50 protein-coding genes and 1 tRNA gene (2 of these 51 running past the window's edge) are annotated in these 57,671 nt (G+C 60.1%); 23 read left to right on the top strand and 28 right to left on the bottom strand.

What is annotated here, in order from left to right; translation table 11 throughout:
* Together creC and creD are read left to right on the top strand one after the other, a co-directional pair.
* Nucleotide 1 carries a 1-nt sliver of a two-component system sensor histidine kinase CreC gene (gene creC, locus WHX55_RS28585; protein WP_353741707.1) on the top strand. 1,418 nt of this gene lie to the left of the window's left edge, so just 1 of its 1,419 coding nucleotides falls inside the window; its start codon lies beyond the left edge, outside the window; its stop codon straddles the left edge of the window (only 1 of its three bases is visible, at nt 1).
* 94 nt (nt 2-95) lie between these two features.
* A complete protein-coding gene (creD, locus tag WHX55_RS28580) occupies nt 96-1,466 on the top strand; it encodes a cell envelope integrity protein CreD (protein ID WP_353741706.1) in 1,371 nt (456 codons plus the stop codon).
* A 181-nt stretch (nt 1,467-1,647) separates the two neighbouring features.
* Here the strand turns inward: creD and WHX55_RS28575 are convergent, their stop codons facing one another.
* From WHX55_RS28575 to WHX55_RS28540, 8 genes are all read right to left on the bottom strand, one after another.
* The gene (locus WHX55_RS28575; RefSeq protein ID WP_353741705.1) at nt 1,648-2,277 is read right to left on the bottom strand and encodes a glutathione S-transferase family protein; all 630 of its coding nucleotides are present in this window, start codon (nt 2,275-2,277) and stop codon (nt 1,648-1,650) included.
* Between the two features lie 178 nt (nt 2,278-2,455).
* Nucleotides 2,456-2,635 (bottom strand): hypothetical protein, encoded by a 180-nt coding sequence (locus tag WHX55_RS28570; RefSeq protein ID WP_353741704.1) that lies wholly within the window; start codon nt 2,633-2,635, stop codon nt 2,456-2,458.
* On the bottom strand, nt 2,632-3,762 hold the full coding sequence (locus WHX55_RS28565) for a PepSY domain-containing protein (RefSeq protein WP_353741703.1): 1,131 nt from the start codon (nt 3,760-3,762) through the stop codon (nt 2,632-2,634). The genes WHX55_RS28570 and WHX55_RS28565 overlap by 4 nt, the downstream gene beginning before the upstream one ends.
* 72 nt (nt 3,763-3,834) lie before the next feature.
* A complete protein-coding gene (locus WHX55_RS28560) occupies nt 3,835-6,270 on the bottom strand; it encodes a TonB-dependent siderophore receptor (protein WP_353741702.1) in 2,436 nt (811 codons plus the stop codon).
* 243 nt (nt 6,271-6,513) lie between these two features.
* On the bottom strand, nt 6,514-7,488 hold the full coding sequence (locus tag WHX55_RS28555) for a FecR family protein (RefSeq protein WP_353741701.1): 975 nt from the start codon (nt 7,486-7,488) through the stop codon (nt 6,514-6,516).
* Nucleotides 7,485-8,003: an RNA polymerase sigma factor gene (locus WHX55_RS28550; RefSeq protein WP_150759051.1), complete on the bottom strand. Its 519-nt coding sequence runs from the start codon at nt 8,001-8,003 to the stop codon at nt 7,485-7,487. Before WHX55_RS28550 ends, WHX55_RS28555 begins: the two co-directional genes overlap by 4 nt.
* A gap of 226 nt (nt 8,004-8,229) precedes the next feature.
* Nucleotides 8,230-8,937 (bottom strand): 3'-5' exonuclease, encoded by a 708-nt coding sequence (locus tag WHX55_RS28545; RefSeq protein WP_353741700.1) that lies wholly within the window; start codon nt 8,935-8,937, stop codon nt 8,230-8,232.
* Entirely contained in the window at nt 8,934-10,874 is a 1,941-nt protein-coding gene (locus WHX55_RS28540) for a DUF294 nucleotidyltransferase-like domain-containing protein (RefSeq protein WP_353741699.1), read from the bottom strand. Before WHX55_RS28540 ends, WHX55_RS28545 begins: the two co-directional genes overlap by 4 nt.
* Before the next feature lie 253 nt (nt 10,875-11,127).
* Here WHX55_RS28540 and WHX55_RS28535 point away from each other — a divergent pair, with 253 nt between their 5' ends.
* Nucleotides 11,128-11,586, top strand: coding sequence for a response regulator (locus WHX55_RS28535; RefSeq protein ID WP_150725159.1), 459 nt, complete (start codon nt 11,128-11,130; stop codon nt 11,584-11,586).
* Nucleotides 11,587-11,947: 361 nt separating this feature from the next.
* Complete coding sequence (locus WHX55_RS28530; RefSeq protein WP_150725160.1) at nt 11,948-12,859, top strand: EamA family transporter; 912 nt, start codon at nt 11,948-11,950, stop codon at nt 12,857-12,859.
* A gap of 74 nt (nt 12,860-12,933) precedes the next feature.
* Here WHX55_RS28530 and WHX55_RS28525 read toward each other — a convergent pair whose 3' ends face one another.
* On the bottom strand, nt 12,934-15,111 hold the full coding sequence (locus WHX55_RS28525; protein WP_353741698.1) for a malate synthase G: 2,178 nt from the start codon (nt 15,109-15,111) through the stop codon (nt 12,934-12,936).
* A gap of 577 nt (nt 15,112-15,688) precedes the next feature.
* Here WHX55_RS28525 and WHX55_RS28520 point away from each other — a divergent pair.
* Entirely contained in the window at nt 15,689-16,207 is a 519-nt protein-coding gene (locus WHX55_RS28520; RefSeq protein WP_150756155.1) for a glycine cleavage system protein R, read from the top strand.
* A 215-nt stretch (nt 16,208-16,422) separates the two neighbouring features.
* Here the strand turns inward: WHX55_RS28520 and rarD are convergent, their stop codons facing one another.
* The 5 genes from rarD to WHX55_RS28495 all read right to left on the bottom strand — a co-directional run bounded on the left by rarD (nt 16,423) and on the right by WHX55_RS28495 (nt 22,230).
* Nucleotides 16,423-17,310, bottom strand: coding sequence for an EamA family transporter RarD (gene rarD / locus WHX55_RS28515; RefSeq protein ID WP_095944919.1), 888 nt, complete (start codon nt 17,308-17,310; stop codon nt 16,423-16,425).
* 211 nt (nt 17,311-17,521) lie between these two features.
* On the bottom strand, nt 17,522-18,496 hold the full coding sequence (locus WHX55_RS28510) for a serine/threonine protein kinase (RefSeq protein ID WP_150725163.1): 975 nt from the start codon (nt 18,494-18,496) through the stop codon (nt 17,522-17,524).
* A 196-nt stretch (nt 18,497-18,692) separates the two neighbouring features.
* Entirely contained in the window at nt 18,693-20,594 is a 1,902-nt protein-coding gene (locus WHX55_RS28505; RefSeq protein WP_150756153.1) for a PhoX family phosphatase, read from the bottom strand.
* Between the two features lie 67 nt (nt 20,595-20,661).
* Nucleotides 20,662-21,426, bottom strand: coding sequence for a TOBE domain-containing protein (locus WHX55_RS28500; RefSeq protein ID WP_150725165.1), 765 nt, complete (start codon nt 21,424-21,426; stop codon nt 20,662-20,664).
* Nucleotides 21,427-21,489: 63 nt separating this feature from the next.
* The gene (locus tag WHX55_RS28495) at nt 21,490-22,230 is read right to left on the bottom strand and encodes a ComF family protein (RefSeq protein ID WP_353741697.1); all 741 of its coding nucleotides are present in this window, start codon (nt 22,228-22,230) and stop codon (nt 21,490-21,492) included.
* Between the two features lie 93 nt (nt 22,231-22,323).
* Between WHX55_RS28495 and bioB the strand changes: the two genes are divergently transcribed.
* The 10 genes from bioB to WHX55_RS28445 all read left to right on the top strand — a co-directional run bounded on the left by bioB (nt 22,324) and on the right by WHX55_RS28445 (nt 34,775).
* Nucleotides 22,324-23,379 (top strand): biotin synthase BioB, encoded by a 1,056-nt coding sequence (bioB, locus tag WHX55_RS28490; protein WP_150725167.1) that lies wholly within the window; start codon nt 22,324-22,326, stop codon nt 23,377-23,379.
* Nucleotides 23,380-23,560: 181 nt separating this feature from the next.
* Nucleotides 23,561-24,739, top strand: coding sequence for an 8-amino-7-oxononanoate synthase (bioF, locus tag WHX55_RS28485; RefSeq protein ID WP_150756150.1), 1,179 nt, complete (start codon nt 23,561-23,563; stop codon nt 24,737-24,739).
* The gene (locus tag WHX55_RS28480) at nt 24,732-25,463 is read left to right on the top strand and encodes an alpha/beta fold hydrolase (RefSeq protein WP_150725169.1); all 732 of its coding nucleotides are present in this window, start codon (nt 24,732-24,734) and stop codon (nt 25,461-25,463) included. The genes bioF and WHX55_RS28480 overlap by 8 nt, the downstream gene beginning before the upstream one ends.
* Nucleotides 25,456-26,268, top strand: a complete 813-nt coding sequence (gene bioC / locus WHX55_RS28475; RefSeq protein ID WP_150756149.1) for a malonyl-ACP O-methyltransferase BioC — start codon at nt 25,456-25,458, stop codon at nt 26,266-26,268. The genes WHX55_RS28480 and bioC overlap by 8 nt, the downstream gene beginning before the upstream one ends.
* Nucleotides 26,265-26,945, top strand: coding sequence for a dethiobiotin synthase (gene bioD / locus WHX55_RS28470; RefSeq protein WP_150756148.1), 681 nt, complete (start codon nt 26,265-26,267; stop codon nt 26,943-26,945). The genes bioC and bioD overlap by 4 nt, the downstream gene beginning before the upstream one ends.
* Before the next feature lie 123 nt (nt 26,946-27,068).
* A complete protein-coding gene (locus tag WHX55_RS28465; protein ID WP_150756147.1) occupies nt 27,069-27,365 on the top strand; it encodes a pyrroloquinoline quinone biosynthesis protein PqqE in 297 nt (98 codons plus the stop codon).
* A gap of 277 nt (nt 27,366-27,642) precedes the next feature.
* Nucleotides 27,643-29,448: a phenylacyl-CoA dehydrogenase gene (locus WHX55_RS28460; protein ID WP_353741696.1), complete on the top strand. Its 1,806-nt coding sequence runs from the start codon at nt 27,643-27,645 to the stop codon at nt 29,446-29,448.
* 198 nt (nt 29,449-29,646) lie between these two features.
* Nucleotides 29,647-30,939, top strand: a complete 1,293-nt coding sequence (locus WHX55_RS28455) for a GGDEF domain-containing protein (protein WP_353741695.1) — start codon at nt 29,647-29,649, stop codon at nt 30,937-30,939.
* 85 nt (nt 30,940-31,024) lie between these two features.
* Nucleotides 31,025-32,821 carry an acyl-CoA dehydrogenase C-terminal domain-containing protein gene (locus tag WHX55_RS28450; protein WP_353741694.1) on the top strand — a complete coding sequence of 599 codons (1,797 nt, stop codon included), beginning with the start codon at nt 31,025-31,027 and terminating at the stop codon, nt 32,819-32,821.
* Between the two features lie 175 nt (nt 32,822-32,996).
* The gene (locus tag WHX55_RS28445; RefSeq protein ID WP_150725176.1) at nt 32,997-34,775 is read left to right on the top strand and encodes an acyl-CoA dehydrogenase C-terminal domain-containing protein; all 1,779 of its coding nucleotides are present in this window, start codon (nt 32,997-32,999) and stop codon (nt 34,773-34,775) included.
* A 227-nt stretch (nt 34,776-35,002) separates the two neighbouring features.
* On the opposite strand, the gene WHX55_RS28440 is transcribed toward WHX55_RS28445, so the two are convergent.
* Nucleotides 35,003-35,932 carry a LysR family transcriptional regulator gene (locus tag WHX55_RS28440; RefSeq protein WP_150725177.1) on the bottom strand — a complete coding sequence of 310 codons (930 nt, stop codon included), beginning with the start codon at nt 35,930-35,932 and terminating at the stop codon, nt 35,003-35,005.
* A 169-nt stretch (nt 35,933-36,101) separates the two neighbouring features.
* On the opposite strand from WHX55_RS28440, the gene WHX55_RS28435 reads away from it, so the two are divergent.
* The 4 genes from WHX55_RS28435 to WHX55_RS28420 all read left to right on the top strand — a co-directional run bounded on the left by WHX55_RS28435 (nt 36,102) and on the right by WHX55_RS28420 (nt 38,547).
* Nucleotides 36,102-37,385, top strand: coding sequence for an aminotransferase class III-fold pyridoxal phosphate-dependent enzyme (locus WHX55_RS28435; RefSeq protein ID WP_353741693.1), 1,284 nt, complete (start codon nt 36,102-36,104; stop codon nt 37,383-37,385).
* A gap of 250 nt (nt 37,386-37,635) precedes the next feature.
* Nucleotides 37,636-37,992 (top strand): type II toxin-antitoxin system RelE/ParE family toxin, encoded by a 357-nt coding sequence (locus WHX55_RS28430; RefSeq protein WP_150759058.1) that lies wholly within the window; start codon nt 37,636-37,638, stop codon nt 37,990-37,992.
* Nucleotides 37,985-38,305, top strand: a complete 321-nt coding sequence (locus WHX55_RS28425) for a DNA-binding transcriptional regulator (RefSeq protein ID WP_095944833.1) — start codon at nt 37,985-37,987, stop codon at nt 38,303-38,305. The genes WHX55_RS28430 and WHX55_RS28425 overlap by 8 nt, the downstream gene beginning before the upstream one ends.
* An 83-nt stretch (nt 38,306-38,388) precedes the next feature.
* Nucleotides 38,389-38,547 (top strand): YqaE/Pmp3 family membrane protein, encoded by a 159-nt coding sequence (locus WHX55_RS28420; protein WP_003228885.1) that lies wholly within the window; start codon nt 38,389-38,391, stop codon nt 38,545-38,547.
* Nucleotides 38,548-38,692: 145 nt separating this feature from the next.
* Here WHX55_RS28420 and WHX55_RS28415 read toward each other — a convergent pair whose 3' ends face one another.
* From WHX55_RS28415 to WHX55_RS28370, 10 genes are all read right to left on the bottom strand, one after another.
* Entirely contained in the window at nt 38,693-40,519 is a 1,827-nt protein-coding gene (locus WHX55_RS28415; protein ID WP_353741692.1) for a S9 family peptidase, read from the bottom strand.
* Nucleotides 40,485-41,657, bottom strand: coding sequence for a pyrroloquinoline quinone biosynthesis protein PqqE (gene pqqE / locus WHX55_RS28410; protein ID WP_353741691.1), 1,173 nt, complete (start codon nt 41,655-41,657; stop codon nt 40,485-40,487). Before pqqE ends, WHX55_RS28415 begins: the two co-directional genes overlap by 35 nt.
* Nucleotides 41,629-41,904, bottom strand: a complete 276-nt coding sequence (pqqD, locus tag WHX55_RS28405) for a pyrroloquinoline quinone biosynthesis peptide chaperone PqqD (protein WP_008051583.1) — start codon at nt 41,902-41,904, stop codon at nt 41,629-41,631. Before pqqD ends, pqqE begins: the two co-directional genes overlap by 29 nt.
* Nucleotides 41,901-42,653, bottom strand: coding sequence for a pyrroloquinoline-quinone synthase PqqC (gene pqqC, locus WHX55_RS28400; protein WP_353741690.1), 753 nt, complete (start codon nt 42,651-42,653; stop codon nt 41,901-41,903). The genes pqqD and pqqC overlap by 4 nt, the downstream gene beginning before the upstream one ends.
* Before the next feature lie 139 nt (nt 42,654-42,792).
* Entirely contained in the window at nt 42,793-43,704 is a 912-nt protein-coding gene (gene pqqB, locus WHX55_RS28395) for a pyrroloquinoline quinone biosynthesis protein PqqB (protein ID WP_353741689.1), read from the bottom strand.
* Between the two features lie 81 nt (nt 43,705-43,785).
* Nucleotides 43,786-43,860, bottom strand: a complete 75-nt coding sequence (gene pqqA / locus WHX55_RS28390; RefSeq protein ID WP_003444522.1) for a pyrroloquinoline quinone precursor peptide PqqA — start codon at nt 43,858-43,860, stop codon at nt 43,786-43,788.
* A gap of 158 nt (nt 43,861-44,018) precedes the next feature.
* A complete protein-coding gene (pqqF, locus tag WHX55_RS28385; protein ID WP_353741688.1) occupies nt 44,019-46,448 on the bottom strand; it encodes a pyrroloquinoline quinone biosynthesis protein PqqF in 2,430 nt (809 codons plus the stop codon).
* Nucleotides 46,449-46,486: 38 nt separating this feature from the next.
* Nucleotides 46,487-47,281 carry a carbon-nitrogen hydrolase family protein gene (locus tag WHX55_RS28380; RefSeq protein WP_353741687.1) on the bottom strand — a complete coding sequence of 265 codons (795 nt, stop codon included), beginning with the start codon at nt 47,279-47,281 and terminating at the stop codon, nt 46,487-46,489.
* 12 nt (nt 47,282-47,293) lie between these two features.
* Complete coding sequence (locus WHX55_RS28375; protein WP_150725185.1) at nt 47,294-48,976, bottom strand: NAD(P)/FAD-dependent oxidoreductase; 1,683 nt, start codon at nt 48,974-48,976, stop codon at nt 47,294-47,296.
* Between the two features lie 222 nt (nt 48,977-49,198).
* Complete coding sequence (locus WHX55_RS28370; RefSeq protein WP_046039454.1) at nt 49,199-49,660, bottom strand: Lrp/AsnC family transcriptional regulator; 462 nt, start codon at nt 49,658-49,660, stop codon at nt 49,199-49,201.
* A 185-nt stretch (nt 49,661-49,845) separates the two neighbouring features.
* Between WHX55_RS28370 and WHX55_RS28365 the strand changes: the two genes are divergently transcribed.
* Both WHX55_RS28365 and WHX55_RS28360 read left to right on the top strand, forming a co-directional pair.
* Nucleotides 49,846-52,200 (top strand): glucose/quinate/shikimate family membrane-bound PQQ-dependent dehydrogenase, encoded by a 2,355-nt coding sequence (locus WHX55_RS28365; RefSeq protein WP_353741686.1) that lies wholly within the window; start codon nt 49,846-49,848, stop codon nt 52,198-52,200.
* 113 nt (nt 52,201-52,313) lie between these two features.
* Complete coding sequence (locus WHX55_RS28360; protein ID WP_353741685.1) at nt 52,314-52,991, top strand: peptidase M41; 678 nt, start codon at nt 52,314-52,316, stop codon at nt 52,989-52,991.
* Nucleotides 52,992-52,998: 7 nt separating this feature from the next.
* Here the strand turns inward: WHX55_RS28360 and WHX55_RS28355 are convergent, their stop codons facing one another.
* Nucleotides 52,999-53,307, bottom strand: a complete 309-nt coding sequence (locus WHX55_RS28355) for a DUF3077 domain-containing protein (RefSeq protein ID WP_150756408.1) — start codon at nt 53,305-53,307, stop codon at nt 52,999-53,001.
* 581 nt (nt 53,308-53,888) lie between these two features.
* On the opposite strand from WHX55_RS28355, the gene WHX55_RS28350 reads away from it, so the two are divergent.
* Nucleotides 53,889-54,254, top strand: coding sequence for a type II toxin-antitoxin system RelE/ParE family toxin (locus WHX55_RS28350; RefSeq protein ID WP_150756409.1), 366 nt, complete (start codon nt 53,889-53,891; stop codon nt 54,252-54,254).
* The gene (locus WHX55_RS28345) at nt 54,247-54,552 is read left to right on the top strand and encodes an XRE family transcriptional regulator (protein ID WP_150725189.1); all 306 of its coding nucleotides are present in this window, start codon (nt 54,247-54,249) and stop codon (nt 54,550-54,552) included. The genes WHX55_RS28350 and WHX55_RS28345 overlap by 8 nt, the downstream gene beginning before the upstream one ends.
* Nucleotides 54,553-54,627: 75 nt before the next feature.
* Here the strand turns inward: WHX55_RS28345 and WHX55_RS28340 are convergent.
* Together WHX55_RS28340 and WHX55_RS28335 are read right to left on the bottom strand one after the other, a co-directional pair.
* Nucleotides 54,628-54,704: transfer RNA gene (locus tag WHX55_RS28340), tRNA-Ile, on the bottom strand.
* Between the two features lie 15 nt (nt 54,705-54,719).
* On the bottom strand, nt 54,720-57,671 hold the 3' portion of the coding sequence (locus tag WHX55_RS28335) for an EAL domain-containing protein (RefSeq protein WP_353741684.1). Its footprint extends 795 nt past the window's final position; 2,952 of the gene's 3,747 nt are visible here — the last part of the coding sequence; the start codon falls outside the window, past its right edge; the stop codon is at nt 54,720-54,722.

Here is a 57,671-nt window from a genome sequence, read left to right as displayed (position 1 = left end):
GGACCGGTCCAGTCTTCACAAAGTCTCCACACTCCCTCCATTCATTCCTCACACAGCCAACCCAGACTTTCCCCATCCAAAACAGGGAGAGTCCCATGAACCGTAGCCTTACCCTAAAACTCGGGGCAATTGCCCTGTTGATCCTGTTGTTGCTGGTTCCACTGCTGATGATCAACGGCGTGATCCAGGACCGCCAGCAACTGCGCGACGGCGTGCTCGAAGACATTGCCCGCAGTTCCAGTTACAGCCAGCAATTGAGCGGGCCGCTGATGGTGGTGCCGTATCGTAAAGTCGTGCGCACCTGGAAGATCCACGAAAAAACCAACAAGCGTTATCAGGAGATCGGTGAGGAGCGCGGTCGGTTGTATTTTCTGCCGGAGCGCTTCGAAGTCGACGCAGACGTTCAGACCGAACTGCGTTCCCGAGGTATCTACCAGGCGCGGCTGTTCCATGCCGACAACCGCATCAGCGGCCACTTTGCCCTGCCGGTTCAACTGGGCATCAAGGAAGATTTCGCCGACTACCGATTCGACCAGCCGTTCCTCGCCGTTGGTATCAGCGACATTCGGGGTATCGAAAACGCCTTGAAGCTTGAACTCAACGGCCAGAAACTGGATTTCATTCCGGGCAGCCAGGTGGGCTGGCTGGGTGAGGGCGTTCACGTGACCCTGCCGGCGTTGGAGACAAAGCAGGCCACGGAGTTGGCCTTCGGTTTTGACCTGAAGCTGCAAGGCACTGGTCAGTTACAGATCCTGCCGGTGGGCAAGACCAGCAAAGTTTCGCTGAATGCCAACTGGCCTCATCCAAGCTTCATCGGCAACTACCTGCCGGCCCAGCGCGAGATCACTGATCAAGGATTTACCGCCCATTGGCAGACCTCGTTTTTCTCCACCAACCTGCAAGAAACCTTGAACAGCTGCGTGTCCCGCGGCGGTTGTGAGGCGTTGTCTGGCCGCAGCTTCGGCGTGGGCTTCATCGACCCGGTGGACCAGTACCTGAAAAGCGAACGGGCGATCAAATACGCGCTGCTGTTCATCGTCCTGACCTTCGCCGGATTCTTCCTCTTCGAAGTGCTCAAAAGCCTGGCCGTGCACCCGATGCAATATGCGTTGGTAGGTGTGGCACTGGCGTTCTTCTATCTGTTGTTGCTGTCGTTATCCGAGCATATCGGCTTTGCCCTGGCGTATCTGTTGTCAGCCAGCGGTTGTGTGTTGTTGATCGGGTTCTACGTTTGCCACGTGTTGCGCAGCGTGCGACACGGGCTGAGCTTTTCCGCGGGATTGGCGGCGTTGTATGGGCTGCTCTACGGGCTGTTGAGTGCAGAGGATTACGCGCTGTTGATGGGCTCGCTGCTGCTGTTCGGCTTGCTGGGCGTGTTCATGGTGCTGACCCGCAAGCTGGACTGGTACGGGGTTGGGCAAAAAACGCCGAAACCTTTGGACTTCGATATTGGAGCGGTGCAATGAGCCGGTCGGTGGGGTTGCGGGAAGACCAGCGAGAGGGGAGGGTGTTGGCGACGCTGATTGCCGGGTTGTTTGCGCTGGATCCGTTGTGGTGCCATCGCGAGCAGGCTCGCTCCCACATGGGACCGCAGTCAAAGGTGGGAGCGAGCCTGCTCGCGAAGGGGGCGGAGCAGTCAGCGAAGATCTAAACCTTCGGCATTGTCGCAATCATCGAAGGCCGCTGACTGACCTCGAAATACCACGCCGCCAACTGCGGGGTCGCTGTGCGCCAGTCCAGATCCGGATGGCGCAGGTCCAGGTAACCCAGTGCACAGGCTACGCTGATCGCGGCTACGTCGAAGTGGCAGGTCAGCTCGGCAATCGCGTCCTTTTCCAGCAAAGCCAGGGCGCGACGGATCTTGTCGCGCTGGCCGTCGAGCCATTCGTCCCAGTGTTTTTCCGGGGCGCGCAGGGCGACTTCGTAGCGCACCAGTACGGCCGCGTCCATGATCCCGTCGGCCAGCGACGCGAGGGTCAGGCGCCGCCAGCGGGCCGAACCTTCGCGGGGGATCAGCGGGTTGCCAACGTGCTGGTGATCGAGGTAGTCGAGGATGACCCGGCTGTCGTGGATGACATTGCCATCGGCCAGGCGCAGTGCCGGGATTTTACTCAGGGGGTTGTCGTCGATCAGGCTCAGATCCGGGTTGACCGGGGAGAGCACGCTGGTCTGCAACGCCACGCGGTTCTGCTGGCCGGTTTCGTGCAGCAGCACCATGACTTTGCGAACGAAGGGGGAAAGCGGGTTGTGGTACAGGGTCATGCTCGGGGCGGACATGGCAGTGTCTCGGTCGGTGGCAGTGTCGGGCAGCATAGCGCGTTGATGCATTACCTCAAACCGAACCCTGTGGGAGCGGCGGTGCGACGATTCGACTTGCTCGCGAAAGCGGTGTGTCAGCCAACATTGATGCTGAGGCTGACGGCCTCTTCGCGAGCAAGCCCGCTCCCACAAGGGATCAGCGGCGTTGCAGGAGGCCACGCAGCCCCAGAATGGCCGGGATGCCCAGCCCCAACCAGCTAAGCGAATCCCAAACACCATCCCCGAGCAACGCGGCAAACAACCCTGCCGCGCTGAGCACCGCGATGACGGTCGGAATGGCAAACACTTTCCAGAAACTCGACTGCCGGGGCTTCATGCCACGCTCTCCGCTTTTTCCAGCACAGGCCTGGCCGCCTTGCGCCGCACCACCCACAGGTAGACCCCGCTGCCGAGCACGATGATGGTCAGCACATCCAGGGTCGCCCAGAGGATTTTCATCGGCATGCCGCCGTAGTCACCGAAGTGCAGCGGTTGCGACATGCCCATGGCGTCCATGTACCACGGTCGTTCGGCCACGGCGGTGACTTGCAGGGTGCTGGCGTCGATCAGTACCGGCGTCAACAGGTGCGAGGTCAGGTGCGTGCTGCCTTTCATGAACACCGCGTAATGGTGCTCGCTGGAAAACCGCGTGCCGGGGAAGGCGATGAAGTCCGGCTGCATGCCCGGTGCGACTTCCTTGGCGATGTCGAGCAAACGGGTGGCCGGCGCGAGTTGCGTCAGCGGTGGCGCATCGCGGTACGGTGCGATCATCGCGCTCAGGCTGTCGTTGCGCCAAGCGGCAATGATCAGGTCGGCGCAGGCACTGATCACACCCGTCACGCCGACCACCAGGGTCCAGGTCAACGTCACCACGCCGATCAGGTTATGCAGGTCGAGCCAGCGCAGGCGCGCGGATTTGTCCTGGCGCACGGTGGCGAACTTCAAGCGACGCATGAACGGCAAGTACAACACCGTGCCGGAGACAATCGCCACCACGAACAGAATCCCCATGAATGCCAGCAGCAACTTGCCCGGCAAGCCGGCGAACATGTCCACGTGCAGGCGCAGCATGGTCATCATGAAACCGCCGTTGGCCGATGGCGTCTCCAGCGCTTCGCCGGTACGGGCGTCGAGCATGAAGGTGTGGGACGAATTCGGCTCGGTGCCCGCGGTCGCGGCCATGATGGTCAGCACCGCGTTGGGCTCATCGTCCTCGAAGCCGAAATACTGCATGACTTCGCCGGGGCGATGCTTCTCGGCCGCTTCCACCAGCTGCTGCAAATTCAGGCGCGGGGTGTCCGCCGGCATTTCCTTCACGTCAGGCGCATCGCCCAGCAAGTGGTCGATCTCGTGGTGAAAGATCAAGGGCAGGCCGGTCAGTGCCAGCAGCAACAGGAACACCGTACAAATCAGGCTGGTCCAGGTATGAACAGCGGACCAGCGGCGAATTGTTTTACTTTTCATTTCATAGCCTTCAGAAAAACCAAAGCCGTCCACGAAGGACGGCCTGGTCATTGGGCGTGTCAGCTCAACGCGTTACCACTTGTAGGTTGCACTTGCGACGACACTGCGCTGGTCGCCGTAGTAGCAGTAGTAGCTGTCGCAAGTCGAGATGTAGTCCTTGTCGAACAGGTTGGTTGCGTTAACGGCCAGCGAAGCGCCTTTGAGGCTGTTGTCCAGGCGACCGAGGTCGTAGTGAACCACTGCGTCGAACACCGTGTAGGCGTCGGCCTTGCCCAACCAGGTGTTGGCCTGGTCGCCATAGGTATTGCCGGTATAGCGCGCGCCGGCACCGATGCCGAAGCCGTCCAGCACGCCGTTGTGCCAGGTGTAGTCGCCCCACACCGACGCTTGCTGGTTAGGCATCAGTTGCAGGCGATTGCCCTTGTAGATGCCCTCTTGCACTTCGGATTTGGCCAGGGTGTAGGCAGCGGTGACCTTGAGGTTTTCGGTCACGTCGGAAACGGCTTCCAGCTCCAGGCCTTTGACTTTCACTTCGCCGGTCTGGCTGGTGACTGTCACGTTGCCCACGTTGTTGGTGACGGAAACGTTTTTCTGGGTCAGGTCATACACAGCCGCCGTCAGCAGGGTGTTGCTGCCCGGTGGCTGGTACTTGATCCCCAGTTCCCATTGCTTGCCTTCGGTCGGCTTGAACGACTCGGTCGGCGAGGCGACGGCATTGCTGGTCGGCTGGAACGATTCGGCGTAGGACAGGTAGGGCACGAAGCCCGAGTCGAACACGTAGCTGATCGCTGCGTTGCCGCTGAAATTCTTGTCGCGTTCGGTGTTGGTGGCATCGCCCTTGTTGAAGAACGTGGTACCGGTGTGGACCCAGTCTTCACGACCGCCGAGGGTCAGGCGCCATTGGCCGAGGGCCATCTGGTCCTGGATGTACAGGCCGGTCTGCTGGGTTTTCTGTTCGTAGTCGTAGAACGCCGTGGAGCGTGCCGGACGTTCGATCGGCAAACCATAGATCGGGTCGTTGACGTTGATGTCTGGTGCGGTGCCGAAGATCGAGAGGTAGTTGGTGGTGTTGCGTTGGTGATCCAGGCCGATCAGTAGGGTGTGACTGACGTCGCCGGTGACGAAGTCGCCCTGGAAGTTGTTGTCTACGGCGAATTGGGCGATGTCTTCGTCGACATTGGTGGTGCCACGGCCGGTGTTGCCCTGATCGTCAACAATAGACCCGTAAGAGGGGCCGTAGCTATTGACGGTCACGGCCTGGAACGACAGCTCCGACTTGGTGTAGCGCAGGTTCTGCCGGAACTGCCAGACATCGTTCAGGCGGTGTTCGAAGGCATAACCCAGCGCGTAGTAGGTGCGGTCGTAGAAGTCGTAGTTCGGGTCACCCAGGTTCTTGTGGTGGGAGATATCGCCGAACGGCATGTCGATCTTGGTGCCCTGGATCGGATAGAACTGACTGGTGATACCGGTATCGTCACGGGTGAACTGCGTGAGCAGGGTGAATTTGGTGTCATCGTCGATGTTCCAGGTCAGGCTGGGCGCAATGTTGTAGCGCTTGTCATCGATGTGGTCGATGGGCGTGCCGCCGTCGCGCAGCACGCCGCTGAGGCTGTACAGGAACTGGCCTTCGTCGTCGATCTTGCCAGTGCTGGCGAAGTTGATCTGGCGATGATTGTCGCTGCCGTATTGCAGTTGGATCTCACTGCTGGCTTCAGCGCTTGGGCGGCGGCTGACCATGTCCAGCAGGCCGCCCGGCGGGGTCTGGCCGTACACCGAGGAGGCCGGTCCGCGCAGCAGCGCCAGGCGGTCGAGGTTCCAGGTTTCCTGTTTCGGGTTGGAGTACACACCTTTTGGCAGAGGCAGGCCGTCGAGGAATTGAGTCGGCTCGAAACCCCGCACGCGCAACCAGTCGGCGCGGGTGTCGCTGCCGAAGCTGCTGGAGGTGATGCCCGGCAAGTAGCGCACGGCATCGTCGAGGGTGTGCGCGTTGCGGTCGTCCATCTGTTCACGAGTGACGACCGAAATCGAACGCGGCGCCTCGACCAGCGCGGTATCGGTCTTGGTGCCGGCGGCGGTGCGCTTGGCCAGGTAGCCCTGTACCGGGCCCCAGGCGCTTTCAGTGTCTTGCACGCCGATCACGCTGGTGGCCGGCAGGTCCATCACACCCTCGGGCACGGCCACCAGGCTATAGGTGCCCGCACTGCTCAGCTCCAGTTGCAGCCCGGTGCCACGCAGGGCTTCGCGCAGGGCGCCGGATGCGTCGAACTGGCCTTTGACCGGCGCCGAGGTCTTGCCCGCCGCCAGGGATGGATTCAGCGACAGGGCCAAACCGGCCTGGCTGGCAATCTGGTTCAGGGTGTTGGCCAACGGCGCGGCCGGCAGGTTGTAGGCGCGGACGCTGGACACCTGTTCAGCGGCGACCAGTTGGCTACTGGCCAACGGGGTGCAAAGGCCAATGGCGACTGCCAGCAAACTGCGGCGCAACAGGGAGTCAAGCGAACGAGGCATACAGCGGCTCCTGAATGGAAACATTTCTCAATTGCCTGTGTGCCGAATGAAAATCAAAAAGTGATAGGGGTGGATGAAAATAATTTCGATTCAGAAGTCGGTTGCGGCTGGTATTGGGTCAAACCGGTTTTTGCGGGGAGTCGAACGCCGTCATCGCGAGCAAGCTCGCTCCCACATTTTGAAATGCATTCCAATGTGGGAGCGAGCTTGCTCGCGATGACGGTTAATCAGACACAAAGCATTTCAGGGTTTGGTATCAGCCTTGGCCACGACCTTCACCCACCACTGCGTGTGCTGTTCGATCTGCACCGGCAGGGTCGGCAGCAGGGCGTTGAGTGCCAGGTCAGTGTCGCGCAGCGGGAAGCTGCCGGTGATGCGCAGGTCGGCCACTTCCGGCGCGACCCCGACGTAACCGTTTCGATAGCGACCGATTTCATGCACCAGATCTTCCAGCCGGGTGTTGTCCACCACCAGCATGCCGCGGGTCCAGGCATCCGCGCCGAGGTTGACCGCCAGAACCGGGCCCAGGCCATTGTTGCGGATCAGCACCTGCTGGCCTTCGCGCAGAATCTGTTCGTCAGGGTTGGACTCAGGGTGAACCGCCACCGCCGACTGCAGGACGCTCAGGCGCGTTCCGTCTTCCTCGCGCTTGACCAGAAACCGCGTACCCAGCGCACGCATGCTGCCTTCGCGGGTTTCAACGATGAACGGCCGGGGATCGCCATGGCCGGTTTCAACCAGGATTTCGCCTTCCTGAAGCACGATGCGCCGCTGCTTTTCATCGAAACGCACATCCAGGGCGCTGTGGGTATTGAGATTGATCAGCGTGCCATCAGCCAGGCGCAAGGTGCGCTGCTCGCCAACGGCGGTGCGCTGGTCGGCCAGCCAATAGTCGATCGGCAGGTAACGATCCCCGGCGAAAAGGGCCAGGCCGATCACTGCAACGACACTGGCGACACCGTTGCCAAGCGTGCGCACTCGCCGGCGAATGCCTTCGCGCGATTGCAGCAAGGCCGTGCGGGCCGGGCCGCTGGCCACGCTGAAACGCTGGTCGAGCATGCCCAACTGGCGCCAGGCGCGGGCGTGCTCTTCGTGGGCAGCGTGCCACTTGGCGAACTCTTCGCGCTCTACCGGGTTGGCGGAGTCCATGGACAACTGCCAGGCAATCGCCGCGTCCAGCACGTTGGCCGATACCGGTTTGGAACTGAGTGGATTCATGTCGGCTCACCATACAGTGCGATGTAGCACTGACGAATGCCTTGGGCCAGGTACTGGCGCACCCGCGGCACCGACACACCGAGGCGCTCGGCGATTTCTGCGTGGCCGAGGCCGTCGAGACGATTGTAGAGAAACGCCGCTCGGGCCTTGCTGGAGAGCTTGCCGAGCAAACGGTCGATGTTTTTCAGGTCTTCGAGGATCATTTGCTGTTCTTCCGCCGACGGTTGTTCGGCTTCGGGAATCAGCATCAGCTCGGTGAGGTAGGCCTGTTCCAGCGCGGCGCGACGGAAATAATCGAACAGCAGGCCCTTGGCGATCGCCACCAGAAACGCCCGCGGCTCGCGCGGAACCTTCAGTTCCTCTCGACCCAGCAAACGCACGAAAGTGTCCTGGCTCAGGTCTTCGGCCCGCTGCGGGCAGGCGACGTTGCGTCGAAGCCAGGCCAATAGCCAGCCGCGATGGTCGCGATATAACGCACCGACGAGCTCACTTTGAGGGCTTGGGACTGACGACACGCCGCATCACCGATTGGGAAATATTAACTAACGAGAATTGTTCGCGATTGTGGCAGAGGCGAGGGAGGTAAGCAATTGGCGTTGGTCGGGTGGGAATTAGGCGACGACCCCTGTAGGAGAGAGCCTGCTCGCGAAAAATCATCTGACACCTCGGTCTCGCCAGAAAAGCGTGTCACCGTTGACGATTTTCGCGAGCAGGCTCGCTCCTACAGGGATGGCGTATGGGTCAGAAGGAAGGCGCCTGCTGCCGACGTTTCCACTGACTCAATCGCTGTTGCAGATTCAACGGGCTATGAATCTGCAGCTGCCGCGCGCGGCTGAACAGAATCAGCATCAGTTCGGCGGTGGCCAGGGCGTCGGCGCTGGCGTGGTGGCGCTCGAAGACTTCGAGTTTGAACCAGTCGATCCAGTCGTCCAGCCCGGCCTCGCGAATGTGCGCCTGGGGGCATAGCAGCGGCGCAATGTCCGCCACGTCCAGAAAGGCATGCTGCAACTTGTAACCCAGATGATCCTTCAGTGCGCGCCCCAACATATGCTGGTCGAACGGCGCATGAAAGGCCAAAACCGGGCTGTCGCCGACAAACTCCATGAATTCGAGCAGCGCCTCGGCTGGATCACTGCCGGCAGCAATTGCACTAGGGCCCAAGCCGTGGATCAGCACGCTGGGGCCGAGTTTGAGTTCCTCGCATTGCAAGGTTCGCTCGAACTGTCGGCTGAAATCGATCGCGCCATCCTCGATCACCACGGCACCGATGGACAGTACCCGGTCCTTGTTCATATTTAGCCCGGTGGTTTCCAGGTCGAGCACTACCCAGCGCTGCTCGCGCAGGCTGCAATCACTCAATCCGGTGACCGTCGGCAGGCGTTGAAGGCGTTGCTGCAGGTCGGCGGACAAGCTCGGGCCGGCCGGGCGCAGCCATGAAAACAGGCTCATAACTGATACCGCAAGGCCAGGCTGCTTTGCAGACGCTGTGCCTGGCGCAGGGACTCACGCAGGATGCGCCGGTCCAGATGATTGAGGCTGTCGGGATCGACCCGGTTCGAGTAAGGAAAATTCTCCCGGGTCTGTAGTTGATGTTGCTGCATGCGGGTTTGCTGGATGAAGTGATAGGCTTCTTCGTACGCGGCGCCATCCAGGGGGGCGATGATCTCCTTTTCGACCAACTGGCGAAAACGCTCCAGCGTGTTGTTCGCTTCGATACCGTGGACCAGAGCCAGCAACCGGGCGCCATCGACAAAGGGTGCCAAGCCCTGAATCTTCAAGTCCAGGGTGGCCTTCTCGCCATTTTTGCGCGCCAGCACGAATTCGCGGAAACGCCCTACGGGCGGGCGATTGCGCAGCGCATTCTCGGCCATCATGCGCTGGAACAAACGGTTGTCGCCGACCTGATCGAGAATGCCCCGACGCAACTGCTCGCAGCCTTGCTCGCTGCCCCAGACCACGCGCAAATCGAAATAGATGCTCGAACCCAACAGGTTCTCCGGGGTGGCCTCGCGGATAAACGCTGCAAAGCGCCGCGCCCATTCGGCCCTGGACAGGCACAGCTCGGGGTTGCCGGCCATGATATTGCCCTTGCACAAGGTGAAGCCGCACAGCGCCAGGCTCTGGTTGATCTGCTGGGCAATGGGCAGCAGCTTGCCGCGAATCTCGGCGGCATGGGCCGCATCCCTGGCTTCGAACAGAATGCCGTTGTCCTGATCGGTGTGCAGGGTCTGCTCGCGACGGCCCTCGCTGCCGAAACACAGCCAGCTGAACGGCACGCCGGGGTCGCCTTTTTCGGCGAGGGTCAGTTCGATCACCCGGCACACGGTGTGGTCGTTGAGCAAGGTGATGATGTGGGTGATCTGCGTCGAAGACGCGCCGTGGGCCAGCATGCGCTCGACCAGTTGACCGATTTCGCCCCGCAGCGCCACCAGGTTTTCCACTTTCTGGGCATTGCGGATAGTGCGCGCCAGGTGCACCAGGTCGACCCGTTGCAGGGAAAACAGATCGCGCTCGGAAACCACGCCGCACAAGCGTTGGTCCTTGACCAGGCAGACATGGGCAATGTGACGCTCGGTCATGGCAATCGCCGCGTCGAATGCACTGTGATCCGGCGACAGGAAGAACGGCGCCCGGGTCATGTACCCTTCGATGGCTTCGTTGAAATCACTGCTGCCGTTGGCCACTGTCTGACGCAGGTCACGCAGGGTGAAAATTCCCAGTGGCGCCTTGAGCTCATCGACCACCACGATGCTGCCGACCTGTTGTTCATGCATCAACGTCACGGCTTCGCGCAATGGCGTCTGCGGGGCGCATGTCACCGGGTGGCGCATGGCCAATTCGCCCAGTCGGGTATTGAGCGAATATTGGGTGCCCAGGGTTTCCACGGCTTTTTGCTGCACTTGCTGGTTGACCTGATCCAGCAGGCTGCTGACGCAGCGCAGGGCGAAGTTGCGGAAGGTGTCCGATAGCGAAAACAGGCGGACGAACGCCGGTTTGTTCAATTGCAGGCAGAAGGTGTCTTCGCCGGCCAGGTGCTCGGTGCGGGTCGCTCGTTCACCCAGCAATGCCGCGAGGGGGAAACACTCGCCGGTGGTGATCTCGAAGACCGTTTCGGTGCCACCTTTTGCCGTATGCGGACGCTCGCCTACGACCCGGCCTTGCTTGACGATATAGAAGTGCTCGACCGGCCCGTCGGCGGGTTTGATGATGCTCTCGCCGGGGGCGTAAAAACGCAGCTGACATTGCTCGACCAGATACGCCAGGTGAGCGTGTTCCATCTGGTTGAAGGGCGGGAAGCGCTGAAGGAATTGCAACGTGCCCTGGATGTTCTGCAACACCGCGGTTTTCCCTGCCTGTGTGAAGGCGTCCGCTTTACTCATAACCATTACCGCAGTCTTTTTTGAATTGTTGTAGTCGGATGACATGGACATGGTCGACCCCTGCGGTCGGGGTGCCCATTGGACGTAAGTCTAGGTAGGCAATCAGGGTGATGGAATGTCGGAAAAACCTTACGCAACTGTGAGAAAAACCTCTCTATCCTGCTATTGGAAAAATATCCGACGGGGTGCACATTGATAGTTCGCTGAGCGATGTCTCACCGCTGTGCCAGGGAATTGTATTGAACATATAGGGAAAGCCATGCCTGACCACGACATTTTGAGTGACGCCGAGCGCGAAGCGCTAAGCGCCGTCATGCTGGAACCTGACCTGCCGTCGCAACGGGTGCTGATCGTCGATGACGATAAAGACGCCCGCGAGCTGCTGTCAGATATCCTCGCGTCGGAGGGTATTCGCTGCAAGACAGCAGCCAGTGGCGAATCGGCACTCAAGATCCTGGTGGCCGAGGCAGAGATCAAAAAGCCCACGATCGGTTTACTGATCACCGACCTGCGGATGGGCCGCGTTGACGGTTTGGAACTGATCCGTCAGGTACGCGAATCGGTAAGAGCGGCATTGCCGATCATCATTGTCTCGGGTGACGCCGACGTGAAGGATGCGATCGCCGCGATGCATTTGAGCGTGGTGGACTTTCTACTCAAACCGATTGATGCCAGTCATCTGCTGACACTGGTAAAACGCGAATTGGGCATTAAATAACTGGGCGCCTGTAATTGTTAGTTACAGGCTGGAGTTGTTTTGGTGGGTTTAACTTGTAATTAAGTTTATCTAATTGGTCTGCGAAAAGGCTACTCACAAATAGCTTGTTTCTTCTTTCGATTATTCAGTTATCGTTCAGTTCTTGAAAGCCAATGCAGGCATCTACTTGATGTTGTACTTGGTTTAATAAAATCTGTCGTAGCACTATCCGGGTTACCAGTTTGGCACTCCGCTTTTTAGTGGCTTGAGTATGCCGATGGTTGTCGTGTATTCAGTCTGCGGCTAGTTCCTGTGGATAAAATACCGACAAAGGTCATTGCTCTTCCTGGATTGTGTGGTTGTGTGTCGCTATGAGGACGGTATGATAAAGAAAATTGAATTTCGCGATCTTGTACTTATTGTCGGTGTGACAGTCATGTGGGGCAGTAATTTTACGGTCATTGATATCAGTCTAGACGGTATCGATCCGTTCATATTGACAGCGTTGCGCTTTACTTTCTGTGCATTGCCACTGGTGTTCTTCATCCCGAAACCGAAAGGTGTCAGTACTTTTGTAACTATCGTCTACGGTTTGTTGTTTGGTATCGGAATGTGCTGGCTGATGAACTACGGCATGTTTCTTGGCGTCAGTGCCGGCGTAACATCTTTGCTCTTGCAATTCAGTGCTTTTTTCACGGTCATCTGGGGAGTACTGCTGTTTGGCGAGAAAATGACGGCAATACAAGTGGCCGGCATTCTCATGGCGTTGGTGGGGCTGATGTTCATTATTCATGTAACACACGGTGATGCCGAAAGCTTTGGACTTTTTCTGGTACTGCTCGGCGCATTGTTCTGGAGTCTTTGCAATGTGCTGGTCAAGAGAAGCAAAGTGGCTGATATATTTTCCTTTGTCGTTTGGTCGAGTCTGTATGCAACACCGCCTCTATATCTGATGACTTACTGGGTCAAGGGCGCAGCCCCTTTCCAGTCGTTGCTAACGGACATAACTGCTCCAGTGCTGGCATCTGTCCTGTTCCAGGCCTATGTGGCGACGGTATTCGGGTATTGGGTGTGGAACCGAATGATTGAGAAATATCCGGCGAGCCAGGTTGCACCGTTGTCAGTGATTGTTCCGATATCGGGTATCTTGACCTCGTGGTATGTGCTCGACGAACCCATTGGTGGCGAAAAACTGTTTGCGCTCATCATCACGGTCCTTGGAATTGCCTTGTTCATGAATGCAACGAGAATAGGCCGTCACATCGCTGCAAACGCGTTGCGTTTCAGGAGATAGTTCTGCATTTGCAGGACGCAGAAACAAAAATCCCCCGGTTCTTCAACCGGGGGATTGCTGTGGAGGGAGCTGGTTTACAACCCGTTCTTCGCCTTGAACTCGCGACGACGACGGTGCAGGACCGGCTCGGTGTAGCCGTTCGGCTGCCTGGTGCCTTCGATCACCAGTTCGACCGCCGCCTGGAAGGCGATGTTGCTGTCGAAGTTCGGGGCCAGCGGACGGTACAGCGCGTCGCCGGCGTTCTGACGGTCAACCACCGGCGCCATGCGCTTGAGGCTTTCCATGACCTGGTCTTCGGTGACGATGCCATGGCGCAGCCAGTTGGCGATGTGCTGGCTGGAAATACGCAGCGTTGCACGGTCTTCCATCAGGCCTACGTCGTTGATGTCAGGCACTTTCGAACAACCAACGCCCTGGTCGATCCAGCGCACCACATAACCAAGAATGCCCTGTGAGTTGTTGTCCAGTTCGTTCTTGATCTGCTCAAAGGTCCACTGCGGGTTCACCGCCAGCGGGATGGTCAGGATGTCGTCCACCGAAGCGTGGGCACGTTTGGCCAGTTCGGCCTGACGGGCAAACACGTCAACCTTGTGGTAGTGCAGCGCGTGCAGCGCAGCAGCGGTCGGCGATGGTACCCAGGCGGTGTTGGCACCGGCCATCGGGTGAGCGATTTTCTGTTCGAGCATCGCCGCCATCAGGTCAGGCATGGCCCACATGCCTTTACCGATCTGTGCGCGACCTTGCAGGCCGGTGCTCAGGCCGATATCGACGTTGGAGTTCTCGTAGGCGCCGATCCATTTTTCCGCCTTCATGTCCGCCTTGCGCACCATCGGGCCGGCTTCCATGGAGGTGTGGATTTCATCGCCCGTGCGGTCGAGGAAACCGGTGTTGATGAACACCACGCGCTCACTCGCAGCCTTGATGCAGGCCTTGAGGTTGATCGTGGTACGACGCTCCTCGTCCATGATCCCGACTTTGAGGGTGTTGCGCGGCAGGCCCAGCACGTCTTCGATGCGACCGAACAGCTCGTTGGTGAACGCCGCTTCCTCAGGACCGTGCATCTTCGGCTTGACGATGTAGATCGAGCCGGTGCGGGTGTTTTTGCGCGAGGTGTTGCCGTTCAGGTTGTGCATCGATGCCAGGCAAGTCACCAGGCCATCGAGAATGCCTTCCGGCACTTCGTTACCTTGACTGTCAAGGATCGCGTCGATGGTCATCAGGTGACCAACGTTACGCACGAACAGCAACGAACGACCGTGCAGGCTCAGTTCACTGCCATCGACCGCGGTGTAGGTGCGGTCGGCGTTCATGGTGCGGGTAAAGGTCTGACCGCCCTTGGCGACATCTTCCGACAGATCGCCCTTCATCAGGCCGAGCCAGTTGCGGTAGATCACCACTTTGTCATCGGCGTCGACGGCGGCAACCGAGTCTTCGCAGTCCATGATGGTGGTCAGCGCCGCTTCCATCAGGATGTCTTTGACGCCGGCCGCGTCGGTCTGGCCGACCGGGGTGCTGGCGTCGACCTGGATTTCGAAATGCAGGCCGTTGTTTTTCAGCAGGATCGCGGTCGGTGCAGCGGCATCGCCCTGGTAGCCGATCAGTTGCGCATCGTTGTGCAGGCCGCTGTTGCTGCCGCCTTTAAGGGCGACCACAAGTTTGCCGTCGACGATCTTGTAACCGGTGGAGTCGACGTGGGAGCCGGCCGCCAAAGGCGCCGCTTCGTCGAGGAAGGCACGGGCGAAAGCGATGACCTTGTCACCGCGCACCTTGTTGTAGCCTTTGCCTTTTTCCGCGCCGTCGGCTTCGCTGATGGCGTCGGTGCCGTAGAGCGCATCGTACAGCGAACCCCAGCGGGCGTTCGAGGCATTGAGTGCGAAGCGGGCGTTCATCACCGGCACCACGAGCTGCGGGCCGGCCATGCGGGCGATTTCTTCATCGACGTTTTGCGTCGTTGCCTGGAAATCGGCCGCTTCTGGCAGCAGATAACCGATGTCTTGCAGGAAGGCTTTATAGGCCACGGCGTCGTGCGTCTGACCGGCACGTTCCTGATGCCAGGAATCGATTTGAGCCTGGAAATCATCGCGTTTGGCGAGTAGGGCTTTGTTCTTCGGCGCCAGGTCATGGATGACCTTGTCGGCACCGGCCCAGAACTTATCGGCGGTGAGGCCGGTACCGGGAATGGCTTCGTTGTTCACGAAGTCGAACAGGACTTTGGCGACCTGCAGGCCACCGACTTGAACGTGTTCAGTCATTGCTTGCCTCACTCTGCTCAGCTATTTCGCTTTTCAGCTCTTCAATTTAACAATGAAGCCGTTGGCCATTTAAACCACAAACCCCTCTACCAGTACATGCCCATGACGGGCGGCTGGGTTGGGACCAATCAACGGCTTGGGGCCTTGCTGACAGGGCTTTCAGGGTTGCGAACGTGCCTGCGGCAGACATCGATCCAACGTTATGTAGTGCGCGCTGCGGCATACTACATGATGAATTGCGGTTGTGAAAATTAGACTAATTACGTCGTTCTGCGACCCCATGACGCATTGCGGTCACGTCGGGGAGCGTGATGTTCTCAAAAAACCATTGGATTGTTCCAGTTAAATATCAAAAGTTGTACACATTATCTTTGGTGCTCTGCTATGGGGCGACGCATTTCTGTGGCGAGGGAGCTTGCTCCCGCTCGACTGCGCAGCAGTCGTAAAAGGCATTGGGCTCGCTTTGCAAGCCAGCGGGAGCAAGCTTCCTCGCCACAGAAAGCAATGCCACGCTGAATGGCTCCCCTTGCCTATACTTGGTTCTCCATAACAAAAGTCATGACAAGAGGGCTGCGCCATGGACCACCTCGTACTCACTGTTTTTGCTCCGGACAAGCCCGGGCAAGTCGAGCGCATTGCCCAATGCATTGCCGAGCACGGCGGCAACTGGCTGGAAAGCCGCATGTCGCGCATGGCGGGACAATTCGCCGGGATTCTTCGAGTGGGGGTGCCGGCCGAGGCCTACGACGAATTGGTCGATGCCCTGCAGGGCTTGTCCGTCCAGGGCATTCGCGTGTTGATCGCTGAAAGCGGTATCGAACAATCCTGTACCTGGAAACCGATCGCCATGGAACTGGTGGGCAATGATCGCCCGGGGATCGTGCGTGACATCACGCGCTTGTTGAGTGAGCAGGGGGTGAATCTGGAGCGACTGGTCACCGAAGTGCGTCCGGCACCGATGAGCAGCGAGCCGTTGTTCCATGCCGAAGCGATTCTCGCGGTCCCGCTGACGCTGTCGCTGGACGTACTGCAATCGCGCCTGGAAACCCTGGCGGACGACCTGATGGTCGAGTTGGTGTTGCGCAGTGAACCCTGATCAGGTTATCCAAGTTAAACGTGCACCCGCCTGTGGATAACCTGTAGAGACACCCCGCCAGCCCACGCCGGCCGGGGTTCTTCAGAGTCTGATCAAAAAACCAGCAGTTTCAGCCACTTGCGCACAATCGGCGGGGATCACGCTGTGGATAACCTTGGGAAGGAATGATGCAGACCACGGGAGACGTGGTCTGTAGAGTTTTGTGTGTTTTTTGATCAGCTGCGGCGGCGCAAACTTATCCACGCATCGATGCTGTAAACCGCCAGGCCGGCCCAGATAAACATGAACGCTACCAAGGTGCTGGACGACAGGTGTTCGCCAAACAGCAGGACCGCTTGCAGCAGTACCAGTGTCGGCGCCAGATACTGGAGAAAGCCCAATGTCGTGTAGGGCAAATGCCGTGCAGCAGCGTTGAAGCAGACCAGCGGCACCAGCGTGATCGGGCCGGCGGCGACCAGCCACCAGGCTTGGGACGTGGTCCAGAATTCGGCCTGGGCGCTGCTGGCCATCGGATTGAGCAGCAACCAACCGAGGGCAATCGGCACCAGCATCCAGGTTTCCACCACCAGCCCCGGCAGCGCCTTGACTGGCGCCTGCTTGCGAATCAGGCCATAGAAACCGAAGGTCAGTGCCAGCACCAGCGACACCCATGGCAGGCTGCCGACTTGCCAGACCTGCTGTGCCACACCGACAGCTGCCAGACCGACGGCAATCCATTGCATGCGCCGCAGCCGTTCGCCGAGGATCAGCATGCCCAGCAACACGTTCACCAACGGGTTGATGTAGTAACCGAGGCTGGCCTCCAGCATGCGTCCGTTGTTCACCGACCAGACGTAGGTCAACCAGTTGGCCGCGATCAGCGCACCGCTCAGGGCCAGGATCGCCAGGCGCCGCGGGTTTTCCCGCAGCTCGCGCCACCAACCTGGATGCTTCCAGACCATCAGCAACAAGGCGCCGAACAGCGCCGACCACAGCACCCGGTGGATGATGATTTCCACGGCGGGCACGCTGGCGATGGCTTTGAAGTAGAGGGGGAAAAGTCCCCAGATGATGTAGGCACTCAGGCCTAGAATGTACCCGTGGCGCGGGTTGGCGGCTTGCATGCAGAATCCTTGCTTAGGCAGCTAACAAAGAGGGGATTGTAAGGAGATTTGTCTGCGAATGTCCTGACTGAATAGGTAGGTCATTTGTGAACATCGGTCTCTGTAGGAGCGAGCCTGCTCGCGAAGAACGCAAGGGCAATGCGTTTATCCAGACAGCACGCGTTATCGTTGACGTCCATCGCGAGCAGGCTCGCTCCTACAGGGGGGGGAGTCAGAAGAGTTTCAGTGGCTCTTCCTGGAGCGCCGCCAGTTGCTCGCGCAACGCCAACACCTGATCCCCCCAATAACGCTCGGTGCCGAACCAAGGGAAACTGCGGGGGAAGGCCGGGTCTTCCCAGCGGCGGGCGAGCCAGGCGCTGTAGTGCATCAGGCGCAAGGCGCGCAGCGGTTCGATCAAGGCGAGTTCACGGGGGTCAAAGTCGTGGAACTCGTTGTAGCCGTCCATCAGTTCCGACAACTGGCTCAGGCAATCCTGACGATCGCCGGCGAGCATCATCCAGATGTCCTGCACCGCCGGACCCATGCGGCAGTCGTCGAGGTCGACGATATGGAACATCTCGTCGCGGCACATCATGTTGCCGGGGTGGCAGTCACCGTGCATGCGGATGTTCTGGTGCGGCGTGTTGCTGTAGGCATCTTCCACACGCTTGAGCAGATCGCGGGCCACAGATTCGTAGGCCGGCAGCAGGCTGCGGGGGATGAAATTGCCGTCGAGCAACGTGGCCAGCGAGTCATGGCCGAAGTTTTTCACCGCCAGTGCTTCACGGTGCTCGAACGGCCGGGTCGAGCCGACCGCATGCAGGCGCCCGAGTAACTGGCCCAGGCGATACAGTTGGTCGAGGTTGCCCGGCTCCGGCGCGCGGCCGCCACGGCGGGGGAACAGGGTGAAGCGGAAACCGTTGTGTTCGTGCAGGGTTTCACCGTTGTGGATCAACGGCGCCACGACCGGCACCTCGCAGTCGGCGAGTTCGGCGGTGAACTGGTGCTCTTCCAGAATCGCTTCGTTGGTCCAGCGTTGCGGCCGGTAGAACTTGGCGATCAGCGGCTCGGCGTCTTCGATACCGACTTGGTAGACGCGGTTCTCGTAGCTGTTGAGGGCCAGGATGCGCGCGTCGCTGAGAAAGCCGATGCTTTCGACGGCATCGAGCACGAGGTCTGGTGTGAGGGTTTCAAACGGGTGGGCCATGCTGACTCCTGCGCGCAGCAGGCTGCTGCGTCCGGCCAGGCATGGTAGCGCAGACGGCGGGGCTTTAGGGGGTGGGCTTGAGATGTGCGTTGTTTGCGCTGACGCCATCGCGAGCGAGCTCGCTCCCACAGGTCATGCGCCAGATTTGAAATCGCGCCAATCCTGTGGGAGCGAGCTTGCTCGCGATGAGGGTCTGTCAGGCGCCGACGATCCCGCCATCTTCCCGCGAAATCGCCATCACCGAAGACCGCGGCTTGCCATTGGGCAGGTGCTCTGGGAAGGTCGAACCACCATTTTCGCCCGGGTGCTGGATCCCGACAAACAGGGTCTTCTGATCCGGCGAGAAGCTGATCCCCGTCACTTCACAACCTACCGGGCCAACCATGAAGCGGCGAATCTCGCCAGTTACCGGGTCGGCACAGAGCATCTGGTTGTTGCCCATGCCGGCAAAGTCTCCGGCGTTGCTCGAATCGCCATCGGTGAGAATCCACAAGCGCCCGGCCTTGTCGAAGCCCAGCCCGTCCGGGCTGTTGAACATGTTCTGCGGCGTGATGTTCGACGACCCGCCTTTTGGTGTGCCGGCGTGAACACCCGGATTACCGGCGACGACGAACAGGTCCCAGGCAAAAGTTTTCGAGCCGTGATCGTCACGCTCGGTGCGCCAGCGCAGGATCTGCCCGTAGACGTTCTTCTCGCGAGGGTTTGGCCCGCCCACCGGTTGCCCTTCTTCGCCGCGTTTAGCGTTGTTGGTCAGCGTGCAGTAGACCTGGCCATCCTTGGGGCTGACCACGATCCATTCCGGGCGGTCCATGCGCGTGGCTTTCACCACACTGGCGGCGAGACGGGCGTGGATCAGCACTTCGGCCTGATCGGCAAAACCGCTGCTGGCGTCGATGCCGTTTTTACCGTGGGTCAGTTCGATCCATTCACCTTGGCCTTTCGGGTGATCGACGTTGCCGTCGCCGGCATCGAAACGCGCCACGTACAGGGTGCCGTGGTCGAGAATGTCGCGGTTGGCCTTGGGGTTCTTGTGGTCGATCTTGTCGCGGCTGACGAATTTGTAGATGAACTCCCCGCGTTCATCGTCGCCCATGTACACCACGGCATGACCGTCGCCGGTTTCGGCCAGGGCGGCGTTTTCGTGTTTGAAGCGGCCCAGGGCCGTGCGTTTGACCGGCGTCGATTTCGGATCGAACGGATCGATCTCCACCACCCAGCCGTGACGGTTGAGTTCGTTGGGGTTCTTCGCCATGTCGAAGCGCTCGTCGTGCTGGTGCCAGTTGATCTCTTTGCTGGTGGCCACCACGCCGTAGCGTTTTTGCGCCGGGTCGAATTTCTGCTCGGCGTTACTGCTGCCGAAGCAGTCGGTGAAGTTCTCTTCACAGGTCAGATAGGTGCCCCATGGCGTCTTGCCATTGGCGCAGTTCTGGAAGGTGCCGAGGGCGTTCCTGCCCTGCGGATCGGCACTGGTTTTCAGCAGGGCATGTCCGGCGGCCGGGCCGCTCAGGGTGATCGGTGCGTTGCCGTGAATGCGGCGGTTGTAGCGCGAGCCCTGGACGAATTGCCATTGGCCGTTCTTGCGCTGCACTTCAATCACCGACACACCTTCGCAGGCCAGTGCCTTGCGAACTTCTTGCGCCGATTGCGGCATGCCGCCGTGGGCGTAGAGGTAGCGGTAGTTGGTGTATTCGTTGTTGATCGCCATCAGCGCCCGGTCTTTTTCGCCCGGAAATTCGAACAGGCTCATGCCGTCGTTGTTGTCGCCGAACTGGGCTTCCTGATGTTCGGCGCTGCCGTTGCCGCTCGGGTCGAACGCCGGGCCGTCCTTGTGCAGAGGTTGGCCCCAGCTGATCAGCACCGAGGACTTGTAGCCCGCTGGCAGGGTGATGGAATCGCTGGTGGCGGCGGCAATGCTGTCGAAACCCAGCAACTGACTGTTGCCGGCGCTGACGCTGGCGGCCATCACGCTGCGGCTCAGCAGGTTGCCGCCGAGGAACATCGCCGCGCCGCACAGGGCACCTGCGCTGATGAAGCCGCGACGGCTGAGGCCGACCATGTTTTCGAGGTCGGTGGACTGGTTTTCTTCTAATAGGCTCATTTCAGGCTCCCTGCGGTTTGTGCAGACACCTTAATGAAGAGTAATGAACCTTTTGTTGCAGTTTTGTTTAAAGCGGCGTGCCCAGCAGAACCCTGGACGGCGAAAACTCCACGCGCACCGGTTTGCCGGACGTCAGCCCCAATGCCTGCAGATGCCTCGATTCGGCCAATGCGCACAGCGTCAGGCCGTTGGGCAGGGTGATGCGCACTTCGCTGGGGCCATCGTCGGCGTCGAGAATTTTTTCGATGATGCCACTGAGGCAATTGTTCCCAGGCGTTTCTGCGGAATCGATTTTCAGCACGTCGAGCCAGCCGGCCTTGATCAATGCCACGACGTCGGTGCCGATTTGCAGCTCCAGGCGCTCGGTGCTGTCGTGGGTGATCTGCGCGTCGACGAGCACGCCTTCTGCGACTTTGAGGCGAATCAGGTCGTTGCGCCCCTGAGGTTCGATCGCCACCACCTTGCCGTGCAACTGGTTGCGCGCGCTGGTGCGCAGCATCAGGCGCCCGAGCAGGTCGAAGTCGCTCGCGTCTTCAGCAGCTTCCAGCACCTGGGCCTGCAAGGCTTGCAGCTTCTGGTACAGGCGCAACACCCGCTCACCTTCGTTGGACAGGCGCGCACCGCCGCCGCCCTTGCCGCCGACAATCCGCTCCACCAGCGGCTTCTGCGCCAGGTTGTTCAGCTCATCGATCGCATCCCAAGCGGCCTTGTAGCTCAGGCCCGCGCTTTTGGCCGCGCGGGTGATCGAGCCTTGTTCGGCGATGTGCTGCAGCAGGGCGATGCGCTGCGGACGGCGGACAATGTGCTGGGACAACAAGGTTGGCAAAGACATGACAAGTCGCTTTGGGTGGTGACGATGGTGAGGACGTTGGTCGCTTGGGCCGCGCGAGTCAAGTCAGGGTGTCTCGCCGGGTTTGGGCGTACGGGCCAGGCAATAGACGTCAACCCTCGCCGCACCGGCGTCCATCAGCAGGCGAGCCAGGGCCTGGGCCGTGGCGCCGGTGGTCAGTACGTCGTCGACCAGGGCCAGGTGCAGGCCTTTGACGACGGCGCCGGGTGCCAGGGCGAAAGCGTTGCGCAGGTTTTTTCGGCGGTCTTGGGCGTTCAAGGCCTGTTGGGCGTCGGTGTCTTGGGTGCGTAGCAGCAACCGTTCGTCGCAAGGGATATCGAGACTCGCACTCAACCAGTGAGCCAGCATCGCCGCCTGATTGAACCCGCGCTGGCGCAGGCGTCGGTTGGCCAACGGCACCGGGATCAGCGCATGGGGACGCAGCAAATCGTCTTCGAAGCGATGTTGCAGGTATTGAGCTAGAAGTTCGGCGAGCAGGCGACCAAACGGCCACTTGGCGTTGTGTTTGAAGCGAGTGATCAGGCTGTCTACCGGAAAGCTGTAGGTCCAGGGCGCAATCACCTGTTCGAAGGCTGGTGGCTGCTTCAGGCAATGGCCGCAGGTCAGGCCTGCAGTCGGGAGCGGTAGGGCGCAGGTCAGGCAGTGATCGCCGAGCCAGGGCAACTCAATTTCGCAGGCCGTGCAGACAGGAGGGATGCCGTCGGACGGTTCATCGCACAAAAGGCATGATTGTTTGTTTTTTAACCAGATGTAAACCGGTCCTTCGTATCGTGGTTGACAGCGCATCGCTCTTCCTTAAATATGCCGAAACAACTGTGAAGCGGCTGTGACATTCCATTACCCAGCCGCATGCCAAAGCATAATTCAAAGGAAACGCCCATGAGTGCCAGCACCACTGCAACCCTGCGTCATGACTGGACTTTGGCCGAAGTCAAAGCACTCTTCGTTCAGCCATTCAATGACCTGTTGTTCCAGGCGCAGACGGTGCACCGTGCGCATTTCGACGCCAACCGCGTCCAGGTGTCGACCCTGCTGTCGATCAAAACCGGCGCCTGCCCGGAAGATTGCAAATATTGTCCACAGTCCGGTCACTACAACACCGGCCTGGAAAAAGAAAAACTGATGGAGGTGCAGAAGGTCCTCGAAGAGGCCGCTCGTGCCAAGGCCATCGGCTCGACCCGCTTCTGCATGGGCGCGGCGTGGAAGCACCCGTCGGCCAAGGACATGCCGTACGTGTTGAAAATGGTCGAAGGCGTGAAGGCCATGGGTCTGGAAACCTGCATGACCCTCGGTCGCCTGGATCAGGAGCAGACCGAAGCGCTGGCCAATGCCGGCCTCGACTATTACAACCACAACCTCGACACCTCGCCTGAGTTCTACGGCAGCATCATCACCACCCGCACCTACAGTGAGCGCCTGCAGACCCTGGCCTATGTGCGTGAGTCGGGGATGAAGATCTGCTCCGGCGGCATTCTCGGCATGGGCGAGTCGCTGGACGACCGCGCCAACCTGCTGATCCAGCTGGCCAACCTGCCGGAGCATCCGGAGTCGGTGCCGATCAACATGCTGGTGAAAGTCGCCGGTACGCCGCTGGAAAATGCCGACGACGTCGATCCGTTCGACTTCATCCGCATGCTCGCCGTCGCGCGCATCCTGATGCCGCAATCCCACGTGCGCCTGTCCGCCGGCCGCGAAGCCATGAACGAGCAGATGCAGGCCCTGGCGTTCTTCGCCGGTGCCAACTCGATTTTCTACGGCGACAAACTGCTGACCACCGCCAACCCGCAGGCCGACAAGGACATGCAACTGTTCTCGCGCCTGGGCATCCTGCCTGAAGCCCGCGAAGAGCACGCCGATGAAGTGCATCAGGCAGCTATCGAGCAGGCGCTGGTGGAGCAGAAGAGCAGCGAGCAGTTCTATAACGCGGCGGTTTGAGTCCATCCACCGACTCCTCTGAGTGGAATGCAAAACCACCTGTGGGAGCGGGCTTGCTCGCGAAAGCGTCGGTTCAGTCGACATCGATGTTGAATGTCAGTCAGTCTTCGCGAGCAAGCCCGCTCCCACATTGGATTGTGTGCCTACCCTGATTTATGTGATCTGACTGTCCGAGGCCTGCATGTCTTTCGATCTCGCCGCACGCCTTGCCGCCCGTCGTGCCGAAAACCTCTACCGCCAGCGCCCGCTGCTTGAAAGCCCGCAGGGGCCGCAAGTGGTGGTCGATGGCCAGCCATTGCTGGCGTTCTGTAACAACGACTACCTGGGCCTGGCCAATCATCCGCAAGTGATCGAAGCCTGGCGTGCCGGCGCTTCGAAGTGGGGGGTGGGCGGAGGGGCATCGCATCTGGTCATCGGCCATAGCTCCCCGCACCATGCCCTGGAAGAAGCGTTGGCCGACCTGACCGGTCGCCCGCGCGCGTTGCTGTTCACCACCGGCTACATGGCCAACCTCGGCGCGGTCACGGCGCTGGTGGGGCAGGGTGATACGGTGCTCGAAGACCGGCTCAATCATGCGTCGCTGCTCGACGCAGGGCTGTTGTCCGGTGCGCGGTTCAATCGTTATCTGCACAACGACGCGGTGAGCCTGGCCAAACGCCTGGAAAAAGCCACCGGCAATACGCTGGTGGTCACCGACGGCGTGTTCAGCATGGACGGTGATATCGCCGACTTGCCAGCGCTGGCCCGAGAAGCCAAGGCCAAAGGCGCCTGGTTGATGGTCGACGATGCCCATGGTTTTGGACCGCTGGGTGCCAACGGTGGCGGCATCGTCGAACACTTCGGCTTGAGCCAGGATGACGTTCCGGTGCTGGTCGGCACCCTCGGCAAGGCGTTCGGTACGGCGGGTGCCTTTGTCGCCGGCAGCGAAGAGCTGATCGAAAGCCTGATCCAGTTCGCCCGTCCCTACATCTACACCACCAGCCAGCCACCTGCGCTGGCCTGTGCCACGTTGAAAAGCCTGGAACTGCTGCGCAGCGAACACTGGCGCCGCGAGCATTTGCAGACGCTGATCCGCCAGTTCCGCCACGGTGCCGAACAGATTGGCCTGGAACTCATGGACAGCTTCACGCCGATCCAGCCGATCATGATCGGGGACGCGGGGCGTGCGGTGCGTCTTTCGCAGATGCTGCGCGAACGCGGTTTGATGGTGACCGCGATTCGCCCGCCGACCGTACCCGCCGGCAGCGCCCGGCTGCGGGTCACGCTGACGGCTGCCCACAGTGAAGCCCAGGTACAGCTATTGTTAAACGGACTGGCCGATTGTTTTCAACAACTGAAGCCGGAGCCAAGCCATGCGTGATCGTCTGATTCTGCTGCCCGGTTGGGGCCTTGGCGTTTCACCGCTGGAGCCTCTGGCGGCGGCCTTGCGAGGCCTGGATGAGCACCTGCACGTCGAGATCGAGCCGTTGCCGGAACTGGCGTCGAGCGATCTTGAAGAGTGGCTCGATGAGCTTGATTCGACCTTGCCGCAAGACGCCTGGCTTGGCGGTTGGTCATTGGGCGGCATGCTCGCCTGCGAGTTGGCGGCCCGGCGTGGCGATCGCTGTTGTGGTGTGTTCACCCTGGCCAGCAACGCTTCTTTTGTCGCTCATGAACAATGGTCTAGCGCCATGCCAGGGGAAACCTTCGATGCGTTTCTGGCGGGATGCGAAGCCGATCCGCGCGCGACGTTGAAACGCTTTTCACTGCTCTGCGCCCAGGGCGCCGAAGACCCGCGCGGATTGTCGCGGTTGTTGCTCGGTGGCGCCCCGAACACCGCCGCGCCGGTGCTGCTCAGTGGTCTGCAAGTGCTCGCGCAACTGGATACCCGACAGGCTTTACAAGCGTTCCGCGGTCCGCAACTGCATCTGTTCGCCGGCCTCGACGGGCTGGTGCCGGCGCAAGCGGCGGGCGAGTTGCTGGCATTGCTGCCGGATGTCGAAATCGGTCTGATTGAACAGGCCAGCCACGCGTTTCTCCTGGAGGATCCCCACGGTGTGGCGGGGGCGATCCAGGCCTTTTTGCATGAGTCCGGCGATGACTGATCTATCCTTTCCCAACCTGCCCGGCGCCTTGCCTGACAAGCGCCAGGTAGCAGCATCATTCTCCCGCGCGGCGGCCAGCTATGACAGCGTGGCCGAGTTGCAGCGTAATGTCGGCAGCCAATTGCTCAAGCGCTTGCCGCAGGACTTTGTACCGCAGCGCTGGCTGGATCTGGGCTGCGGCACCGGGCATTTCAGTCGTGCCTTGGGTGAGCAGTTCCCGAGCAGTCACGGTGTGGCGCTGGACATCGCCGAGGGCATGCTCAACCACGCCCGGCCATTGGGCGGTGCCGCGCACTTCGTGGCCGGCGATGCCGAGCGATTGCCACTGCAGGATTCGACCTGCGACCTGATCTTCTCCAGCCTGGCGGTGCAGTGGTGCGCAGACTTCGACTCGGTGCTCGGTGAAGCCTTTCGGGTGCTGAAACCGGGTGGCATTTTCGCGTTTGCTAGTCTGTGTGTAGGGACGTTGTTCGAATTGCGCAACAGCTGGCGGCAGGTCGACGGGATGGTGCACGTCAATCGCTTCCGGGCGTTTGGTGTTTACCAGCAGTTGTGTGCGGCCAGCGGCTTGAGGGTGCTCAGTCTGCAAAATCTCGCGCACGTGCTGCATTACCCGGATGTGCGCAGCCTGACCCATGAACTCAAGGCGTTGGGTGCGCACAATCTCAATCCCGGGCGGCCCGGTGGCTTGACCGGCCGGGCGCGAATTCTGGGTCTGATTGAGGCTTACGAGCAGTTTCGTCAGGCCCAGGGACTGCCGGCGACTTATCAAGTGGTGTACGCCGTTTTGGAGAAACCCTTATGAGCGCAGCCTATTTCGTCGCCGGCACGGATACCGATGTCGGTAAAACCACGGTCGCCGCGGGGCTGCTGCATGCGGCGCGTTCGGCGGGTTTGAGCACGGCGGCGGGCAAGCCGGTCGCGTCCGGTTGTGATGTGACGCCCAAAGGCTTGCGCAACGCCGATGCACTGGCCTTGCTGGCGGAGTGTTCGCTGCCGCTGACCTATGCACAGGTCAATCCGATGGCCTTCGAACCGGCGATTGCCCCGCATCTGGCGGCGCGAGAGGCGGGCGTGGCGCTGACGGTGCAGTCGTTGCTGGCGCCGATGCGGCAGATTTTGAGCATGCAGGCGGACTTCACCCTGATCGAAGGCGCCGGCGGCTGGCGCGTACCCTTGGCGGATCAGGACAATCTGTCGGACCTTGCCATCGCATTGAAGCTGCCGGTGATCCTGGTGGTCGGCGTGCGGCTGGGGTGTATCAGCCATGCCTTGTTGACCGCCGAAGCGATTGCCCGGGATGGTTTGCAGCTGGCGGGATGGGTGGCCAATATCATCGACCCCAAGACCTCGCGGCTGGAAGAAAACCTGGCCACCCTTGCCGAGCGCATCCCGGCGCCGTGCCTGGGGCGTGTGCCTAAACTCAAGGCGGTTACGGCCGAGGCAGTGGCCGAGCACTTGCAACTGGACCTGTTGGACTGAGGTTTGTCGCATGCGGGCTTTGCCTATGACAAGGCACTGTGCCATTAGTGTTTTTGTCGAGTGTTTTGCCGGCCACTCTGCTTCAATGGCCGCTGTTGATCCTTTGAAAGGACGAGTTCTCCCATGGAAATCTCAGGAAGCACCGCTTTTTATGCCGGTCTGAGCACCCTTCAGGCAGGGCAGAACCGTGTCGATCAAGCCGCCGGGCAGATCGCCAACACGACGATCGAGCGTTCGGTCACCAGCCAGTCCTCCGAGGCACAGGTAGATCGTCTGCGATCGGTTGATCGCAGCCGGCAATCGGACCTGAGCAGCAACGTGGTCGAAATGGCCCAAGGCAAGATTCAGGCGGAGCTGGGTGTGAAAGTCGCCAAGGCAGCCGACGAAGTGCTCGGAACGTTGATCGATACCTACGCTTGATTGCTTGCTGATACAGCACCCTCAACGCCGCGCCTGTTCGCGGCGTTTTTCTGCGTAAGTCTTTCTTGCTCAACTAATCTTTTCAGTGTGGCGGGCTGCTTCGAAAGCGCGGCTGCGCTGTCGTGTGCCTGTGTGTCCAAACCTGCGATGACGAACGGCAAAAGATCGACGCTTGACAAGATTTGGGCGTAAACGTATGTTTCAAACAACTGTTTGATCGCAACAACAAATCCATGCGGTCGTTCATTCCCGGTTACATCAGCAGAGGTTTATCGCTATGCCTGACTACAAGGCCCCCTTGCGTGATATTCGCTTCGTTCGTGACGAGCTGCTCGGCTACGAAGCGCACTATCAGAGCCTTCCGGCTTGTGCCGACGCAACTCCGGACATGGTTGACGCCATTCTCGAGGAAGGCGCCAAGTTTTGTGAGCAGGTACTGGCTCCGCTGAACCGCGTGGGCGACATCGAGGGTTGCACCTGGAGCGAGTCCGGCGTCAAGACCCCGACTGGCTTCAAGGAAGCCTACAAGCAATTCGTCGAAGGCGGCTGGCCGAGCCTGGCTCACGACGTAGAGCACGGCGGCCAGGGCCTGCCGGAGTCTCTGGGTCTGGCCATCAGCGAAATGGTTGGCGAGTCCAACTGGTCGTGGGGCATGTACCCGGGCCTGTCGCACGGTGCGATGAACACCATTTCCGAGCACGGCACCCCTGAGCAGCAAGAGGCTTACCTGACCAAGCTGGTTTCCGGCGAGTGGACCGGCACCATGTGCCTGACCGAGCCGCACTGCGGCACCGACCTGGGCATGCTGCGCACCAAGGCCGAGCCTCAGGCCGACGGTTCCTACAAAGTATCCGGCACCAAGATCTTCATCTCGGCCGGTGAACACGACATGGCCGACAACATCGTCCACATCGTACTGGCCCGCCTGCCGGATGCACCGGCCGGCACCAAAGGCATCTCCCTGTTCATCGTGCCGAAGTTCATGCCGAACGCCGATGGTTCGGTTGGTGCGCGTAATGCCGTGTCCTGCGGTTCCCTGGAACACAAGATGGGCATCCACGGCAACGCTACCTGCGTGATGAACTTCGACGGCGCTACCGGTTTCCTGATCGGCCCGGCGAACAAAGGCCTGAACTGCATGTTCACCTTCATGAACACCGCACGTCTGGGTACCGCGCTGCAAGGCCTGGCCCACGCCGAAGTCGGTTTCCAGGGCGGCCTGAAGTACGCTCGCGACCGTCTGCAAATGCGCTCGCTGACTGGCCCGAAAGCGCCAGACAAAGCCGCTGACCCGATCATCGTCCACCCTGACGTACGCCGCATGCTGTTGACCATGAAGGCATTCGCCGAAGGCAATCGTGCGATGGTTTACTTCACCGCCAAGCAGGTCGACATCGTCAAGTACGGCGTGGACGAAGAAGAGAAAAAGAAAGCCGACGCATTGCTGGCTTTCATGACGCCAATCGCCAAAGCCTTCATGACCGAAGTCGGTTTTGAATCGGCCAACCATGGCGTGCAGATCTACGGTGGTCACGGCTTCATCGCCGAGTGGGGCATGGAGCAGAACGTCCGCGACAGCCGCATCTCGATGCTGTACGAAGGCACCACCGGTATCCAGGCACTCGACCTGCTGGGCCGTAAAGTGCTGATGACCCAAGGCGAGGCTCTGAAAGGCTTCACCAAGATCGTCCACAAGTTCTGCCAGACCAACGAAGGCAACGAAGCGGTTCAAGAGTTCGTCGCTCCGCTGGCAGCGCTGAACAAGGAATGGGGCGAGCTGACCATGAAGGTCGGTATGGCCGCCATGAAAGATCGCGAAGAAGTCGGCGCGGCCTCCGTGGACTACCTGATGTACTCCGGTTACGCCTGCCTGGCCTACTTCTGGGCTGAGATGGCGCGCCTGGCTGCCGAAAAACTGGCTGCCGGCACTTCCGAAGAGGCGTTCTACACCGCCAAGCTGCAGACTGCGCGTTTCTACTTCCAGCGCATCCTGCCGCGTACTCGCACTCACGTCGCAACCATGCTGTCGGGCGCCAACAACCTGATGGACATGAAAGAAGAGAACTTCGACCTGGGCTACTAAGCCTTAACGAAGTACTTGAAAAAGCCGCTGCGCCTTCGGGACCAGCGGCTTTTTTTGCTTTAAAGGTTGTCGGTGGAAAAAATACTTGTAACGCCCTTTGAAAAATACCTCACTAATTCACTCAGCAACTCGGACTTTCTGCCGTTACAGTAGTTGGCACATTGCCATCAATTGAACTGACGGGTCGGAGCTTTACCCTTGCTGCGTTCTTCCGCTGTGCGTTTCAGTCATTTCCTGCCGTCATTACTGCTGTTGTTGGCGGGACTGGCGGCTGCTTACATCAAGGATCTGAACGTCTTCTTCACGTCGCTGTTCAACGTGCTGCCCACCCTGGTGTTGTTGCTCGGTGGCGCCTATTGCGCGGTGTACCGACGCCAGCGTGAACTGTTTCTGATGGTCACGGTGTACATCGCCTACTTCCTGCTCGACACCCAGACCGACTATTACCGCGACAACGGCAAGGTGCGTGACGATGCCGCCGTGGTCTTTCATTTGTGTTGCCTGCTGCTGCCGCTGCTGTTTGGCGTGTTCGCGGCGTGGCAGGAGCGCACCCATCTGTTCCAGGACATGGTGGCGCGATTTGCGGTCTTGCTCGCGGTCGGCAGCGTGGCGCTGGGGCTTGAGCAAAGTTATCCACACGCGCTGCTGATCTGGCTGTCGGAGATTCGCTGGCCTGCCTTGCATGGCGCCTGGATGAGCCTGATCCAGTTGTCCTATCCGGTGTTCATTGCGGCGTTCCTGCTGCTGGCCTGGCAATACTGGCGCAACCCGCGCCCGCTGCATGCCGCGCAATGGGTGGGGCTGCTCGGGTTGTTCTGGATGTTGCCGAAAACCTTCATCTTGCCATTCACGCTGAACATCATGTGCAGCCAGGTGATGCTGATGATCGCCGCCGCCGTTGCCCACGAAGCCTATCAAATGGCCTTCCGCGACGAACTGACCGGGCTGCCGGGCCGTCGTGCGCTGAATGAGCGCATGCAACGGTTGGGGCGCAACTACGTGTTGGCCATGAGCGACGTCGACCACTTCAAGAAATTCAACGACACCCATGGTCACGACGTCGGCGACCAGGTGCTGCGACTGGTGGCCAGCAAACTGTCGAAAATCGGCGGAGGCGGTAAGGCGTATCGCTATGGCGGCGAGGAATTTGCCCTGGTGTTTGCAGGCAAGACCCTCGAAGAGTGCATGCCGCATCTTGAGGTCATCCGCGAGTCCATCGCCACTTACAACATTCAATTGCGAAACCAGGAAAACCGCCCGCAGGACGATAGTCAGGGGCGCCAGCGGCGTGCCGGTTCGGGTGCGTCGAGTGTATCGGTGACAGTCAGTATCGGCGTTGCCGAGCGGATCGATCAACGCACCCCGGAAGAGGTGCTCAAGTCCGCTGACCAGGCGCTCTACAGCGCCAAGGGCGCCGGGCGCAACTGCGTGATGGCGTTCGGGCAGAACCGCCGTGGCGCCGTGCGCATGGACGCTGCCATGGTTGAGTGATGATGGCGCATTCAGCGAGCGCAAAGTGATTGTGAGGCGTGGTCGGCAGCAGTAGGTTGGAGAAATCTGCCGACGGAGAATGACCATGCCCGAGTACAAAGCTCCCTTGCGCGACATGCGCTTTCTGATCGACCACGTCTTCGATTTTCACAGTAACTACGCCACGCTGGGGGCCACCGATGCCAGCCCGGACATGGTCAATGCGATCCTCGAAGAAGGGGCGAAGTTCTGCGAAAACGTACTGTCGCCGCTCAACCGCAGTGGCGATGAAGAAGGCTGCCATTTCGACAATGGCGTGGTCACCACGCCGGCGGGCTTCAAGCAGGCATTCGCCCAGTATGTCGAGGGCGGCTGGCATGGCCTGGCGGCGGATCCGCTTTACGGCGGTCAAGGGTTGCCGATCTCTCTGGGTCTGGTGATCAGCGAGATGGTGGGTTCCAGCAATACCTCATGGGGCATGTACCCCGGCCTGACCCACGGTGCGATGTCGGCGATCCACGCCCATGGCACCGAGGCGCAAAAGCAGACCTATTTGAAGAAACTCACCGCGGGCCAGTGGACCGGCACCATGTGCCTGACCGAGGCCCATTGCGGCACTGACCTGGGCATCATCAAGACCCGAGCCGTACCTGCGGCCGATGGCAGCTACGCGATCTCCGGCAGCAAGATCTTCATCTCCGCCGGCGAGCACGACATGAGCGCCAACATCATTCACCTGGTGCTGGCCAAATTGCCGGACGCACCGGCCGGGACCAAGGGCATTTCGCTGTTCATCGTGCCCAAGTTCCTGCCCGATGCGACGGGCGAAGCGGGCGAGCGCAACGGCGTGTCCTGCGGCTTGATCGAACACAAAATGGGCATCAAGGCCTCGGCCACCTGCGTGCTGAACTTCGACGAGGCCAAGGGCTTCCTGATCGGCGAGCCGAACAAGGGCCTCAACTGCATGTTCACCATGATGAACCACGCGCGGCTGGGCACTGGCATGCAAGGGCTGTGTCTGGGGGAGGCGAGCTTCCAGGGCGCGATCAAATACGCCAACGACCGTTTGCAGATGCGCTCGCTGACCGGCCCGAAAGCGCCGGAAAAAGCCGCCGACCCGATCATCGTGCACCCTGATGTGCGGCGGATGTTATTGACCATGAAAGCCTTCAACGAAGGCAACCGCGCGCTGACCTACTTCACCGCGCAGCTACTGGATGTGGCGCACCTGAGCCCGGATGAAACGGCGCGTCAGGATGCCGAAGACTTGCTGGCGTTCCTCACGCCGATCTGCAAAGCCTTCATGACCGACACCGGGCTGGAGGTGACCAACCACGGCATGCAGGTATTTGGCGGCCACGGGTTCATTCGCGAATGGGGTATGGAGCAACTGGTACGCGACTGCCGGATCGCGTCGATCTATGAAGGCACCAACGGCATTCAGGCGCTGGACCTGCTCGGGCGCAAGGTACTCGGCAGCCAGGGCAAGCTGCTGCGCGGCTTCACCAAAATCGTCCACAAGTTCTGCGCGGCGAACGCCGAGCATCCACAACTGGCCGGGTATGTGGCGCAACTCAATCAACTGAACCAGCAGTGGGGTGAATTGACCACCAAGGTCGGCATGGCGGCGATGAAAAACCCGGACGAAGTCGGTGCCGCGTCGGTGGATTACCTGATGTACAGCGGTTACATCATCCTCGGCTACCTGTGGTTGCGCATGGCGCTGGTGGCTCAGGCGCAGCTCGATGCTGGCAGTGGCGACGGCGATTTCTGCCGGGGCAAACTGGCGACCAATGAGTTTTACTTCAAGCGTCTGTTGCCACGCACTGCTGCTCATCGGGCGGCCATAGAGGCGGGTAGCGATTGCCTGATGCAACTGCCGGCGGAGTTGTTTGCGCTTTAGTCATGTAAATCCGTTACAAAGAAGCTCGCCTTGCGCGGGCTTTTTTGTCTGTGACTAAAAATAACAAAATGGTCATGAGTTGACCCTATGTGTCGCAAAAGTTGTTGGGGTACACTCCGACCCAACGAAAACACTCTTCCTGTGAATCACCTGTATAGATCTTGCGAGGTTTGCCATGGCTGACTACAAAGCGCCCCTGCGCGATATGCGCTTCGTCCTCAATGAAGTTTTCGAGGTCGCCAAACTCTGGGCCGAACTGCCTGCACTGGCTGAAACCGTCGATGCAGAAACGGTCGAAGCCATCCTGGAAGAAGCCGGCAAAGTCACCAGCAAAAGCATCGCACCGCTGAGCCGTGCCGCTGACGAAGAAGGTTGCCATTGGGCGGACGGTGCCGTCACCACGCCGGCAGGTTTCCCACAGGCCTATCAGACCTACGCTGAAGGCGGCTGGGTCGGTGTCGGTGGCGATCCGTCCTACGGCGGCATGGGCATGCCCAAAGCCGTTTCGGCCCAGGTCGAAGAAATGGTCAACTCCGCCAGTCTGTCGTTCGGCCTGTACCCGATGCTGACCGCCGGCGCTTGCCTGTCGATCAACGCCCACGCCAGCGAAGAACTCAAAGCCGCGTACCTGCCGAACATGTACGCCGGCATCTGGGCCGGTTCCATGTGCCTGACCGAGCCACACGCCGGTACAGACCTGGGGATCATCCGTACCAAAGCCGAGCCTCAGGCCGACGGTTCCTACAAGGTCAGCGGCACCAAGATCTTCATCACCGGTGGCGAACACGACCTGACCGAAAACATCATCCACCTGGTGCTGGCCAAGCTGCCGGATGCACCGGCGGGGCCGAAAGGCATTTCGCTGTTCCTGGTGCCGAAGTTCATGGTCAATGCCGATGGCAGCCTAGGCGCGCGCAACCCGGCGAACTGCGGTTCGATCGAGCACAAGATGGGCATCCAGGCGTCCGCGACCTGCGTGATGAACTTCGATGAAGCCGTGGGTTATCTGGTCGGGGAGCCGAACAAAGGCCTGGCGGCGATGTTCACCATGATGAACTACGAGCGACTGGGTGTCGGTATCCAGGGCCTGGCCACTGGCGAACGCTCGTACCAGAACGCCGTGGAATACGCCCGTGACCGTCTGCAAAGCCGTTCGCCAACCGGCGCGCAGAACAAGGACAAAGTCGCTGACCCGATCATCGTCCACCCGGACGTGCGTCGCATGCTGCTGACCATGAAAGCCTCGAACGAAGGTGGTCGTGCGTTCTCCACCTACGTGGCGATGCAACTGGACACCGCCAAGTTCAGCGAAGATGCAACCACCCGCAAGCGTGCGGAAGACCTGGTGGCGTTGCTGACCCCGGTGGCCAAGGCGTTCCTGACCGACCTCGGCCTGGAAACCACCGTACACGGCCAGCAAGTCTTTGGCGGCCACGGTTACATCCGTGAATGGGGCCAGGAGCAACTGGTGCGTGACGTGCGCATCACCCAGATCTACGAAGGCACCAACGGCATTCAGGCGCTGGACCTGGTCGGGCGCAAGATCGTGGGTAGCGGCGGGGCGTTTTACAACCTGTTCGCCGACGAGATTCGCCACTTCACGGCGACCGCCAGCACGGACCTCGCCGAGTTCACCAAGCCGCTGAACGACGCAGTGACCACCCTCGATGAACTGACCGCGTGGTTGCTGGATCGTGCGAAGAGCAATCCGAACGAAATCGGCGCGGCGTCGGTCGAGTATCTACAGGTGTTCGGTTACGTGGCGTACGCCTACATGTGGGCACTGATGGCCAAGGCTGCTTTCGGCAAGGAAGCGCAAGACGATTTCTACGCCAGCAAACTGGGCACGGCGCGGTTCTATTTTGCCCGCCTGTTGCCGCGCATCCACTCGTTGAGCGCGTCAGTGAAGGCCGGTAGCGAATCGTTGTTTCTGCTGGATGCAGGACAATTCTGATGAAGTAACGTTATGTAAGCATTCTCTTACATGACGTGCTGCTGTTCTCCCATGGATGCAAATTGGATCCACAGCTAATCTACTTCACATGGACGTAGCGCAGGAAGCGCAAAGCAACAACAGGGACACGTAGGATTCTGCCAGGACGGTGGAGTGAAATGGATGTCAGGGAAACAGTCTGCAAAGCCCCGCTTCGGCGGGGTTTTCTTTTGCCTGAAGAAAAGTTTTCAGCTTGCCCCATCCAGCGCCTGTGCGCCGTTCAAGCGCCCATCCGGGCCATTTATCACTTCTTCCAGCAATGTCCGCAGCAATGCCAGCGAGGCCTGCTGCCGTTGCACATCCCGACACACCAAACCGACTTTCAGCGGCACTCGGGGTTCGCTCAGGGGTTTCCACAGCAGTTCGTGGTTGCCATGGGTCTTTTGCGAGCGACCGGGCAGCACTGTCGCCAGGCGCGTGTGCGGCAGGCTGTCGAGGATGCCGGCCATGTTGTTCAGCTCGGCTTGCACCTGTGGGCGACGTCCGAGGCTTGTCAGCTGTGCCTGCCAGATCTGCCTGATCTGAAATTCCTCGCCCAGCAGTAACATCGGCAGTTCGGCAGCCTGACTCATGGACACTTTCTTGAATTCACGCAGCGGATGCTCTGCCGGGATGACCAGGGTCAGTTCATCTTCGTACAGCATCACGCCATGTAAGCCAGGCTGGCGGGGCGGCAGGTAGCCGATGCCGATATCCAGAGAACCGTTGAGCAGTCGCCGCTCGATTTCCAGGCCGGTCAATTCATAGATTTGCACCACCAGATGCGGCTGCGCCTTGCGCACCCGTTCGAGCATCTGCGGAACGAGACTGGTATGCACGGTCTGCAATACACCGATGGCCAAGGTGCGCAGCGCCTGACCCTTGAAGTTGCCGAGCGCCTCCCGTGCCCGTTGCAGGCCATCGAGCAAAGGCAGGGCGTGGTTGTACAGCGTATGGGCCGCGAGGGTCGGCAACAGACGTTTGCTGCTGCGCTCGAACAGGCTCACATCGAGGTTTTGTTCGAGGTGACGGATTTGCTGGGACAGCGCCGGCTGGGAGATGGACAGGCGCTCGGCGGCCCGGCCCACGTGACCTTCTTCATAGACCGCGACGAAATAACGCAGTTGCTTGAAATCCATAAGTGTTACTTATCGAAAATGCTGGGAAAACGAAATGGCTGAACGCCTCGCCTGAGCCTAGTCTAACCGCATTCACAGGGCTTACAGGGCCACAGAGCGCGATGAATACCCTTTGCTTCGATGGTATTTACATAGGCAAGGCAAAAAACCTCAAAAGGGTTTTTTTCAGATGAATCTGTTCAGTCTACGCCGCAGTCCTCCCAGTCTTGACGATCTGGTCATGGACGCCTCCCGGCCATCCCAAGGCGTTAACCTTTCCAGCGAGTACTTGATGCCCAGTGTCGAACGGCCGAAACAGGTGTTTGTGCGTGGCCAGGGTTCATGGTTGTGGGACAGCGATGACCGTGCGTATCTGGACTTTTCCCAAGGCGGCGGGGCCAATAGCCTTGGTCATAGCCCTTCGGTACTGGTCAATGCAATCACAGCCCAGGCTCAGTCGCTGATCAATCCGGGCTTCGACCTGCATAACCGCGGCATGCTCAGCCTCGCCGAACATCTGTGTGCCAGCACCGGCAGTGATCAGGCCTACCTGCTCAATACCGGCAGCGAAGCCTGCGAGGCGGCGATCAAACTGGCGCGCAAATGGGGTCAACAGCATCGCGGCGGTGCGTCGCGAATCATAGTGGCCAACAACGGTTGCCACGGCCGGAGCCTGGCGACGATTTCGGCGTCGGACAGTTCGACATTGATCAACCGATTCGAGCCGCAATTGCCAGGCTTCAGTCGTGTCCCGTTCAATGACCTGCCTGCGTTGCATACGGCCGTGGATGAGCGGACCGTAGCGATCATGCTCGAGCCGATCCAGAGCGAAGCCGGCGTGATCCCGGCCACCGCGCACTACCTCAAGGGCGTCGAACGCTTGTGCCGTGAACTCGGCATTTTGCTGATCCTTGACGAAGTGCAAACCGGCATCGGCCGTTGTGGCACCCTGCTCGCTGAACAGTCCTGCGGCGTCAGGGCGGATATCGTCGTGCTCGGCAAAGGCTTGGGCGGCGGTGTGCCATTGGCCGCGCTGCTGGCGCGGGGCAAGGCTTGCTGTTTCGACATTGGCGAGGTGACAGGCACTCATCACGGTAATGCGTTGATGACCGCTGCCGGACTTTCGGTGCTCGATACCGTGCAGGACAAGGGGTTCCTCAAACACGTCGCAGAAACCGGTCAGCACCTGCGTGAAGGATTGGCGCGTCTGGCCCATCGTTACGGTCACGGCGAGTTGCGCGGACAAGGGCTGCTTTGGGGGCTGACGCTGTCGGACGACTCCGCTGACGCGGTGGTCAAGGCTGCGCTGTACGAAGGCTTGCTGCTCAATGCCCCGCAACCCGACTGCCTGCGCTTTACCCCTGCGCTTAATGTCAGCAACGCCAACATCGATGAAATGCTCCTGCGCCTGACGCGGGCCTTCTCCCGAGTACGCACCGCGCAATTGCAGTGCCGCAAAGGGATTGCCGTCTGATCAGACGCGCCCTGCACACATTCCAGAACCGTCTCGCGGTAATACGCACGCCTCACGCCCGACACTTTTGGCGTGGGGTGTTTTTTTGTGGCCGGGTTTTTCCAAAGGCAATCTCGGCTTGAGCGGTTGGCACATCAATGGCTTTCTAGCGTGAATCGGCAGGGACTGCCGGTGCCAGCGAAACGGTGTTGCTGTCGCGTTGGTTTTGATTTCTATACCACTAAGTGGTATGTTTATGGAAGGGATGCCGATGTCACCAAGGCTGTTCAAGACAAAGCGCTTCGCAATACAGGCTGCCAAGGCCTGGATCGGTGATGATGAGCTCCGGGAGGCATTCACCGAAATGCTCAATGGTCAGGCTGACAATTTGGGCGGCGGGGTCTGGAAGAAGCGTTTGAATGCCAACCGCCATCGCTCGATTATCCTGGCGAAGGGCGGTGCTCATTGGGTCTATCAGTTCCTGTACGCAAAGAAAGATCAGAGCAATATCAGTCCCAGACATTTGCTCGACTTGCGAGAGTTGGCCAAGACATATGGTGGACTGACCGAAATGGAAATTCAGCGCTTGCTGGATGCAAAGGAGTTTGTGGAGATACCAAATGAGTAAAAAATTCAAAAGTGAGCTATCGGAATCGATCCACGAATCGGCCAGTGCCTTGTACGCCATCGGTGCAATCAGCAAGGCGACCATGCGTGAGTTCGATGAGTCTTGTCTTGCAACGGTACCGGATGCAATTCCCGCGCAAGAGATCAAGGCATTGCGTGAGCGCAACAATGTCAGCCAACCGGTGTTTGCGCGCTACCTGAACACCAGTGCTTCCACAGTCAAGCAATGGGAAGCAGGGGATAAGCACCCCAGTGGCATGGCGCTGAAGTTGCTGAGTATCGTGCGCAAACACGGTCTGGAGATACTGGCCTGAGGAGTCGGGCTGAACCCTGACAAACGGCACAGGTCGATTAACTGTAGGGCTCGAACGAGTCCACCCCAATCAGGAGCTGTCCCATGGACTTTATTCGCATCATCATCGCCATCCTGTTGCCGCCACTGGGTGTGTTTCTGCAAGTAGGATTCGGCGGGGCGTTCTGGCTGAACATTCTGCTGACGTTGTGCGGTTACATTCCCGGGATCGTGCATGCGGTGTACATCATCGCCAAGCGCTGAGCTGAGCGTCGGCAGTCAGGCCGCCTTCGCGAGCAGGCTCGCTCCCACAGGATTTGTGCACGCCGCAGAACCTGTGGGAGCGGCGATGCGGCGATCCGACTTGCCCGCGAAGACGGCGCCACCGTTTCGGCAATGAACGCAGGCTTCAGTCCACTGAATCCATCACCCGCCGATAAAACAACCACTCCTGCTCCAGCGCATGGGCCTGATTACCGGCCTTGCGAAAGCCGTGGCGTTCGTCCGCGTAGTAATGCGCTTCGACCAGGATGCCGTTGTCTTGCAGCGCCGTGACCATGTCGCGGGTCTGCTGCGGGACGACCACGGCATCCAGTTCTCCTTGAAAGAAGATCATCGGCACGCGGATGTTGCCGGCATGCAGCAGCGGCGTGCGTGCGGCGTAGCGTTCGGCATCCAGTTGCGGATCACCGATCAGCCAATCCAGATAGTCGCTTTCGAATTTGTGGGTCGCGCGCCCCAGCGCCACCGGGTCGCTGACCCCATACAGACTGGCGCCGGCGCGGAACACGTTGTGAAAGGCCAAGGCGCAGAGAGTGGTGTAGCCGCCGGCACTGCCACCTCGAATGAACGCTTTGTCGCCATCGATCAAGCCACGCTCGGCGAGATGGCTGACCACCGCGCAAGCGTCTTCGACATCCACATCTCCCCAACTCAAATGCAGTGCCTGGCGATAGGCTCGGCCATAACCGCTGCTGCCGCGATAGTTGAGGTCGGCCACGGCGAAGCCCCGCTGTGACCAGTACTGGATGCGCGGATCGAGCATCGGGTAACACGCCGAGGTCGGGCCACCATGGATGAACACTACCAATGGCGGTTTCGCCGCGCCGGTCATCGCCGGGTAGAAGAAGCCGTGTGCTTCGCCTGAGCCACTTGGGTAGCGCAAGGTTTGCGGGCGGCTGATCTGTTCGGCGGCCAAGGGGGCAACCCCGCCGGCCAGCACTTTTACTTGTCGAGAAAGGCGATCGACAGCGATCACGGCGGTTGAACTGACGGGCGACGCGGCGATGCAATAGATGAACTGCTCATCCACGGCCAGATGGCGAAAGCGGCTGTAGTCGCCAGTGAAGTCGGCGCTGGAATTGCCGCACATGCCCAATCGGCCAAACCCGCCCTCGGTCCAACTGGCCAGATAACTGTCGTCGCTCAGCGGCAACCACGTGCTGCCGCCGAGTTGCCAGGGCGCGGGGCCATGGTCGGCGCTGGCACTTGGCAATGGACTCAGGCCTTTTTCAGATTCTTTCCATGGCTGCCAGTAACCGGCGCGATCCGTCAGGCAATACAAGCGACCGCCGGCATCAAACCGCGGTTGCTGCACAGACTCTTGAACGCCGTCGCCCGCCACACAACGAGCGTTGGCAAAGCCACCGCTGGCGAGGCGTTCGGCAACCATCAAGCGGGTCGCTGTCCATGGCTGATCCGGGCGACTCCACTCGATCCAGGCCAGGCGCCGGGCATCAGGGCTCAGCGTCGGTGCCGCGTAGAAATCGGCACCCTCGGCCAGCAGGTGACATGCGCCATCCAACAGATCGATTGCCACCAGTCGGTGTTGATCGCGATGCTCCTCGACCGCCAGCACTTGCCCGTTGGCGAACTGCAGATCGCCATAACGGCACGCCCCGGACGTCAGCCTTTCGGGCGCTTCGCCTTGCAGTGATTGCCGATACAACTGCTGGTCTGCCTCGTTGACGAAAACGATGCCGTCATCCGTCAGACAAAACGCGCCGCCGCCATATTCGTACACCCGACTGCGCACGCTGAACCCCGGTGGCGTCAGGCATTTCGCTGCACCGTCGCGCCAATGCCAGATCCGGCATGCGGCGTCTTCGGGGCGGTACTCGTTCCAGAACAGGCCCTGAGGACCGACCTGCAATTCGGCAAAGTCGATACCGGCGGCCACGGCTTTGGCAGCACTGAATGGTTCAGCTTTTGGCGATGAGGCGTGAGTTTCGTTCATTGCGAAAGGCCAGTTGGTCGATAGTCTGGGTGGCGTGCTCGGCTTCTTCGCGGGCCTTGAGGATCACGCTGTGTTGTGGCGACTTGCTGCACACCGGGTCGGCGTTGCTGGCATCACCGGTGAGCATGAACGCCTGGCAGCGGCAGCCGCCGAAGTCTTTTTCTTTCTCGTCACAGGAACGGCACGGCTCGGGCATCCAGTCGTAACCGCGAAAGCGGTTGAAGCCGAACGAGTCGTACCAGATGTGCTGCATGCTGTGGTCGCGCACGTTGGGAAACTGCACCGGCATCTGTCGGGCACCGTGACAAGGCAGTGCGGTTCCGTCCGGCGTGACCGTCAGAAAAATACTGCCCCAGCCGTTCATGCAGGCTTTCGGGCGTTCTTCGTAATAGTCCGGCGTGACGAAAATCAGCTTGCACGGATGCCCTTCGGCTTCCAGTTTGGCGCGGTATTCGTTGGTTATGCGTTCGGCGCGCACCAGTTGCTCTTTGGTCGGCAAAAGCCCAACGCGATTGAGTTGCGCCCAGCCGTAGAACTGGCACGTGGCGAGTTCGACGAAGTCCGCCTCCAGGGCGATGCACAGCTCGATGATGCGGTCGATCTGGTCGATATTGTGCCGATGGGTGACGAAGTTCAGCACCATCGGATAACCGTGGGCCTTCACCGCCCGGGCCATTTCCAGTTTCTGTGCGAAGGCCTTTTTCGAACCGGCCAGCAGGTTGTTCACCTGCTCGTCGCTGGCCTGGAAACTGATCTGGATGTGATCGAGACCGGCCTTTTTGAAGTCGCTGATTTTCTGCTCGGTGAGGCCGATGCCGGAGGTGATCAGGTTGGTGTAGAAACCCAGTTTGCGGGCCTCGGCAATCAGCTCGGCGAGGTCCTGGCGCACTAGCGGTTCGCCACCGGAAAAGCCCAGTTGCGCGGCACCCATTTCCCGCGCTTCGCGAAACACCTTGATCCACTGCTCGGTGCTCAGCTCTTTGCCTTGCTCGGCGAAATCCAGCGGATTGGAGCAGTACGGGCATTGCAGCGGGCAGCGATAGGTCAGCTCGGCGAGCAGCCACAGCGGCAGGCCGATCTCGGGTTTGGGCGGTACTTGCACCGATGAATCAGGCAAGTTCGATCCAGTGCTGCGCACGGGCAACCTCCATGAATTGCTCGATGTCGTCACCGAGCTCGGGCACGCCGGGGAACTGCTGATCGAGTTCGGCGATGATGGCAGCCACGTCTCGCTCGCCATCAATCAAGCCACCAATCAACGCGGCGCTTTCATTGAGCTTGATCATGCCTTCCGGGTACAGCAGCACATGGCCTTTTTGCGCCGGTTCGTACTGGAAGCGGTAGCCAGGACGCCAGGTCGGGGTCTTGCTGCGATCGAAACTCATAAGGTGATTCCTTTGTGCCAGACCCGTTCCCCGGTCACGCTGTGATACGGCGGGCGTTTCAGTTCGTAGGCCATGCTCATGGCATCGAGCATGCTCCAAAGAATGTCCAGTTTGAACTGGAGAATTTCCAGCATGCGCTCCTGGCCTTCACGGGTGGTGTAGTGCTGCAGCGTGATCGCCAGGCCATGCTCGACATCACGCCGTGCCTGGCCCAGGCGCGTGCGGAAATACTCGTAGCCGGCCGGGTCGATCCAAGGGTAATGCTGGGGCCAGCTGTCCAGGCGCGATTGATGGATCTGCGGGGCGAACAGTTCGGTCAGCGAGCTGCTCGCTGCTTCTTGCCAACTGGCGCGGCGGGCGAAATTGACATAGGCGTCCACGGCGAAGCGTACGCCGGGGAGCACCAGCTCCTGGGAACTCAGTTGGTCGGGGTCGAGGCCCACGGCCTGGCCCAGACGCAGCCAGGCTTCGATGCCGCCGTCTTCACCGGGCGCGCCGTCGTGGTCGAGCAGGCGCTGAATCCACTCGCGGCGGATCTCGCGGTCAGGGCAGTTAGCGAGGATCGCCGCGTCCTTCAGGGGGATGTTCACCTGATAGTAGAAACGGTTGGCGACCCAGCCCTGGATCTGCTCGCGGGTGGCCCGGCCTTCGTACATCGCCACGTGGTAGGGGTGATGGATGTGGTAATAGGCGCCCTTGGCGCGCAGGGCGGCTTCGAATTCGGCGGGGGACATTGGGGTATCGGTCATTGCGGTTCTCCGGGTAGGACCGGTGGATTCTTCAGTGCCTGAGCTGGCCTCATCGCGAGCAGGCTCGCTCCCACAGTTGATCGCATACCCCTGTGGGAGCGAGCCTGCTCGCGATAGACCGCGCAGCGGTCTCGGCTACTTATAAAACAATACTCATGCCGTCATACGCCACTTCAACCTCGCGCCGATCCAGCTCTGCGCGCTCCGGCGAATCTTCATCAAGAATCGGGTTAGTATTGTTGATGTGGATAAGCACCTTGCGCTGCGTGGGCAGTTGTTCCAGCACTTCAAGCATCCCACCGGGGCCGTTCTGCGCCAGGTGTCCCATCTCGCGACCGGTGCGGGTACCCACGCCGCGACGCTGCATTTCATCGTCATCCCACAAGGTTCCATCCACCAGCAGGCAATCGCTGCCGGCCATGATCTCCAGCAGCGCTGCATCCACCTTGCCCAGGCCCGGTGCGTAGAACAGTTTGCCGCCGGTGTTGAGGTCTTCGACGATCAGGCCGATGTTGTCGCCCGGATGCGGGTCGAAGCGGTGCGGGGAGTAGGGCGGCGCGGCACTGCGCAAAGGCAGCGGGGTGAAGCGCAGGTTCGGGCATGCCGGTACGCTGAAGCTCTGGTCGAGCTCGATCTGATTCCAGGTCAGCCCGCCATTCCAGTGCTTGAGCATGGTGAACAGCGGAAAACCGCTGCTCAGGTCTTCGTGGACCATGTCGGTGCACCAGACCTGATGCGGGCACCCTTCGCGCAGCATGAGCAGGCCGTTGGTGTGGTCGATCTGGCTGTCCATCAGGATGATCGCGCCGATCCCGGTATCGCGCAGGGCGCGGCCCGGTTGCATCGGGGCGAAGCTCTGGAGTTGGGCGCGAATGTCCGGGGAGGTGTTGCACAGCACCCAGTTCACGCCGTCATCGGAAATCGCGATGGACGATTGCGTCCGCGCCTTGGCCCGCAGGCTGCCGTTGCGAAAGCCCGCGCAGTTCACGCAGTTGCAGTTCCACTGGGGGAAGCCGCCGCCAGCAGCGGAACCTAGAATCTGGACAAACATGGACGCTCCATCATTTCAACGCTGAAAATAAAACGCCTCGGATAACCGAGGCGTTGTGCTGCATCTCTGTCAAAGCTGAGATTAGCGGCTTGCGAAGTACATGGTGACTTCAAAGCCAATACGCAGGTCGGTGTAGGCAGGTTTGGTCCAGGCCATAAATTGAACTCCTTCAGGTAGGGTGGGATAGCGCTATCTATAGGTATAGTCCACCTCAAGTCAGAGATGTTCAAGATAGTTAGGTTGCTATGTTACTCAAAATTTCAAAGAAATTGCCCGTGAAACTTTGAGAAAGCTCCTTGCAGCCCCGGTAATGATCATTTTGCCGCTTGCCATGGCGCGCCTGGGGCTGCGCTGTTGGCAAGGCACAGCCAGCCGCCTTCGGCCTGATTCAGGCGTTGGGCCGCAGCCAGTAGAGCGGTCCGGTCAATGCGCACAATGGCCTCGGGCAATTGCGTCAGATAATCCGACGAACGGCCGGCCAGCTTGCCCTGCCAGAGCAATTCGGCCGCTTGACCCGTGGTGAGCGCAGCGCTGCAAAACTGATCCGCCAGGGCCTGGCGTTGAGCGTTGAAGGTGGTGTCGTCGAGCGCGTGGATCAGCTCCGGCAATCGATTCAGGAATTGCTCGATGTGTTGCAGCAACCCCTCCGGCGCAATGCCTGGCGATTGCACACCGAACAGCAGCCCGGTTTGCCCGTGAATCTGCCGCAGGGCGCTGAACACCGCATAGCCAAGTTGCAGCTCCACCCGCAGGCGTTGGTAGAACGGTGTCTGGCAGACATGCGCGAGCAAACGCCACGCGGCTTCGTCGGCCATTTCCTGGGTGGCTGTCGGACAGAACAGCAGCAACGCGTGTTCGTTGGAGGCAGTATCGGCAGTGCTCCACAGATGCTGTGCAAGGATCGAAGAGGGCGGCGTCAGTTGATTGTCCGGCGTGCCGGGTATGCGGCTCAAGGCCAGGCCCATGGCTGCTTGAGTCTGAGCCGATAATCCGATGGCCAGCCCATCCCATCGCGCACTCGACCAGAGTTGCTGCACGTCGTCCGGGTTCGCGGTGTGCCTGAGGCAGTGATCGGGCAATGCCTTGAGCAGTTGTCGAATCGGTATCAACGCAACGCTGGTCGATTCGGCTTGTGAGACAGCGGCATCGGGTTTTATCAGTTCTTTCAGCACATGCTCCAGAACGCTGGGCATCGGCTCCTGTAGCCCGTTCAGTTTGAGCAGCCATTCGTTGCCCGATGCACTGAAGGAAAAATCCACACCGGCCTGGTGCGCGTCTTCGCGCAACGATTGCAGGTGGTTCTCCAGCCGTGATTGAAGGTGGCTGTCGGGAGTCGAGTCCAGACGCCAGCGCAGATAAATCGCACCTTCAGCACCGTTGTCCGGCCATGCCTGGCTGAATTGCATCGGCGATCGTTCACGACGGCTGCGCGAACGATCCTGGGCAAACGTGCGCAGGCCACGGTGGGCGCTGGTCTGGCCGCGAATCAATCCGGCGTTGGTTGCTGGTGCTTCGGCGCGCAGAAAAGGGTTGGGTGCCGGCAATTGCCAAGGGCCGCTGAAGTTATCCACAGCGCCAATTTGTTGGAGGATTTGCTTGAGGGCTGTAACGTCCTGCTCGGTTAACCCGAATTCGCGTGGTTCGCTGTCCAGTCGGGCCAGTTGCAAGGCACTGCTGATTTGCTGTCGGCGCTGGAGCAGGGTTGCGTACTCTTCGCGCAATCGGTTCCAGTCTTGCTCGGCAAAGAAACCGAGCCAGTCCAGCAGGCGTTCGCGGATGCCTGTTGCCGAGCCGGCGGCGGGCAGGGTGAATTCGATATGTAGCAAGGCTTGCCCGGCGAACTGATACAGCGGCTGGGCTTTCAGGTGATCGGCCAGCCCGCGCTCGCGCAAGTCCGCCAACAAGCCGCCGGGTTTTACCACGTTCAGCCAGTGGCACAGGAATGCCAACGCTTCGGCAGAGAAATCGGGCAGCGCTTCAAGGGCAAACAGCAGATCTAGGCGCCGCTCGCCAGCCTGTTGATAACTGTTGGCGGAGGCGTCCATCAGCGGCGTTGAAGGGAGTTGAGTGGCTGTTTCGCCTCTGACAATGACGCTGCCAAAGGCTTCGGCCATCGCTTTCAATTCATCGAGGCTCTGCGGCCCGGCCAGACACAAGGTCATTTGCCCGGTCTGGTAATAGCGCTGATAAAAATCCTGCAACGCCTGCTGAAACTCGGGTTGTTGCAGCGGCAGACTGTCGCGATTGCCGGCATGAAAACCCCGTAGCGGATGAGCCTCGGCCAGGCCATTGAACAGTGCAAACTGCTGCTGCGCTGTCGGATCCTGCAACCACGCGACATATTCCGCGTGCAGCACTTCCCGTTCCCGCAGTTGATCGTCCGGATTCATACGCGGATGGGCGAGCATGTCTGACAGACGCTCCAATCCGCCAACGAATGCTTGAGGCGGTAATTCGAAAAAGTAGTCGGTGGTCCGTTCGCTGGTCCGCGCATTCACTTGTCCACCATGGCTCTGGACGTAAGCCATCAGCCCCTGGCTCACGGGAAAACGCTCAGTCCCCAGAAACAGCAGATGCTCAAGAAAATGCGCCAGGCCAGGCCACGCCAGCGGCACATCATGGCTACCCGCGGCGACCCGCAACGCTGCTGCGCAACGCTTCAAATTCGGGGCATGACGCAGCGTCACCCGCAAGCCATTGGCCAGGGTTTCAGTGTGGGGGCGAAGGGGATTCAGCGCGGGCATGGGCACTTCCAGAACAGTGAAGTGCCAATGCTAGCGGATTAGGGCTTGTTCAGCTCGCCGTAAAGCTCAGGGCGGCGATCGATCAGGTAGCGATTGGCGGCGCGGGAGTCGAGCATCAACTGTCGATCCAGCTCTCCGACGATCAGCGATTCATCCAGACCCGCCTGAGCGATACGACTGCCATCCGGCGCAGCAATGCTGCTCTGGCCGCAGTAGTGGATGTCGCCTTCATGGCCGCAGTAGTTGGCGTAGGCCACATAGCATTGGTTTTCGAAGGCGCGGGAGCGCACGGTGACATCGGCGACGAAATCGAACGGAATCATGTTCGCGGTCGGTACCAGGATCAGCTCGGCGCCGGCCAGGGCCAGGCGTCGGGCGTTTTCCGGAAACTCCAGGTCGTAGCAGATCAGGAAACCGAGCTTCCAGCCGTTGAGCTCAACGATGGGAAACTCGTCGGAACCTGCACTGAACATCGAGTGATCCAGATCGCCGAACAGATGGGTCTTGCGGTAGTTGCAGATGCGCTCGCCGTTAGCGTCGATCAACTGCGCGGCGTTGTAGATCTGCCCGTCCTCGGTGCGCTCGGGATAGCCATACAAAATGGCGATCCCGGTTGCCTTGGCAATGCGCGCAATCTGCTGCGCCGACTCACCGTTGTACACCTCCGCCAACACGCTGACGGCATCGACGCCGATGTTGTAGCCGGTCAGGAACATCTCCGGCAGCACCAGCAGGTCGGCACCTTTTGCCTCCAGCGCAAGCTGCTGCAAGCGTTGCAGGTTGCCGGCGACATCCAGAGGCAGCGGTGGACATTGGTAAAGGGCTACGCGCATTTCGGATTCCTCTTACTCGGGCAGGGCGATCGGTCCGATCTCGTTGAACACATCTCCTGGACCCGGATTCTCGGCGTGAGTTGCACCGCCGAAATGTTTCATGATGCCCCACACCGCGTTGAGCGAGGTCTGTACCGCGCCCTCAACCCAGGCCGGGGTCCACGAAACGTCGTCACCGGCGATGAAGATCCCGCGCTGCTCGGCTGGCATGTCGTCCTGCATGAAGTGCGCGTACATGCGCTGGTTGTAGCGGTAGTGGCCGGGCAGGGCGCCTTTGAACGCGCCGAGGAAATGCGGGTCGGCTTCCCACGAAACAGTGATCGGATCGCCGATGATCCGCGCGGCGATGTCGACTTTCGGGTAGATCTTCTTCAACGCATCCAATGCCAGCTTCACGCGTTTTTCCACCGGCTGCGGCAGCATTTTCAGCGCGTCGCTCATCCACGAGTACGACAGGCAAATCACCCCCGGCTTGTCGTCGCCGTTGTCGAACAGATAAGTGCCACGGGTCAGGCGGTCGGTGAGGGTCATGCTCATCAGGTCGCGGCCGGTTTCCGGATCCTTGTCCTTCCAGAACGGGCGGTCGACCATCACGAAAGTTTTCGAAGACTGCATGTAGCGGGTGCGGTCCAAAGCCATCCACATCTTTTGCGAGAACAGGGTTTCGTCGCATTCGATCTGGGTGGTCAGCAGCCAGCTTTGGCAGGTGGTCAGCACCGCGGCGTATTCGCGGGTGTCGCCCCAGTTGTCGGTGACGGCGAAACGGCCGCCCGGCGCGTGGGCAATTTTCTTCACGCCGGTACGCGGTGCGCCGTTGTGCAGCGAGCTGAGGCTGGTGCCGGCCGGCCAATGCGCGCAACTCTCCGGCACATGGCGCCAGATGCCTTGTGGCACCTGTTCCACGCCGCCGACCACCAGGTGCTGGTGATCGTCGCAGTTGGTCATGACGACTCGGAAGATTTCCAGCATCGAGTTCGGGAAGTCCGAGTCCCAGCCGCCGGTACCGAAACCGACCTGGCCGAACACCTCACGGTGATGGAACGAGAGCTTGGCGAAGGCCTTGGAGGTGGCGACGAAGTCGTAGAAGGTGCGGTCGTCCCACAGCGGCACCAGGGTGTTCCACAGTTCCTTGAGGCGTGGCACGTCGCGGTCACGAATGGCTTGCTGGATATCGGAGAACTGCGAGCCAGCTTCCAGTGCATCGGCCCAGGCGTCAGCCACTTCCTGGAACAGTGCAGGAAGATCCGACAGCTTCTGTGCGTAATGGGTCTGGCCTTCGAGGTCGATCACCGTGCTGCCCGACGCGGGTGTCAGCGGGTTAGGGAAGGGTTTGGTTTCCAGACCCAGTTTGTCGACGTAGTGATAAAACGCGGTGGACGACACCGGGAAGCGCATCCCACCCAGTTCGGCAACGATTCCTTCGGCGCCATTGAATGCCTGGGAACGCAGACGGCCACCCATTTTCGAGGCTTCGTAAACGACCGGTTTCAGGCCCAGCTTCATCAGCTCATACGCCGCCACCAGGCCGGCGATCCCGCCGCCAACAATCGCCACCTCGGCACCGTGATTGTGCTCGGGAATGCTGCCCAGCCCGGCCGGGTGTTCGATCCAGTCGTCGAAGGCGAAAGGAAAGTCCGGGCCGAAAATGGTGACTGGTTTCTTACCGTCTGCAGGATGGCGATTGTTCTTGTTCATGGCTGACCTTGCTGGCGACCCGACGCGGAATGCGCATCTGAGTATAGGAAAAGATGCCAGCCATTCTAGAGAGCACAGAACACGTTAATAAGACGCAAAGTGTCGTCATTATGCTATTTGTTTGATCAGTATGACGATCTATCAATGCACACTGACCACTGTGGGAGCGGGCTTGCTCGCGAAGAGGCCAGCCCTGGCACCAAAAAAACTACAGGCAGAAACTCAAACCGGCTGCCCCCGATCAATCTTGCTACTCAAGATGATCGAGGTCGTGGTCTTCTCCACCCCATCCACACTGCCAATCTGGTCCAGCAACTGATCCAGCTGCTCCGGCGAATCGGTGCGCAACCACGCCACATAATCAAATTCGCCACTCACCGCACACAACTGCTGCACCTGCGCCATCGCACTCAGTCGGCGCAAAACCTCTTTACCGGAACGCGGTTGCACGGTTATCCCCACATACGCCTGCAACCCGCCATCCACCACCCGCTGCCCGAGGCGCACGCCGTAACCGGTGATCACCTTGGCCTTTTCCAGCCGCGCCAGGCGCGAAGTGACGGTGGTACGGGCGATGCCCAGTTGTCGGGCGAGCATGGCCACGCTCTCGCGGGCGTTGATCTGCAGGGCGGCAATCAATTGGCGGTCGATTTCATCGAGAACAGGCGTGCGAGTGTCAGGCAAAGGGTTATCTCCAGTGGCATGGATCAGTGCGCAAGCATGTTACAGGCAGTTCCTGCAGGACGCTCGCGACGGAGATTTGATCTGGCCTCAATACCGTTCATGACATTTTTGCCTGCGACAAATTGCCATAAGTAACTAGGTAGTACATTATTCCGCCCTTGTCACAAATGGGGAAAATTTCCGACATGAACAATTCTGGGGCTGCCGCCGGCAGCAAGTGGTTGCTGGCGGGGCTGGGTGTGCTGATTGCACTGATCGGGCTCGGCCTGGCCGGTGGCGGTGGTTATCTGATCGCGCTGGGTGGCAGCTGGTATTTCCTGTTGATGGGGCTGGCGATGCTGGCGTCCGGGTTGATGATTGCCCGGCGCAAGCCGTTCGGCGCCTGGCTGTATGGTGTGGCGTTGATCCTCACCGCGATCTGGGCTGTTTGGGACACCGGTCTCGAGTACTGGCCGCTGGTCTCGCGGGTGCTGACCTTCGCCGTGATCGGTCTGGTTGTGGCGTTGATCTATCCGACCCTGGTCCGCGCTTCAGGCGCGACCGGCGGGCGTGGCGCCTACGGTCTGGCTGGCATTCTGGGCGTGGGCGTCGTTGCGACGATGGCCTACATGTTCGTGCCGACCCACGTGGTCAAGGCCACCACCGAACCTGCGGTAACGCCGGTCACTCCAGGCACCGAACAGAAAGATTGGGCCCACTGGGGCAACACCACCGCCGGCAACCGCTTTGCCGCGCTGGACCAGATCACCAAGGGCAACATCGACAAGTTGCAGGTCGCCTGGACCTTCCGCACCGGCGACATCCCGCAAAGCACCGGTGCCGGCGCTGAAGACCAGAACACCCCACTGCAAATCGGTGACACGGTCTACATCTGCACCGCCTACGGCAAAGTCTTCGCCCTGGATGCCGACACCGGCGCCCAGCGCTGGAAGTTCGACCCGCAAGGCACTGCGCCCAACTGGCAGCGTTGCCGTGGCCTGGGCTATTCCGAGACCCCGGTGTCTGCGGACAATCAGCCAACCGCCTGTACGAAACGTCTGTTTCTGCCGACCGGCGATGCGCGCCTGATTGCCATCAATGCCGACACCGGCAAGCCCTGCGAAGAATTCGGCAACAAGGGCACCGTTGACCTGACCACTGACATGGGCGACGTGAAGCCCGGTTACTACCAGCAAACCTCGACCCCATTGGTCGCAGGGAGCGTGGTGATCGTCGGCGGCCGCGTGGCCGATAACTACTCCACCGGCGAACCGCCGGGCGTGGTCCGTGCCTACGACGTGCGTAGCGGTGAACTGGTATGGGCATGGGATCCGGGCAACCCGAACACCACCAAACGTCCACCGGCCGGAGAGACCTATACCCGTGGTACGCCGAACGTCTGGTCGGCCATGTCCTACGACGCCAGGCTCGGTCTGGTTTACTTGCCAACCGGCAACGCCACCCCGGACTTCTTCGCCGGTCAACGCACCGAGTTCGACGACAAGTGGAGCTCGTCCATCGTCGCCATCGATGTGAAGACCGGCCAGGTACGCTGGCACTTCCAGACCACGCACCACGACCTGTGGGACTTCGACCTGCCTGCACAGCCGCTGCTGTACGACGTGCCGGACGACAAGGGCGGCACCCAGCCAGCCCTGGCGCAAGTCACCAAGCAGGGCGAGATCTTCCTGCTCAACCGCGAAACCGGCGTGCCGATTGCCCGCGTCGAAGAGCGCCCGGTGCCGCAAGGCAAGGTGCCCGGCGAACGTTACTCGCCAACCCAGCCGTTCTCGGTGGACATGCCGTCAATCGGCAACAAGACCCTGAGCGAATTCGACATGTGGGGCGCCACGCCGTTTGACCAGTTGATGTGCCGCATTCAGTTCAAAGGCATGCGCCACGAAGGCGTCTACACCCCGCCGGGCATGGATCGCGCCCTGCAATTCCCGGGCTCGCTGGGCGGCATGAACTGGGGCAGCGTCTCGGTTGATCCGAACACCCACTACATGTTCGTCAACGACATGCGCCTGGGCCTGGCCAACTACATGATCCCGCGCGACAAGATCAAAGCCGGGGCCAGCGGTATCGAAATGGGCGTGGTACCGCAGGAAGGCACACCGTTCGGCGCCATGCGCGAACGCTTCCTCTCGGCGGTCGGCATTCCGTGCCAGAAACCACCGTTCGGCACCATGTCGGCCATCGACCTCAAAACCCACAAGCTGATGTGGCAAGTTCCGGTCGGCACCGTGCAGGACACCGGCCCGCTGGGCATCCGCATGCACCTGCCGATCCCGATCGGCATGCCGACCCTCGGCGCATCGCTGGCCACCCAGTCGGGCCTGCTGTTCTTCGCCGGCACCCAGGACTTCTATCTGCGCGCCTTCGATACCGGCAACGGCAACGAAATCTGGAAATCGCGTTTGCCGGTGGGCAGCCAGTCCGGGCCGATGACTTACGTTTCACCGAAAACCGGAAGGCAGTACATCCTGCTCACGGTGGGCGGTGCGCGTCAGTCGACGGATCGTGGGGATTATGTGATTGCCTACGCTTTGCCCGAATAAGGGCTGAAGCTTGAGTCAGAAAAGCCGCGCCATTGCGCGGCTTTTTGTAGGGCGAAAGGGCGTGTATGGAAATCGGCTAGGATTGAGGCAGTAGAGGACGCGGGGCGAAGAACATGACAACGAAGCTGCCTGCTGCTGTACGGGACCGTGCATTGCAGATCGCCCATCACGAAATGGGGCACTACGTGGTGGCCCGCGCCCTGGGATTTGAAACGGGCGGCGTGACCCTGACAGTGACCAAGGAACTGCGGTACCAGGGAGGGGCCTCCATTACCTTGGTGCGCTCCATTTCGTCGATAGAAGCCATGAAGGAACATCTGGAAGCCCGAATGATGGTGCTCCTGGCTGGCGCAATGGCGCAGACCCTGCCTTCAAAACCTTCAGCCGCAAAACGCGTCGACAAGCCCAAAGCCACCGCCATCCTCAAAGGCGAGCAGGGGGCGGAACAGGATTACGCAAAAATCAGGGAGCTTCAGCACCTGCTGCGCAACATCGCCTGCCCGGATACTGATCCAGCGTCGGGTGAGCGCATAGCGGCGCAGCTTGAAGCGATGACTGATCGGCTGTGGGTTCGGACTCAAGGAATTATCGAAGATCAGGCCGGGACGATTGCCGAATTGGCGGCGGCGCTGGTGGACGGCATGGCCCTTGTGGAGCAATGGGGGCGGGCGGCTGATACGTATGAGGTTGTGTTGACGGGGCAGATGCTGGAACGGCTGCGGGCGGTGCAGGCTATTCCGTCTATAAGCATTGGAAGCCCCGAAAAATCGAGGCGTGTTTTCGAGAGTTGAGCCGCCGCTAGTCTTTGGCGTTCGTCGCCGCCTGAACGGGCCTTCGCGTCAGCACCTTCACTACATCATCAATCACCGCTTTGCTCATCGTCGTCAGGTAGTGCGCAGCCCAGGCGTGACGGTCGGAGTCTTGGGCGTAGGCGGCATCGACGGTCAGGGATTTGGCGAGGAACAGCAGGTCGGAGGCTTGGGCCAGGGCGTCGGCGATGGGGACGTCGCGACAGACGTGGAACAGCGGCTGATTCGAGAGATACAGGAAGGGTGTGAAGCCGACGGTTTTTAGTTCTGAGGGTGCGTGCGAATCCGTTTTACTCATGAGATTACTCCTGGTTATTCAAGGAGCCGCCACTTTCGTTTCCAAGCGAATGGGTGGCAGCTGTGCGCAGGTTGGAAAACCGGGAACCAGAGAAACCGGCACGCCCGAAGACGTCCCACGCACAGCTGCCATGACACAGGATTGCAGTCGTAAAAACGTCTGCAGTCTTGATTGGGCGCTATTGCGTAGCGGTTCGACGGGTTTCCAAGCCCGATCGCTGAATGGTCAGCGACGTCCGGAGACTATCCCGTCGAAGAAAAGCGCAACAAGGCAGCAAAGTGCCCAAAAGCAAGATTCGGAGTTTGCCTACAAGGTTTACGGACGTCATCCGATATTGCGACACCCTCTGTAAACGAAGACTGGCGCAACGAGCGATTTTCCAGGCCGGTGCATCCTCTGAGTAGTTGAGCCAAACGCCTGGTTCCCGCGTTGTCATGAGGGCGCTGAAGCAATTGGCGAAACGGCAAACCCTCTACCAGTAACCATCGTTAACAATTGACAGAGGAATCAGGGTGGTTGGGCACCTCTGAAGCTCATACATTTATTCCTTTGAGGTTATATTCCTTTGGTGGCATATTTGTATGAAATGGGACGTCGAATACACGGATGAATTTGAGGCCTGGTGGGATCACCTGAACGAGGCCGAACAGGACTCGGTTCAGGCCACGGTGATGTTGCTGGGCGAGGATGGCCCACACTTGGGTTTTCCACATACCAGCGATATCAAGGGTTCACGGCATGGCAACCTTCGTGAGTTAAGGGTGCAGCACGCTGGCAGGCCGTACCGTGTGCTGTACGCGTTTGATCCACGGCGCAGCGCGATTCTGCTGATTGGCGGTGATAAAACCGGCCAGGAGCGTTGGTATACGGAACACGTGCCACTGGCCGAACGTCTCTACGACGAGCACTTGGAAACATTGAAGAAAGAGGGCTATGACAATGGCTAAAAAATTTGCTGATTTGGTGGCACGTCGCTCTCCAGAGTCTAAAGCGCGTGTTGAGGCCTTGCATCAGAAGCTACGAGAACAAATGCCGCTGCACGAGTTGCGCCAGGCGCAAGCGTTGAGTCAGGACACTCTGGCCAGGACGCTGCATGTCAACCAGGCGGCGATCTCCAAGATGGAGCGGCGAACGGATATGTACATCAGTACTTTGCGCAACTACATCCGCGCCATGGGTGGCGAGCTGGAAATCATCGCCACCTTCCCCGAGGGCCAGGTAAAGATCGAAAACTTTGCCAACTGAACGATTTAAAAAATGGCTCTACTGTTTCGGGCTATTCAGATACGCAAAAGCCGCGCAATGCGCGGCTTTCTTGTTTGGTGGGCCCACACGGACTTGAACCGTGGACCAAAGGATTATGAGTCCTCTGCTCTAACCAACTGAGCTATAGGCCCTCAGTAGGTCGCGGATTATAGCGATGGTTTCGCAGCTGTGCTATCCGAAAAATCTAATACGGTTGTACGAAGAAACGTCGCGGCAAATTCGTCGGGGGGCAGGGGCAGGCTGACGATGTAGCCCTGGATTTGTTCACAGCCCTCGGCAGCGAGGAATTGCTGTTGCGCCAGGGTCTCGACCCCTTCGGCAATCACGGTGAATGGCATGCTGCGTCCGAGCGCGATGATGGCGCGTACGATCGCCGCATCGTGGGGATCGTCCGGCAGGCCGCGGACGAAGGACTGGTCGATCTTGAGGATGTCCAGTGGCAGGCGCTTGAGGTAGCTCAGGGACGAGTAACCGGTACCGAAGTCATCGATGGCCAGTTGCACGCCCAGTTTTTTGAGTTGATGCAGCACCGCCAGCGCTTCCTCGGCCTGGCTCATGATGAAGTTTTCGGTGATTTCCAGTTGCAGGAAACCGGGGTTGAGGCCGTTGTCCTTGAGCAACTGTTCGATACGGCCCAGCAGATTGGGTTGGCGCAATTGGGCGCCGGCAAGGTTGACCGACAGCGGGCCGGGACTGTCGTACAGCCGGTGCCATTCGGCCATCTGCCGGCAGGCGGTTTCCAGGACCCAGTCGCCGATTTGCAGGATCATGCCGTTTTCTTCAGCCAGCGGGATGAAGTGTTCCCGCGGCACGTCGCCAAACGTCGGATGGCGCCAGCGGATCAGGGCTTCGGCGCCGACCAGGCTGTAGTCCACGAGGCTGATTTTCGGTTGGTAGCACAGGTGCAACTCGTTGCGTTCGATGGCGCGGCGCAGTTCGTGTTCCAGCGCCACGCGTTCGCTGGCCTGGGCAGTGAGGTCGCGGGTGTAGCTTTCGACGCGGTTGCGGCCCTTGGCCTTGGAGCGGTACATCGCGGCGTCGGCGTTCTTGATCAGTGTGGCAACGTCGCAGCCATCCTTCGGATAGAGGCTGGTGCCGATACTGGCGCTGATGAAAAACTCGTGTTCGCCAGCCTGGAACGGCGCGGCGAAACAATTGAGCAATTTGGTGGCGATGTGGTCGGCATCGCTGGATTGTTGCAGGCCCGGCAATAGAATGATGAATTCGTCACCCCCCAGGCGCGCTACGGTGTCGATGTCACGCAACTGCTCCTTGAGGCGCACGGCAATGCCCTTGAGCAGCAAGTCGCCGACCGGGTGGCCGAGGCTGTCGTTGATGTGTTTGAAGCGGTCAAGGTCGAGGAACAGCACGGCGCCCTGGCCACCGTTTTCCTGTTGGTTGTTGAGCGCCGTCAGCAAACGGCTTTCGAACAGCGTGCGGTTCGGCAGGCCGGTCAGCGGGTCGTGGTGCGCCTGGTAGTCGAGTTTGGCCTGGGCATGCTTGAGGCTGGAAATGTCGGCGAACACCGCGACAAAGTGGGTGATGAACTTGTCGCGGTTGCGCACGGCACTGATGGTCAGCCAGCTCGGATATAGTTCGCCATTCTTGCGCCGATTGGAAATCTCGCCCTGCCAATGACCTTCGGCGGTCAATTGATGCCACATGGCCGCGTAGAACGCACTGTCATGCAGGCCTGAGGCGAGCAGGCGTGGCGTGTGGCCCAGGGCTTCGTTTTCGCTGTAACCGGTGATTTCGGTGAACGCGCGGTTGACCGCGCTGATGTGCTGTTGGGTATCGGTGATCAACACGCCTTCGGCGGTGCTTTCGAACACGGTGGCGGCCTGTTGCAGTTTTTCCTGCATCAGGTGCCGCTCGGTGATGTCCCGGGCGATGGTCAGCATGCAGTCTTCATCGCCAATCGGCAGCGGACGGCTGGACACTTCACAGAGGCGGATCTGCCCGTCGCTGCGGCGGATATGGCAGCTGAAGTCGCGGACAAAGCCGTCGCGGTGCAGCAAGTCGAGCATTTGCTTGCGTTCATTGAGGTTGACCCAGATTCCCAGGTCCAGCGCCGAACGATCCACCGACATGGCGCTGTTGAACCCGGTGATGCGGCTAAAACCATCGTTGACCTCCAACAGCAAGCCATCACTTTGCCGAGACAGCAGCAAGCCGTCGGGAGAGGCGTGGAAGGCCTTGGCGAATTTTTCTTCGGAAGTTTGCAGCTGTTGCTGGGTTTCCTTGAGCTGGGTGATGTCCCGCACCACGACCACCAGCGCCGGTGTCATGTCGAGGTTGAACGGTTCGGCGGAGATCAGGCCGGTAAACACCTGGCCGTTGCTACGACGAAAGGGCATTTCCAGGTTGCGGATGCTGCCGGCCTGCAAGCGTTGCAACAGGCCCGGCCCAACACCGGGAATCCCCCAGATGTTCAGGTTGGTGGCGGTCTGGCCAATGACGTCCTCGGCCTTGAGGCCGATCTGTTCTTCGAACGCTTCGTTGACTTCCAGCAGGCAGCCGTCGCTCAGGCGCGCGATCACCAGCATGTCCGGGCATTGCTGGAACACGGATGCGAATTTCTGTTCCGACAGGCGCAATGCTTCTTCGGTGCGCTTGGCGTCGGTGATATCGATCATCAACCCGCGCAGAACCGGCTCATGCCCGTGTTCGATCAGGCTGACGATATCGCGCACCCACAGGCAGCGGCCGTCGGCGGTGATCACCCGGTAATCGAGTCGGTGATCGCGCCCGGCCAGTACTTCGTGATCGCGGAAGGTCTGGGCGCGGGTCAGGTCGGCGGGGTGAATGATGTTGCGCCAGAAGCCCGGAATCAGCCAATGGGACAGGGGATAACCGAGAAGGTCTTCGGCGTGGGGCGATACATAGCTGTAGGTGAAGTCGGTGACTTTTGCTTCCCAGGCGATGGCCGACAGGCTCTCCACCAGGCCACGGTAGTGGTATTCGCTGCTGCGCAGTTCCTGTTCAAGGTCTACCCGGCGGGCGATTTCCGAGCTCAAGCGGCGGTTGATGCGGATAACCACCGCCAGCACGATAGTCAGCAGCAGCAATCCGGGCAGGCCATACACCAACAGGTCATT

It is taken from the genome of Pseudomonas fluorescens, assembly GCF_040448305.1.
In the GTDB taxonomy this organism is placed as follows: domain Bacteria; phylum Pseudomonadota; class Gammaproteobacteria; order Pseudomonadales; family Pseudomonadaceae; genus Aquipseudomonas; species Aquipseudomonas fluorescens_BH.
The sequence above is the reverse complement of the archived record's forward strand: the minus strand, read 5'-3'. Positions and strand labels throughout refer to the sequence as shown.

Bases quoted from the DNA above. Each gene is read 5' to 3' on its own strand.
- creD (WP_353741706.1), top strand. From the start codon at position 96: ATGAACCGTAGCCTTACCCTAAAACTCGGGGCAATTGCCCTGTTGATC.
- WHX55_RS28575 (WP_353741705.1), bottom strand. From the start codon at position 2,277: ATGTCCGCCCCGAGCATGACCCTGTACCACAACCCGCTTTCCCCCTTC.
- WHX55_RS28570 (WP_353741704.1), bottom strand. From the start codon at position 2,635: ATGAAGCCCCGGCAGTCGAGTTTCTGGAAAGTGTTTGCCATTCCGACC.
- WHX55_RS28565 (WP_353741703.1), bottom strand. From the start codon at position 3,762: ATGAAAAGTAAAACAATTCGCCGCTGGTCCGCTGTTCATACCTGGACC.
- WHX55_RS28560 (WP_353741702.1), bottom strand. From the start codon at position 6,270: ATGCCTCGTTCGCTTGACTCCCTGTTGCGCCGCAGTTTGCTGGCAGTC.
- WHX55_RS28555 (WP_353741701.1), bottom strand. From the start codon at position 7,488: ATGAATCCACTCAGTTCCAAACCGGTATCGGCCAACGTGCTGGACGCG.
- WHX55_RS28545 (WP_353741700.1), bottom strand. From the start codon at position 8,937: ATGAGCCTGTTTTCATGGCTGCGCCCGGCCGGCCCGAGCTTGTCCGCC.
- WHX55_RS28540 (WP_353741699.1), bottom strand. From the start codon at position 10,874: ATGGTTATGAGTAAAGCGGACGCCTTCACACAGGCAGGGAAAACCGCG.
- WHX55_RS28535 (WP_150725159.1), top strand. From the start codon at position 11,128: ATGCCTGACCACGACATTTTGAGTGACGCCGAGCGCGAAGCGCTAAGC.
- WHX55_RS28530 (WP_150725160.1), top strand. From the start codon at position 11,948: ATGATAAAGAAAATTGAATTTCGCGATCTTGTACTTATTGTCGGTGTG.
- WHX55_RS28525 (WP_353741698.1), bottom strand. From the start codon at position 15,111: ATGACTGAACACGTTCAAGTCGGTGGCCTGCAGGTCGCCAAAGTCCTG.
- WHX55_RS28520 (WP_150756155.1), top strand. From the start codon at position 15,689: ATGGACCACCTCGTACTCACTGTTTTTGCTCCGGACAAGCCCGGGCAA.
- rarD (WP_095944919.1), bottom strand. From the start codon at position 17,310: ATGCAAGCCGCCAACCCGCGCCACGGGTACATTCTAGGCCTGAGTGCC.
- WHX55_RS28510 (WP_150725163.1), bottom strand. From the start codon at position 18,496: ATGGCCCACCCGTTTGAAACCCTCACACCAGACCTCGTGCTCGATGCC.
- WHX55_RS28505 (WP_150756153.1), bottom strand. From the start codon at position 20,594: ATGAGCCTATTAGAAGAAAACCAGTCCACCGACCTCGAAAACATGGTC.
- WHX55_RS28500 (WP_150725165.1), bottom strand. From the start codon at position 21,426: ATGTCTTTGCCAACCTTGTTGTCCCAGCACATTGTCCGCCGTCCGCAG.
- WHX55_RS28495 (WP_353741697.1), bottom strand. From the start codon at position 22,230: ATGCGCTGTCAACCACGATACGAAGGACCGGTTTACATCTGGTTAAAA.
- bioB (WP_150725167.1), top strand. From the start codon at position 22,324: ATGAGTGCCAGCACCACTGCAACCCTGCGTCATGACTGGACTTTGGCC.
- bioF (WP_150756150.1), top strand. From the start codon at position 23,561: ATGTCTTTCGATCTCGCCGCACGCCTTGCCGCCCGTCGTGCCGAAAAC.
- WHX55_RS28480 (WP_150725169.1), top strand. From the start codon at position 24,732: ATGCGTGATCGTCTGATTCTGCTGCCCGGTTGGGGCCTTGGCGTTTCA.
- bioC (WP_150756149.1), top strand. From the start codon at position 25,456: ATGACTGATCTATCCTTTCCCAACCTGCCCGGCGCCTTGCCTGACAAG.
- bioD (WP_150756148.1), top strand. From the start codon at position 26,265: ATGAGCGCAGCCTATTTCGTCGCCGGCACGGATACCGATGTCGGTAAA.
- WHX55_RS28465 (WP_150756147.1), top strand. From the start codon at position 27,069: ATGGAAATCTCAGGAAGCACCGCTTTTTATGCCGGTCTGAGCACCCTT.
- WHX55_RS28460 (WP_353741696.1), top strand. From the start codon at position 27,643: ATGCCTGACTACAAGGCCCCCTTGCGTGATATTCGCTTCGTTCGTGAC.
- WHX55_RS28450 (WP_353741694.1), top strand. From the start codon at position 31,025: ATGCCCGAGTACAAAGCTCCCTTGCGCGACATGCGCTTTCTGATCGAC.
- WHX55_RS28445 (WP_150725176.1), top strand. From the start codon at position 32,997: ATGGCTGACTACAAAGCGCCCCTGCGCGATATGCGCTTCGTCCTCAAT.
- WHX55_RS28440 (WP_150725177.1), bottom strand. From the start codon at position 35,932: ATGGATTTCAAGCAACTGCGTTATTTCGTCGCGGTCTATGAAGAAGGT.
- WHX55_RS28435 (WP_353741693.1), top strand. From the start codon at position 36,102: ATGAATCTGTTCAGTCTACGCCGCAGTCCTCCCAGTCTTGACGATCTG.
- WHX55_RS28430 (WP_150759058.1), top strand. From the start codon at position 37,636: ATGTCACCAAGGCTGTTCAAGACAAAGCGCTTCGCAATACAGGCTGCC.
- WHX55_RS28425 (WP_095944833.1), top strand. From the start codon at position 37,985: ATGAGTAAAAAATTCAAAAGTGAGCTATCGGAATCGATCCACGAATCG.
- WHX55_RS28420 (WP_003228885.1), top strand. From the start codon at position 38,389: ATGGACTTTATTCGCATCATCATCGCCATCCTGTTGCCGCCACTGGGT.
- WHX55_RS28415 (WP_353741692.1), bottom strand. From the start codon at position 40,519: ATGAACGAAACTCACGCCTCATCGCCAAAAGCTGAACCATTCAGTGCT.
- pqqD (WP_008051583.1), bottom strand. From the start codon at position 41,904: ATGAGTTTCGATCGCAGCAAGACCCCGACCTGGCGTCCTGGCTACCGC.
- pqqC (WP_353741690.1), bottom strand. From the start codon at position 42,653: ATGACCGATACCCCAATGTCCCCCGCCGAATTCGAAGCCGCCCTGCGC.
- pqqB (WP_353741689.1), bottom strand. From the start codon at position 43,704: ATGTTTGTCCAGATTCTAGGTTCCGCTGCTGGCGGCGGCTTCCCCCAG.
- pqqF (WP_353741688.1), bottom strand. From the start codon at position 46,448: ATGCCCGCGCTGAATCCCCTTCGCCCCCACACTGAAACCCTGGCCAAT.
- WHX55_RS28380 (WP_353741687.1), bottom strand. From the start codon at position 47,281: ATGCGCGTAGCCCTTTACCAATGTCCACCGCTGCCTCTGGATGTCGCC.
- WHX55_RS28375 (WP_150725185.1), bottom strand. From the start codon at position 48,976: ATGAACAAGAACAATCGCCATCCTGCAGACGGTAAGAAACCAGTCACC.
- WHX55_RS28365 (WP_353741686.1), top strand. From the start codon at position 49,846: ATGAACAATTCTGGGGCTGCCGCCGGCAGCAAGTGGTTGCTGGCGGGG.
- WHX55_RS28360 (WP_353741685.1), top strand. From the start codon at position 52,314: ATGACAACGAAGCTGCCTGCTGCTGTACGGGACCGTGCATTGCAGATC.
- WHX55_RS28355 (WP_150756408.1), bottom strand. From the start codon at position 53,307: ATGAGTAAAACGGATTCGCACGCACCCTCAGAACTAAAAACCGTCGGC.
- WHX55_RS28350 (WP_150756409.1), top strand. From the start codon at position 53,889: ATGAAATGGGACGTCGAATACACGGATGAATTTGAGGCCTGGTGGGAT.
- WHX55_RS28345 (WP_150725189.1), top strand. From the start codon at position 54,247: ATGGCTAAAAAATTTGCTGATTTGGTGGCACGTCGCTCTCCAGAGTCT.